We start from the raw sequence: 57671 nt of genomic DNA, 5'->3' as shown, positions 1-57671 counted from the left end.
CTTTCACACCTTGAAGAAACAAACCTTTATTCGTAATACTCGTACTTGTCACAACGATGCCTCCAATCTATAGTTATAGGTAAGTCTAACGTTTGTCTAACCTCAGTCTTACTTACCTCTAAAGAATTTTAATATGTATTAGTTTTATCATACCTATATTACTTTATCAATAACACTTGATTAAATATTCGGAAAATAATTAAATAATTTGATATTTGATTGATTATTTTGATTTAGGTGGTCAAGTCTTCGTGCGTTATGCCCTTATTTTGTACCCTAGCGCACGATATCTTGTAGTCTTCGTGCATTACACCCTTATTTCCACCTTAGCGCACGATATCTCTCTGTCTTCGTGCGTTACACCCTTATTTTCCACCCTAGCGCACGATATCTCTCAGTCTTCGTGCACTTATATTCATATCTCAAACCATATAAAAAAACAGCAGAAATTCAATTGAATGAATTTCTACTGTTTGATTATCTATATGAATTATTCACTTAAACCGAATTCAGCACTTGCTTCGAATTTAACATCTCTACCGATCATTACGCCACCAGTTTCTAATGCTTGGTTAAATGATACGCCGTATTTTTCACGGTCGATTTTACCAGTTACTGCAAAACCTGTTACTGTTTCACCGTTTAATGGGTTTTTACTTACGCCGTTGAAATCAACGTCGAATGTTTCTTCGTGTGTTACACCAGCGATTGTTAAATCACCTGTAATTGAATCTTCACTGATTGATTTTGTTTCAAATGTAATATTTGGGTTTTCATCTGCACTAAAGAAGTCAGCAGATTTTAAGTGAGCGTCACGGTCAGCGTTTTTAGTGTTAATTGAATCTGCTTTTATTGTAACTGTTGCTTTTAATGTAGAAAGGTCATTGATATCTCCTGATACTTCTACGTTATAATCTTCAAAAGTACCTTTAACGCGAGATACCATTAAATGTTTTACTGTAAATTCTAAACTACTGTGTGCTTTGTCAAAATTGAAATTTGTCATGTGTCAAAACTCCCTTTATTTATTTTGTATACTTAGTATATCAAATATAAAAAGTATATTCAAGCATTAAATCAAAAAAAAGAGTAACCAATATATGATTACCCTTTTTGAGAGATTTAACTCATTTATAATTTAATTGTTTTTAAGCCACCCATAAATGGTACTAATACTTCAGGTACAGTGATTGTACCGTCTTCGTTTTGGTAGTTTTCAACGATTGCAGCAAATGTACGACCTACTGCTAAACCACTTCCGTTTAGTGTGTGTACGTATTCTGGTTTCGCATCTTTGTTTCGTTTAAATCTAATATTTGCTCTTCGTGCTTGGAAATCTGTCATATTTGAACATGAGCTGATTTCTTTATAATCATTGTAACTTGGTAGCCATACTTCTATATCATATGTTTTAGAGCTTCCAAATCCAATATCTCCTGTACATAAATTCACAGTTCTGTATGGTAATTCTAAAGCTTGTAAAATATTTTCAGCGTGTTGAGTTAACTCTTCTAGCGCTTTAAATGAATCTTCAGGTCTTTCATATCTCACCATTTCAACTTTGTTAAATTGGTGTAATCTAATTAAACCTCTTGTATCTCTACCTGCTGATCCTGCTTCACTTCTGAAACATGCAGATTGTCCTGTAAATTTAATTGGGAATTGTTCATCTTGTAACACTTCATCACGATAGAAGTTTGTTAAAGGTACTTCAGCTGTTGGAATTGTATATAAGCCTTCTTTTTCTACTTTGAATAAATCTTCTTCAAATTTAGGTAATTGGCTTGTACCAAACATAGAATCTGCGTTTACAAGTTGAGGTACCATCATTTCAGTATAACCATGTTGCGTTGTATGCATCGTTACCATGAAGTTCATAAGTGCTCTTTCAAGTTGTGCACCTTGTCCTGTTAAGAATACGAAGCGTGCACCTGATACTTTAGCAGCTCTTTCAAAGTCTGCCATTTTAAGACTTTCAACTAAGTCCCAGTGCGCTTTAGATTCAAAATCAAATTGACGTGGTGTACCCCATTTACGTACTTCTACATTATCATCTTCATCTTTACCAACTGGTGTTTCATCACTAATTAAATTAGGAATTCTTACTAATCTGTACTTAACATCTTCATTTAATTGATTTAAATTTTGGTCGATTTCTTTAATTTGATCGCCAACTTGACGCATTTCTAAAATAACATCGTCTGCATTTTCTTTATTGCGTTTCTTCTGTGCAATTTCCCCGCTTACTTTATTACGACGTGATTTAAGTTCTTCTGTTTGAGCGATGAGTTCACGGCGCTTTTTGTCTAATTCTAAAATTTCATCGATGACCTTTGGATCGTCACCTCTTTTAGCTACTTTATCTTTAACAAATTCCGGTTCAGACCTAATTAATCTAATGTCTAACATAATATTTCCTCCCTCTTATACTATAATTGTTTAAGAAAAAAGCACCACGTTCCTCGTTGATACACAAGGGACGTGGTGCTTACGCGTTGCCACCCTATTTAACAGTTATTAAAAACTGCACTCTAAGTCATATAACGGTTTCTACCGATTGTTCTTCTTAAAAGGATAGATTCGTTTAAGTTTCATGACTTGTTTACACCAACCACAAGCTCTCTATACATGTACGCTTAAATTACTTATTCCTAAACAATATAGTTATTAAATTAACATAAATATATCAAATTGATATCATATTTTCAAGCTATACTTAAGATTCAGTCAAGAGACCTGTATTTTCATAAACTTTTTTACCGTTAATGATGACTGTTTCGGCATGGTTTACACCGTAATGATATGGTAAATATTCATGGTTCGGAATATCCCATACAACTACATCAGCTTGATCGCCAACTTCAAGTGTACCTGCTTCTGCATCAATTGCTTTAGCTGCATTAACTGTAACAGCATTCCAAATTTCATTAGGCGTCAGTTTAAGCTTTAATGCCGCAATGCTCATTACAAGTTGAAGGTTGTCTGTCACACAGCTACCTGGATTGAAGTCAGTCGCAATTGCTACTGCACCGTTATGATCAATCATACCTCTAGCATCTGCATATTGATCTTTACCTAAATAGAACGTTGTGCCTGGCAATAATACAGCTACAGTGTCGCTGTCTTTTAACGCTTTCTTATCTTCCTCACTAGAAGCTACGAGATGGTCTGCAGATATTGCACCTTCATCTATCGCTAACCCTAGTCCACCAAGTGGATCGATTTCATCAGCATGAATTTTAACTTTTAAACCTTTATCTTTTGCTGCTTGCATATAACGTCTTGATTCTTCAATTGTGAATACACCTGTTTCACAGAAGATATCCGCGAAGTCAGCTTTATCTTTCACATCATCTAATAAATCAATCATTTCTTGTAAGAATGTTGCATTGTCTTTCGCATCTTTAGGCACTGCGTGTGGTCCTAAAAATGTATGTTTCATTCGAATCGGTAAGTCTTGCGCTAATTGATGTGCCACATTTAATTGTTTTAATTCAGTTGCTTTATCTAACCCATAACCACTTTTAGCTTCTACAGTTGTTGTACCGAATTGAATCATTCTAATAATTTCTTTTTTAGATTTTTCGTATAGTGTTTCTTCACTTGATTCACGAGTCGCTTCAACCGTACTTAAAATACCGCCACCTTGTTTCAAGATATCAAGATAACTTACCCCTTGTTGTTTAAGTGCCATTTCATGTTCTCTAGACCCGCCAAACACTAAGTGTGTATGTGCGTCTACTAAACCTGGTGATACGACTTTATGAGTGGCATCTATCACTTCTTTAGCTTCAAATTCTTCAGTATGTTCACCTGCATAAACGACTTTACCTTCATTTATAACAACTGTGCCATTTTTGATAATATTTAATTCATTTAAAGCTTTCCCTTTAAGAGGTCCGTCAGTCTTCTTCGGCAAAATTAATTCGCCTATATGTTGGATGATGATATCATTCATGGTTATCTTTCTCCTTTAACATTGGAATATCTACGTTTCTTTCTTTTGCAGTATCAATTGCAATGTCATACCCTGCATCAGCATGTCTTGCTACACCCATACCTGGGTCAGTTGTTAATACTCTGCCTAGTCTTCTATCAGCACGTTCACTACCGTCTGCTACTACGACCATACCAGCGTGTAATGAGTAACCCATACCTACACCGCCACCATGGTGAACTGAAATCCAAGAACCACCTGCAGCTGTATTTACAAGTGCATTTAAGATTGCCCAGTCACCTACAGCATCTGATCCGTCTTTCATAGATTCTGTTTCTCTGTTTGGTGATGCTACTGAACCTGAATCTAAGTGGTCACGTCCAATAACGATTGGTGCTGATATTTCACCTTTTCTAACAAGTTCATTTAATGCTAATCCCATTTTTGCACGTTCGCCATATCCAAGCCATGCAATTCTTGAAGGTAATCCTTGGAAAGCAATTTTTTCACTTGCCATATCTAACCAACGCATTAATTTTTCATCTTCAGGGAAGAGTTCACGCATTAATTCGTCTGCTCTTTCAATATCTTTAGGGTCACCACTTAAAGCAGCAAATCTAAATGGTCCTTTACCTTCACAGAATAATGGACGGATATATGCAGGTACGAATCCTGGGAAATCAAATGCATTTTCTAAACCTTCATCGAATGCTACTTGTCTAATATTATTACCATAGTCAAATGCAACAGCACCATTTTTTTGGAATAATAACATTGCTTCTACATGTTTTTTCATAGATGCTGAAGATAATTCTACATATTTTTTAGGGTCACTTTCACGAAGTTTATCTGCTTCTTCAAGTGAATAGCCTTCAGGAACATAACCGTTCAATGGATCATGTGCAGAAGTTTGGTCTGTTACGATATCAATTTTAAATCCTCTATTTAAGATTTCATGATGAATTTCAGCAGCATTACCTACTAAACCTATTGATAAAGGTTTACCCGCTTTTTTAGCTTCTTCTGCTTTTTCTAAAGCTTCATCTAATGAATCTGTCATAACATCACAATATCTTGTTTCGATACGTTTTTCAATTCTAGACGGATCGACGTCTACACAGATAGCGACCCCACCATTCATCGTTACAGCTAATGGTTGAGCACCACCCATACCGCCTAATCCAGCTGTTAATGTAATCGTACCTTCTAATGATCCTCCAAAATGCTGGTTCGCACATTCAGCAAATGTTTCGTAAGTACCTTGAACAATACCTTGAGAACCAATATAGATCCAGCTACCAGCAGTCATTTGACCGTACATCATAAGCCCTTTTTTATCTAATTCATGGAAATGTTCCCAGTTAGCCCATTTAGGTACTAATACAGAGTTTGATAATAATACACGCGGTGCTTCTTCATGCGTTTTGAAAACAGCAACAGGCTTACCAGATTGAACAAGCATCGTTTCATCATTTTCTAATCTTCTTAACGTATCAACAATCGCGTCGAAACTTTCCCAGTTACGCGCAGCTTTACCAATACCACCATATACAACTAACTTCTCAGGATGTTCCGCAACCTCAGGATCAAGGTTGTTGTATAACATTCTTAGAACCGCTTCTTGCTCCCAACCTTTACACTCAATTTCCAAACCTTTTTTCGCTTTAATCGCTCTAGACATATCTCATTTCCCCTTTTCTAAAATATTAAATGCTTAAAATAGAATTGAACTTTATACGTATTTAGTTAACTATCTCAAATATTCACAAACTTTCTCTATATCATGATGGAATACTCTATCTTGTGTGATTGAAGGTACGATTGATCTTAGTTCTTCGTATTTTGCTTTTGTCTTCGGTGATAGTTTGTCTACACCTTTTATTTCTACTGCTTGCAGCGCGATAATACATTCTATAGAAATGACTCTTCGTACGTTCTGTATGATTTGATATGCGTGTCTTGCGCCAATTGTTCCCATTGATACATGGTCTTCTTGGTTTGCAGAAGATGGTATTGAATCCACACTTGCTGGATGTGCTAATGTCTTATTCTCTGATACGAGTGATGCTGCTGCGTATTGCATGATCATTGCACCGCTTTGTAAGCCTGGTTCTGGACTTAAGAATGCTGGTAATCCGCCATTGAGTTGTGGATTAACTAATCTTTCAAGTCTTCTTTCTGATACATTCGCTAACTCAGCGACACCAATTTTCAAGAAATCTACGGCAAATGCTATTGGTTGTCCGTGGAAGTTACCACCTGAGATTACGAGTGTTTCGTCATCGTTATCAAATATTAATGGATTATCATTTGCTGCGTTCATTTCTAATTCTAATTTTTCTTTTACATAATTTAATACTTGGAAGCTTGCGCCGTGTATTTGCGGTATACATCTCAATGTATATGCATCTTGTACACGGACTTCACCTTGTCTAGTTGTTAATTTAGAACCTTCTAACCAATTTCTCATACGCTCTGCAACTTCAACTTGCTCATTAAAGTTTCTTACGATATGCACGTGCTCATCATATGCGTCTACGATACAGTTTAATGCTTGATGTGTTAATGCAGCAATCCATTCTGCATGATATGCAATATTTTCAGCTTCAATATATGCAATTACACCTTGAGATGTCATCGCTTGTGTACCGTTTATAAGGGCTAATCCTTCTTTCGCTTGTAACGAATGTGGTTCCAATCCTACTTCGTGTAAGACTTCTTTCGCATTTCTTGTTTCGCCTTTATAATGGACATCTCCTTCACCAATTAACGCTAAAGCTAAGTGAGATAATGGTGCTAAATCTCCTGAAGCACCTAACGATCCTTGCTCAGGTATGACAGGAATGATTCTTCTATTAATAAATTCTACTAATAACGAAACAAGTTTTTCTGTTACACCTGAATGGCCTTTTAACATCGTATTTAACCTTAAGACCATCATGATTAATGACACATTATCTGGAAAAGGTTTACCCGTACCACATGAATGAGAACGGATTAAATTGACTTGTAAATCGTTATATTTTTCTTTTTCTATTAATACATCACTAAATAATCCGAAACCTGTCGTAATACCATAAATCGTTTCTTTATTTTTAATGATTTTTTCTACTGTTTCTCGACTTTTTCTGACATTAACTAACGCTTCTTCCGAAATAGATATTTGACCATCTTCTTTCAAGAATTGTTTAATGTCTTGAATTGTTAAATCTTTACCATTCAATACTAAGTTCACTGAAAACACTCCTTTTTAGGACACAAAAAAATACAACAAATCAAAATTTGTTGCACCTTTCTTATATCTAATATCTAGTAGGTGTTTCTATGTCTTATATATGATTGATACCTAACCCAATTGTTTCATGTTCTTTACCTTTTATAGGCGCTCCGATTGTACCGTACAAACTCACAGCTATCCATTCACCTTCTGCTTTATCTTGATAAGGATAACCTCTAACTATTGAAAACTTTAAGCCAACCGTTCGCATAATTTCACCAATAGATAATTCACCTCTTGTAATACCATTCACCGCTTCTAAAATCGCATGGTATAACGCGTGTGTTTCTCTATACTGACTTTCCGAAATAATCCCTTGTCTTCTAGCCGCTGTTTCAACAGATGCGATGATTTTATTTAATGACATTGTGCCAATTTTGCCTACAATAAATTGCATATCATGACATTGAGGCATTAATTGCTTTGCCGTTTGCTCATCTGTGATCGTTAATAACGTAGCGTACTTCCCAATTGATATTTGTTCAGTCATGTGAAAGCTCCTATCTCATCTAATAACTAATGTCTATATTTATATTAAGTATACGCTTTCAGAAATTTTCTGACAATACTTTTTAGCACATCCATAGCTCAGTGATTGATTAATATATTAGCCTGTTAAAGTAATTTGTTTGTTACGTTTTGGAAAATTCTCTGTTCAATTTCAACTTTAAGTGGCATAATAAATCGTACAATTATTTGAAGGTGGGTTAATATGAAGACTATTTCATCTGTCACAATTCCAAAAAGAGAACAAGAATCTCATAAAGGGGATTATGGTAGGATATTATTAATCGGAGGTAACGCTAATTTAGGTGGCGCAATTATTTTAGCAGCAAGGGCATGTGTATTTAGTGGTAGTGGACTTATAACTGTTTCTACACATTCATCCAATTTTGCTGCATTACATTCAAGATGTCCTGAAGCAATGGTTTCAGATATCACGGATTTAAAAAAGCTTTCTAAATTAATTGAGCAATCGGATTGTATTTTAATAGGTCCAGGTCTCGGTTTAGATTTTAAAGGGAATAACACATTAACATTTCTATTCCAAAATATTCAGCCACACCAAACATTAATTATTGATGGAGATGCTATTACGATTTTAAGTAAGTTAAAGCATACTTTACCTGAATGTGAGATTATCTTTACACCTCACCAAAAAGAATGGGAAAGACTGAGTAATATCCCGATTGAAGAACAAACTTATGAAAACAATAAAGAAGCGGTTGATGCGTTAAATGCAACTGTCGTATTGAAAAAACATGGTACTGAATTATTCTTTAAAGATCATGAATATAAATTATCTATCGGTACACCCGCAATGGCAACAGGTGGAATGGGAGATACGTTAGCAGGCATGATCACAAGTTTCGTTGGACAATTTGATTTAGAAGAAGCGGTTATTAACGCAACGTATATTCACAGTTATATTGGTGAAAAGCTTTCTAAAGATATGTATATCGTACCACCATCCAAACTTATAGATGAAATTCCATATGCTATGAAATCATTCGAAGCTTAAATATTCAAAATAAAAAAGCATATCACGCTACTGATGTTGATCAGTAAGTTCGTGATATGCTTCTTTTTATATATTATTCTTCGTCATTATCTTGTTCTTCGATGTCTTCATTTACACGTTCCATGAAGTCTTCTCTTAAATCTTCTTTACCTTCTTGAGCGTCAGTTTCAACAGCTTCAGTTTCTGTTGTTTCTTCTAACACTCCTTCAACAGGTGATTCTGCAATTTCATCTTCGTCTGGTTCAACTTTAGCTACTGTTGCAACATGTTGATTTTCACCTAAACGGATTAATCTTACACCTTGAGCACTTCTACCATTTTGAGAGATATCTGCTACGTGTAATCTAATGATGACACCTGAATTTGTAACAATCATCAAGTCTTCGTCACCGTTGACCGTTGTGATACAAACAAGGTTACCATTCTTCTCAGTTAGAGTGGCAGTCTTAATACCTTTACCACCTCTATTAGAGATACGATATTGATCAGCTGACGTACGTTTACCATAACCTTTTTCAGTTACGATAAGTATTTCATCTTGTTGATCTTCATCTGTAACATCTAATCCGATAACTTCATCATCTTCTCTTAATGTAATACCTTTCACACCCGCTGCTGTTCTTCCTAATGGGCGTAATTTAGATTCATCAAAGCGTATTAATGATGCATGTTTCGTACCAATAATGATTTCTTTCGTACCATCCGTCAGTCTAACCGCAATAAGCTCGTCGCCTTCTTTAAAGTTGATTGCGATTTTACCATTTTTGTTAATACGTGAGAAATTAGATAATTTAGAACGTTTAACTGTACCATGTTTAGTAGCAAAGACTAAGTAATCTTCTTCGCTTGATAAGTCTTTAACAGCTATCATCGTACTAATCATTTCATCTTTTTCGATTTCTAAAGCATTAACGATTGGTAAGCCTTTAGATTGTCTAGACATTTCAGGAATTTCGTAACCTTTAAGTTTGTAGACACGACCTTTATTCGTAAAGAATAAGACGTTATCATGTGTACTTAATGTTACGAGTTGGCTAACAAAGTCATCTTCTATCGTATTCATACCTTGTACACCACGTCCACCTCTATTTTGTGAACGATATGTAGATACTGGTAATCGTTTAATATAGTTGTTATGACTTAATGAAATAACGATTTGTTCTTCTGGGATTAAGTCTTCATCTTCAATTTGATCAAGACCTGCTGCCGTAATTTCTGTACGACGCTCATCACCATATTTATCTCTTATTTCAGTAATTTCTTCTCGAATGATTTCTAGTAATTTTTCTTCATCACGTAAAATCTCTTTTAATTCTTCAATAAGTTTAAGTAAATCTTGATATTCTTTTTCAATTTTGTCGCGTTCTAAACCAGTTAAACGACGTAAACGCATATCTAAAATCGCTTGCGCTTGTCTTTCAGATAAGTTGAAACGATTTTGTAAACCTTCCATCGCTTCTGAGTCACTTTGTGATTCACGAATTAATGTAATGATTTCATCGATATGATCTAACGCGATTCTTAAACCTTCTAGAATATGCGCTCTATCTTGAGCTTTTTTCAAGTTATATTTCGTACGTCTCGTTACGACATCTTTTTGGTGTTCTAAATAATGATATAGAACTGCACGTAAGCCTAATAATTTAGGTTTACCATCAACTAATGCAATCATATTCACACCAAATGATGTTTGTAATGGTGTTTGTTTGTATAGGTTGTTAAGAATAACATTAGCATTTGCATCTTTTCTAACTTCTATAACAATACGTACACCGACTTTTAAGCTTGTTTCATCTCTTAAGTCTGTAATACCTTCAATTTTCTTATCACGTGCTAATTCAGCAATTTTCTCGATTAATCTTGCTTTATTAACTTGGTAAGGTATTTCAGAAATGACGATACGTTCTTTACCATTTTTCATAACTTCGATTTCAGAACGTGCTCTCATTAAGATTGATCCACGACCAGTTTCGTATGCACGTCTAATGCCACTTCTACCCATAATTAAACCAGCTGTTGGGAAGTCAGGACCATGAACGATATCCATTAACTCATTTGTCGTAATTTCTGGGTTATGACTAAGCGCTAATACGCCGTCTATAACTTCATTTAAGTTATGAGGTGGAATATTTGTTGCCATACCAACTGCGATACCTGATGTACCATTCACTAATAAATTAGGGAATCTTGCAGGTAAGACTACCGGCTCTCTTTCATTACCATCGTAGTTGTCTTGGAAATCAATCGTATCTTTATTGATATCTCTTAATAATTCACTTGTAATTTTAGCCATACGTGCTTCTGTATAACGCATTGCAGCAGCACCATCACCATCCATAGAACCAAAGTTCCCTTGGCCATCTACTAATGGATATCTATAACTAAAGTCTTGTGCCATACGTACCATTGCTTCATAAATAGATGAGTCACCGTGTGGGTGATATTTACCCATTACGTCACCAACAATACGTGCAGACTTCTTGTAAGGTTTGTCTGAAGTCATACCTTGATCATTCATACCATATAAAATACGTCTATGAACTGGTTTTAAACCGTCTCTAACATCGGGTAATGCACGAGATACAATTACACTCATTGCATAGTCTAAGAATGATTCTTTCATTTCTTTACTGATGTTACGTTCACTAACTCTTGATTGTGGTATTTCAGCCATTAATCATATCCTCCTTAAATCGTAAATGATGCTTTATATATCTAACGTTGCGTATTCGGCATTTTCTTCAATAAATTGACGACGAAACTCAACAACATCTCCCATAAGCATTTCAAAAGTTTCGTCAGCTTCTATCGCATCTGTTAGTGTTACTTGAAGCATTGAACGATGTTCAGGATTCATTGTTGTTTCCCACAATTGATCAGCATTCATCTCTCCAAGACCTTTATAACGTGCTATAGACAATTTCGGTGTTGAGCTAAGTTCCTCTTTTAATTTATCTAATTCTCTATCGTTAAATACATAATATTTTTTCTTACCTTGTTCTACTTTGTATAAAGGTGGTTGTGCAATGTATACATAACCCGCTTCAATAAGTGGTCTCATAAATCTATAGAAGAATGTTAATAATAACGTTCTAATATGTGCACCATCGACATCGGCATCTGTCATGATAACTAATTTATGATATCTCGCTTTACTAATATCAAACTCTCCACCAATACCTGTTCCTAGACCTGTAATCATGGCACGAATTTCGTTATTACCTAAAATTCTATCTAAACGTGCTTTTTCAACGTTTAAAATCTTACCACGTAACGGTAGAATCGCTTGTGTCTTAGAGTCACGACCTAATTTAGCAGACCCCCCGGCAGAGTCACCCTCAACGATGTATAATTCACATTCTTCAGGTTTCTTACTTGAACAGTCTGCAAGTTTACCAGGTAAGCTTGATACTTCTAATGCTGATTTACGTCTTGTAACTTCTCTCGCTTTTTTAGCGGCAAGACGTGCTCTAGAAGCCATCACACCTTTATCTACAATGATTCTTGCCACGTTTGGATTCTCTAATAAGAAACGTTCAAAGAGTTCAGAGAATAATTTATCAACGATTTGACGCACTTCTGAGTTACCTAATTTAGTCTTTGTTTGACCCTCGAATTGAGGATCACCGTGTTTAACAGATACAACAGCTGTCATACCTTCACGTACGTCTTCACCAGAAAGCTTTTCTTCGCCTTCTTTAAGAAGCTTGTTCTTAATACCATAGCTGTTAATAACACGCGTTAATGCACGTTTAAATCCATCCTCATGCGTACCACCTTCATAAGTATGAATGTTGTTCGCATAAGTTAATAAATTCGTCGCAAAACCATTGTTATATTGAATGGCAATCTCAACTTCTACGTCATCTTTAGTATCGTGAATATAAATTGGCTCATCATATAGTACTTCTTTAGATTTATTTAACATTTCAACATAAGATTTAATACCGCCTTCATAGTGGTATGAATCTTCTTGAATGTTTTCGTCATCTCTTTCATCTCTCAATGAAATTTGGATACCTTTATTTAAGAATGCTAATTCACGAATACGTTTTTGTAATGTTTCATAGTCATATTCAGTTGTTTCAGTAAAGATTTCACCGTCAGCTTTAAAGCGTATTGTTGTACCTGTATGATCTGTGTCACCAATGACTTTCAAATCAAATGCTGGTACACCTCTTTCATACGCTTGGTGATAAATTTTATTGTTAAGGTGAACGTAAACTTCTAAATTAGAAGATAACGCATTTACGACAGATGAACCTACACCATGTAAACCACCAGATACTTTGTATCCGCCACCGCCAAATTTACCACCGGCATGAAGTACTGTTAAGATAACTTCTACAGCAGGACGTCCCATTTTCTCTTGAATATCAACAGGTATACCTCTACCGTTATCTGTTACTTTAATCCAATTGTCCTTTTCTATTACAAGTTCAACATGATCTGCATATCCAGCTAATGCTTCATCGATACTGTTATCTACAATTTCCCAAACGAGATGATGTAATCCTCTTACAGATGTAGAACCTATATACATACCAGGGCGTTTACGGACTGCCTCTAAACCTTCTAATACTTGTATCTGATCTGCACCATAACTTGAAGCGTTATTTTGTTCTGACACGTATTTCCACCTTCACTTTCATCTACTCAATAATATTGCCTTTAGATACGTTAAATACCTTGGCATCTTTCATAATCTCATGCTCTATTCCATCAACAGATGTTGTTGTTACAAACGTTTGTACCTTCTCTTGAATTGTACTTAATAAATGGGTTTGTCGATTATCATCAAGTTCACTTAGCACATCGTCTAACAGTAGAATTGGATATTCACCTACAACTTGATTAATCAACTCAATCTCAGCAAGCTTTATGGATAATGCTGTCGTACGTTGCTGTCCTTGAGAACCATAAGTTTGTACATTCATATCATTAACATGAAAACTAATGTCGTCTCTATGCGGTCCAAAGCGTGCACTTCCACGTTCAATCTCTTTATCCATTGAATCATTAAGCAACGAACAAAAAGCCTCTTTCAATTCAGTTACATCTTGATATGTTTCTGACAGTTTAATATTCGGCTCATATTGAACCTTTAAACTTTCTTTTTCGCTCGTAATGCCTTGATGAATCACTTCGGCAATCTTTTCTAATTCACGAATAAAGTGCGCACGTTTCAAAGTCACATTGGCTGCCGCTTCTGAAAATTGCTCATTGAATACTTCTAACATCGTTCGATCTTTCATTTTCCCAATTTGTAATTGTTTGAGGTAATGATTTTTTTGTTTAAGTAATCTTTGATAATTAGATAAATGATTTAAATAGACCGCAGACATCTGACCGAGTTCCATATCAATAAAACGTCGTCTGATTTGCGGGCTACCTTTTACAATATTTAAATCTTCTGGTGCGAACAACACCACATTTAAGTGACCAATATACTGCGTTAATCGACTCTGTTCTAGATGATTAACTCTCGCCTTTTTGCCTTTTTTCGTAATGATTAAAGAAATAGGCATTGAGCCATGGCGATAACTTAGTTCACCTTCTATTTTACCATACTCTTCACCAAACTGTATGAGTTCTTTATCATTCGAAGTCCTATGACTTTTAGCCAGTGCTAAAGTATAGATAGATTCTAATAAATTCGTCTTACCTTGCGCGTTCTCACCAATTAAAATATTAACATTGGAATTAAAATCAAGTGTACATTTATCATAATTTCTATAATGAGTTAAAGTAAGTTTCTGTAATATCATAATCTATTCACTGAGATGGTTAATACGAAATTGACCTTCAGAAGGAATTTCGACTAAATCACCATCATGTAATTTTTTGCCACGACGAGTTTCACGTTCACCATTTATTAATACTTCTTCATCTTGGAGGAACCATTTAGCCTGACCACCCGTTCCAATGACGCCTTCATTTTTTAGGAATTGACCTAAAGTAATATCGTCTTTTACTGAGATATCTTGTACCACTATCTTCACTCCAATCTTAATTAGTCATCTCTATATTATACCTTTTTTTCACCAAAAAATCATGCTTTTACGCACAATTCATTTTAAGATAAATTAATCTTCAAAATATTTATATTCTAAGTGAAAAATTAAGTCCGGAACTTAAACATTATTTTCATAATAAAATCAAAAAAGTATAGCTAACGAACATAGTGAGATACTATGACGCCCTATCCTTACACTTTCACACAAAAAAGCTGAGACAATGATTTTTGTCTCAGCTTTTCGAATATTATATTGCTTTATCTTTCTTTGTAAAAATTAAAATCAAACTGATTAACAGGAATGCTGTTCCTGCTAAAAATGGAATTGTGATGAATCCAAATACATTGATATATTCTGATGAACATGGAACACCTTGTGTACATGGTTTGATTTCAGCAAATCCTGGTACTTTTTGCTCTAAGTAATGCCATGTGGATATCAATAGTCCAATGATTGATAACGGTAGTGCTATTTTTTTAACATTAAAATCATTTTGGAATGAGCCTATTCCGAGTATTAACACGAGTGGATACATACAGATTCTTTGATACCAGCACATTGTACATGGGACAAATTGTCGTATCTCACTAAAGTATAAACTACCTAACATAGCTACTAAAGCTATTACCCAGGAAATAAATAGTGCATATTGTTGCTTCAAATATATCACCTATTTTTATTTATTTTTCTTTTCTATCGCTTGATCGATTGCTTTAGAAACTTTGTCGTAATCCATTGGATCTGATAGTACTTTACCGTCTACCACAATTGTAGGTGTAACATCTACATCGTATTTATTTGTTAAATCTGAATCATTTTTCATTTGTTTATAAGACTCTGAATTTCTATCTTTCACTAATTTCATGATTTGATCTTTTTTAGATTTATCAATATCTAATCCGTCTACTGCTTTTTGGACTACTTTAAGATCTAACCATTCATCGTCTGTTTCTGCATTATGGTCATCTGGTTGAGCTTCAAATAATGCTCTGTGGAAATCCCAATATGCATCAGGTGCGATTTTATAAACAGCATGTGCTGATGCACCACCAATTTCAGATCCTTCACCGTGGAATGGTGCGTTCACAAATCTATATTCCACTTTGTCTTTATCGATATAATCTTTTTCTATTTGATCCATGTAATTCGTTTCAAATGCTTTACATGCTGGACATTTAAAATCTCCAAATTCAACTATTTGAACTTTAGCTTTGTCTTTTTTATGTGTTGGATTATCTTTTGTATCTTTTGATAAGTCTGTGGCTTTAACAGTTCTATCAAATAGACTATCTTCTTTGTTGTCACTTCCGCTTCCACCAAACACAACAAGCAATACGATACCTACGACAACAACAAGTATTGCTATCATTAAAAACATAATATTACTGTTACTATTTTTATTCGCCATATTAATCCCTCAATCTCTTTTGTTGATAATATAAATTTTATACTATCACTTAAAGAAATTCTATATCATTCACTAAAAATTCATTAAGGTTTTGTGACAAAATGGTGATTAATATTTTCGTAAAAATTATTTAGTAATATTTAATGCATTTTTTAAATTTTTGATAACGCCTTTTTCATAAGTGAGCACGCTACCACGATACGTTTTCGCTGCAAACACCAGTAGAATGATACATGTAACAATTGAAATGACAATTCCTAAAAGTAAATGCCATTCAGGTGTTGATTCTGATGTAGTTCTTAATAACATGACCATTGGCGATAACATCGGAATGAAGCTTGTCACTTTTACAAGCATCGTATCTGGGTTTGAAATACTAAATATCGCAATATAGAATGCCGCTAATGAAATAAATGTAACTGGCATCATAGATTGAGCAAGATCTTCTATACGGCTCGTTAATGCCCCTAGAATAGCCGCTAATGAAATATAGGATACAACACCCAAAATTAAGTAAACTGCGCCATAAATAATGATTCTCGTCGTCTCAGGGCCATATTCTACTCCAGCTGACTCAAATAATCCTTTCAAATCAAATGCGAATATACTAATTACAATTGCCAGTATGATAAAGAATATTTGTGTAAATGCAACTGCGATGATTGCGAGAATTTTCGCTGACACATGAATCGACGGTTTAACACTTGTAACAATCATTTCAATCACACGTGTTGTTTTTTCAGTCGCAATTTCTGAACCAATCTGGTTAGCGTAATTGATTGTGATAAAGAACGATAAGAAAATGATGATGTAAACAACTGCTGAGTTTAATGCTTGAACTTTCGGATTAACATCACTAGATTGTTTTTCATCATTCGATTTAATTTCTTCTGTCTTCACATCACTTGGTGTATTTAATGTTTTTAAATCTTTTTCTGATAGATTTAATTTTTGAGCTGTTAATGATGATTGCATTTGGCTAAGCGTTGATTGTAAGGTCATTTTCTCACTTTCACTGACATTGCCTTTTTCATAAATTGTGCCATTTACTTTTTCACCGTTCACGTTTACTTGAATTAAACGTTTATACTTTTCGTCTTTAACACCTTTTTTACCTTTTTCGAGTGAAACTTTTTCTACTTTTTCAATATCGTCGTTTTGTTTATATTGCTTTTCTAATACTTTATAAATCATGTCGTTATCTGTTTGTATCGCGACAACTTTACTATCGTTATCAAAGAAATCAATAATTTTGTCGATGTTACTTAATGCAAAGATTAAAATCATAAAAATTGCAGTCATGATGATAAATGATTTACTTTTCACTTTTTGCATATACGTTAAATTAAATGTCGGCCAGAATTTATTCATGCTTATCACCTACCTTAGCTATAAAGATATCGTTTAGAGATGGTTCAGCAACTTGGAATCGTTTGAGGTAACCTAACTTCGTCACATTTTGATAAATATTTTCTGCATATTTTTCATCAGAAATTGTGATTTTAACGCCTTTTTTAGTCGTTTTAAATGCTTCTACACCTTCAAAGTCTTTTAAGAATCCTAAATCGTAGTCGCCTTCGATAAATACATCTTTCTTACCAAAGTCGTCTTTAACTTGATCAAGAGAACCAGCAACGACTGCTTTACCTTTATTCATAATGCAAATATAGTCACAAAGTTCTTCTACGTGTTCCATTCTATGCGAGCTGAATATAATCGTTGTGCCTTGTTCTTTTAAATCTTTAACAGCAGCTTTAAGCAATTCAACATTGACTGGATCAAGTCCACTGAATGGTTCATCAAGAATTAATAATTCAGGTTTATGAATGATTGCTGCAATCAGTTGAACTTTTTGTTGATTACCTTTCGATAATGCTTCGATCTTTTTTTCTTTATTTTCGAATGCATCAAATCGTTTTAACCAATAATCTAATGCTTCTGAAATATCTTTTCTTTTCATGCCTTTTAGCTCAGCTAAATATTGCACTTGCTCCCAAACTTTTAATTTTGGATGTAAGCCTCTTTCTTCAGGTAAATAACCAATCGTATTCGTCATATTATAGTCAATTGGCTTATCGTTAAACGTCACAACACCTGTTGTCTTTGGTAATAAACCTAAAATCATACGAAATGTTGTTGTTTTACCTGCACCATTTCCACCTAAAAATCCATACATCGTACCTTTAGGAACTTCCAAATTAACATCATGTACTGCCGTAAAGTCATTGAATTTCTTGGAAACATCTTTAATTAGTAATGTCATAATGTTTACTCCTTTTCTTTGGATTCTAATTCTGAAATATCTATATTCTCGTCTTCTTCAAAAATAAATAATTCATCAATAGATACTTCGAACACTTGAGAAAGCTTATGTGCTAATACTAACGTGGGATTGAATTTGTAACGCTCAATAGAATTGATAGTTTGTCTAGACACTTTAACCAATCGAGAGAGTTCACTTTGCGTCATGTTTTTCTGTGTACGATATTCATAAACTTTGTTTTTCAATTCATCACTTCCTGTCAAGTTAACTTTACATTATATGAATTTTTACACTATGTCAAGTAAACTTGACACAAAAAAAGCTGAGACCCAAATCGGGTCCCAGCCATTACATGCTGATTAATATGTTCTGATCGGTAAGATAAGTTGTACGACTGTTTCGTCATCTTTAGGTTTAAGAATAAATGGTCTCATTGTACCAAAGAATTCTACTTGTACTTCATCGTTGTCGATAGCTTTTAATGCATCCATCATGTATTTAGAGTTGAATGAGATTTTTAATGACTCGCCTTCAACATTGTCTGTAGATACATCTTCTTTAACTGTACCGATTTCTGGTGAAGTAGATGATAATTCAACTTTATCAACATCCGTAGATAATTTAATGACGTTGTTACCACCTTCACGCGCTAATAATGATGCACGATCTATTGCGTGGTAGAACTCACTGTTATCTAAGATGATTTTAGTTTCATAGTTCTCTGGGAATAATCTTGTTGTATCTGGATAGTTCCCTTCAAGTAATCTTGAAATAAAGTTAATGTGACCAACTTTAAATAATACTTGGTTACTTGCAAAGAAGATATTGATGTCTTCTTCAGAATCAGAAACGATTTTGTTTAATTCAGATAAAGCTTTACCTGGGATAATCACATTTTTATCATCGATTTCTTCGTCTTCTAATTTTAATTTTCTTAATGCAAGTCTGTGTGAATCTGTTGCAGTACAGATGAGTTCATTGTTTTGAATAAGCCAGTTAACACCTGTTAATACAGGACGTGTTTCTGACGTGGACACTGCAAAGTTCGTTTGTGCGATAATGTTCTTTAATACTTTGATTGGTAATTTAATGGCATCGTCTTCAGATACTTGTGGTAATAATGGATATTGATCTGGATCTAAACCACTTACGTTAAATTCAGAATGTCCTGATGTGATAAGTGTTTTAAATTGATCATTCGTTGATAAATTAACAGTTTTACCTGGTAATTTTTTAACGATATCTACAAAGAAACGTCCTGGAAGTACTACAGAACCTTTTTCTTCAATATCTACAATTTTTTCACCATCAATATTTTGATTTATTGTTATTTCTATCGATATTTCAGAGTCTGATCCTGTTAAGATGATGCCTTTATCTGTCGCATCTATCTTGATTCCTGTAAGTATCGGTAATGTAGTTCTTGGTGAAATAGCTTTTAATGTATCATTCAATTGATTAAGAAAGTAATCTCGTTGAATTGTAAATTTCATAACTTATAAAACTCCTTCCAGTCGTTATATATTTAATTATATATCTTTTAAAATCATAGTAATAGTCATAGGGGCTGTGGATTGGTGGATAACCCGCTTTAAATAGCGATATAAAAGTTATTCACATGTTGATAAACTGTGTATGACTGTGCACAACTTATCCACATTATCCACGGATTTGTTTTTCTAGTTGTTCTAAATCATTTTTGAGTTCTGGATTATTTTCTAAATCTTTTTTAATTTTATCATGTGCATGGATGACAGTAGTATGATCTCGTCCACCAAATTCTTCACCAATTTTAGGTAATGAAAAATCAGTAAGTTCTCTTGATAGATACATAGCGATTTGTCTCGGATATGCAATTGATTTTGTACGTTTCTTAGCAGCAAAGTCTTCGATTCTAACGTTATACATTTTACTAACCGCTTGTTGAATGTCTTGAATCGTGATTTTAGTTGATCTTGGTGATGAAATAATATCTTTAAGCGCTTCAGCTACTAAATCTGTGTTGATCGGTTTATTTCTAAGTTTGGAGTATGCTAATACTCTCGTTAAAGCACCTTCTAATTCACGTATATTGGATTGAATAGAATTAGCGATATAAGTTAAAGCTTCAACAGGTATATCTAAATTTTCTTCTTCGATTTTCTTTTGTAAAATAGCCATTCTCGTCTCAAAGTCAGGAGGCGTAATATCTACTATTAATCCCCATTCGAAACGTGTTCTTAAACGATCTTCTAAAGTTGGAATTTCTTTAGGCGGACGGTCACTTGAGATGACAATTTGCTTTTTATTTTGATGTAAATCATTAAAAGTATGGAAGAATTCTTCTTGCGTTTGTTCTTTCTTTTGAATGAATTGAATGTCATCTATTAAGAGCACATCGATGTTTCGATACTTGTCTCTAAAGCTTTCCGTATCGTTCATACGTATAGACTTAATAAATTCATTTGTGAATTTTTCGCTAGATGTATATAGAACGTTCGCATTTGGATTTTGTTCAAGTACATAATGACCAATTGCATGCATTAAATGTGTCTTTCCTAAACCGACGCCTCCATATATGAAAAGCGGATTATAAGCATTGGCTGGTTCTTCGGCTACTGCTAGTGAAGCAGCGTGCGGGAACTGGTTACCAGGCCCAATAACGAATGTATCAAAAGTGTTATTACTGTTCAGCTGACTATTTGTAACTTCTTCATATGCTTCAGTTTCTTTAGGTTTTTCTGGCTGTTCAGTGAAATCTTCACTTTGTAAATCTTCTTCTGATATAAATTTAACTTGAACTTTGTCTCCAATCACTTCATAGATAAAGTTTGTGACGTGTTCATGATATTTATTGGTTAACCACTCAGCAACAAAAGGACTTTGTGCAACAACTATTGCGTGCTTACTATCAATTTGATGTAAGTAAGTCCCTTTGAACCATGTATTATAACCAGCAGAAGCGATTTGATCTTCAGCAATAGATAACACTTGCTCCCAAATTTCTTCTTTTGAATTCATAAAAGTCCTCTTTCTCATTTAAATTTATTGAGTTATACACATAAAATAAGATTGTTGATAAAGAAAATCACAGGCTGTGAATTATTATCCACAACTTACACACAAACGGTGGATAACTACACTTTATAATTCTCTTGTCCACAATCTTTACACGTAAATATTTATGAAATAATCACAGTAATATCAATGCTTTGTATAACTTATCCACACAATTATACTTTTAAACAAATCGAGTTGTCAAATACCTGTGAATATGTGCAGTTTGGTGAGATTATTTTGTGAATAAGAATAAATCTTAATCAATTTATCCACAAAAAGTTGGTTATGCATTGTGAATAAGTGGATAACTTAATAAATAGAAGTTGTAAATTTCTTCTTGATTTTTAAAATCTGATTTGTTATAGTTTAGTAGTTATTGAAATTGTGACAAATCACACGTATGGTATAAATAATTTTGAAACTAATCTTCTGATATATATAAATGAATATCATACAAATGATAATCTAATGTAGAATTAGATGTTAAGAATAATTAATGGAGGTGTTCTTAAATGGTAAAACGTACGTATCAACCAAATAAACGTAAACATAGTAAAGTACACGGTTTCCGTGCACGTATGAGTTCTAAAAACGGCCGTAAAGTATTAGCTCGCCGTCGTCGTAAAGGTAGAAAAGTATTATCAGCTTAAGATCACTGAAGAGCAGTGGTCTTTTTTTTGTTTTAATTGAAGGAATTGTTTTGTATAATAAACAATAATTAAGTGATGTATTGTGGAGTGGATGTTTGTGGAAAAGGCTTATCGAATAAAGAAAAATAATGATTTTCAAAGAATTTATAAAAAAGGTAAGTCAGTCGCTAATAGACAATTTGTTATTTACACAGCTGAAAATGATCTTGATCACTTTAGATTAGGTATAAGTGTTTCAAAGAAAATGGGTAATGCTGTTACAAGAAATAGAATTAAAAGGTCCATTAGAGAATGTTTTAAGAATCATAAAGAAAATATTATTCCTAAAGACATCATTGTTATCGCTCGAAACCAAGCTGTTGATTTAAAAGTCATTGAAACACAGAAGAGTCTAGAGCATGTATTGAAGATTGCTAAAGTTTTTAATAAACGTATTCCCTAAGTATTGATATATTACTAGGAGGTTGCAGCATGCTTAAATCGCGCTATGAAGGACAATCAGTAGAACAAGCACTACAACAAGGTTTAGAAGATTTAAATGTTCAAGAACAACAAGTAAGAATTGATGTTATTAATGAAGGTAAAAAAGGTATTTTTGGATTTATGAAACAAGATGCACAAATTGAACTAACTGTAATCGATCCAGAACTTAAACAGTTTGAATCAATTGAAGCATTAAAAAATCGTCACGCGTCGGTCGAAGAGGATAATAGCCCAATAACAGATGAAGTGACACATCAAGAAGACACAATAATAGAAGAAAAAGATATTCAGTCAGAAACAGGTATACGTGAAGATCGCAATCAGAAAAAAGATTCATTAAATGAAGTGGCACAAAACACTTTAGATTATGTACTTAATATCATAAGAGAAATGAATATTGATGTAGATGGTTCATATGAGATTAAGTCTAATACAATTTATATTAATATGACTTCCAACAATGCTGCTTATATAATAGGTAAGCGTGGTCAAATTTTGAACGCCTTACAAATAGTAGGTCAAAATTATATGCATCAATTTGTTAAAGGTTATTATACGCTTATATTAGATATCGAATCGTATCGAGAAAAGCGTAAAGAAACGTTAGAGAAGTTGGCACTTAATATGGCTAAGAAAGCAACTCAAACAAAGAGACCAGTTAAATTGGAACCTATGCCAAACTTTGAACGTAAAATTATGCATCAAGCAGTCAGTAAAATTGAAAATATCGAAACATACTCTGAAGGAAGAGAACCACATCGATATTTAGTCATTAAGAATAAATAAAAATAATCGGAGTGAGTCATCTCGCTCCGCATTTTTTCGAACAATATATTCGAAAAATATTACAAAACCATTTACAATCAATAGAATAGTTATTAATGGTGGAGGAGAATATCATGGATTTAGATACAATTACAAGTATCTCAACGCCTATGGGTGAAGGTGCAATAGCAATCGTACGATTAAGTGGTCCGGATGCCTTAAATATTGCTAATCGTATATATAAAGGTAAGAAAAAAATTACTGAAGTAGCATCACATACAATTAATTATGGTCATATTATTGATCCTGAGACTGATGAAGTCGTAGAAGAAGTTATGGTAGCTGTCATGAAAGCGCCTAAGACTTTTACGAGAGAAGACATCGTTGAAATAAATTGTCATGGTGGTTTAGTAACGGTTAATCGCGTACTTGAGTTAACGTTATCTAACGGTGCTAGAATGGCAGAACCAGGTGAGTTTACGAAACGAGCATTCTTACACGGACGTATTGACTTGTCTCAAGCAGAAGCGGTTATGGATTTCATCCGTTCTAAGACGGAACGCGCATCGAAGGTAGCCTTAGGTCAGATGGAAGGACGTCTAAGCAGCCTTATTAAAGGCTTAAGACAGTCCATATTAGAAATACTCGCTCAAGTAGAAGTGAATATTGATTATCCTGAATACGATGATGTAGAAGAAGCGACGACTAAATTCTTATTAAAAGAATCAAGGCATATTGAAAATGAAATCGATCAATTATTAAGAACTGGCCAGCAAGGTAAAATTATGCGAGAAGGTCTATCAACAGTCATTGTTGGGAAACCGAACGTAGGTAAGAGTTCTATGCTTAACAACTTGATTCAAGATAATAAAGCGATTGTTACTGAAGTAGCCGGTACAACAAGAGATGTATTAGAAGAATACGTCAATGTTCGTGGTGTACCATTAAGGTTAGTGGATACTGCAGGTATTCGTGAAACAGAAGACATCGTAGAAAAAATAGGTGTAGAAAGATCGAGAAAAGCTTTATCAGAAGCAGATTTAATTTTATTTGTCCTTAATTATAATGAAGCATTAACGGAAAATGACTATCAGCTATTTGATGTCATTAAAGATGAAGATGTGATTGTGATTATAAACAAAATGGACTTAGAACAGAAGTTAGATATTGATGAATTAAAAGCAATGATAGGTGACCATCCTTTAGTTCAAACTTCTATGGTTGAACAACAAGGTATCGAAGAACTTGAACAGAAGATTTCAGAGTTATTCTTTGGTGGACAAGTACAAGCACAAGATATGACATATGTCTCAAATTCAAGACATATTGCATTATTAAAAGACGCTAAGACATCTATAAATGATGCAATACAATCTGCTGAAGACGGTGTGCCTATAGATATCGTACAAATAGATTTAATCAAAACTTGGGAATTGCTCGGTGAAGTAATTGGTGAAGAAGCAAGTGATTCACTAATTGACCAACTGTTTAGTCAATTCTGTCTCGGAAAATAAAAAGGAGGAAAAATTTTGACACAAAAATATGACGTTATTGTTGTCGGCGCTGGACATGCAGGTGTAGAAGCTGGTTTAGCTTCTGCAAGACGTGGTGCAAAAACATTAATGCTTACAATTAACCTTGATAGTGTAGCATTTATGCCATGTAATCCATCAGTTGGTGGTCCAGCTAAAGGAATTGTTGTAAGAGAAATCGATGCACTTGGTGGTCAAATGGCTAAGACAATCGATAAGACACACATTCAAATGCGTATGTTAAACACTGGTAAAGGTCCAGCTGTAAGAGCGTTACGTGCACAAGCAGATAAAGTATTGTATCAAGAAGAAATGAAACGTGTGATTGAAGACGAACCAAATCTTGATATTATGCAAGGTATGGTTGAACGTTTAATTATAGAAGATAATAAAGTTAAAGGTGTAGAAATGGTAATCGGCTCAACTTATGAAGCAGATGCTGTTGTATTAACGACAGGTACATTTTTACGTGGTGAAATTATTTTAGGTAACTTGAAATATTCAAGTGGTCCAAACCACCAAATGCCATCGATTAAATTAGCTGAACACTTGAAAGAATTAGGCTTTGATATCGTGAGATTCAAGACTGGTACACCTCCACGTGTTAATGGTAATACAATAGATTACAGCAAAACAGAAATTCAACCAGGTGATGAAGTAGGGCGTGCGTTCAGTTATGAAACGACAGAATACATTTTAGATCAATTACCTTGTTGGTTAACATATACAAATGAACAAACGCATAAAGTAATCGATGACAACTTACATTTATCTGCTATGTACTCAGGTATGATTAAAGGTACAGGTCCAAGATATTGTCCTTCAATTGAAGATAAGTTTGTAAGATTCAATGATAAACCAAGACACCAATTGTTCTTAGAGCCAGAAGGACGTAAGACACAAGAAGTATACGTACAAGGTTTATCAACAAGTTTACCTGAACATGTTCAACGTAAAATGTTAGAAACAATTCCAGGTCTTGAAAAAGCAGACATGATGCGTGCAGGTTACGCAATTGAATATGATGCAATTGTACCAACACAATTATGGCCAACACTTGAAACGAAAGTCGTTACAAACTTATTTACTGCTGGTCAAATCAATGGTACTTCAGGATATGAAGAAGCGGCTGGACAAGGTTTAATGGCAGGTATCAACGCTGCTGGTAAAGTATTAGGTAAAGAAGACGTTATATTACGTCGTTCAGATGCTTATATTGGTGTGTTAATTGATGATTTAGTTACAAAAGGTACAAACGAACCATACCGTTTATTAACTTCTAGAGCGGAACATCGTCTATTATTAAGACATGATAATGCAGACTTAAGACTGACAGATATCGGTTATGAAATTGGTATGATTTCTGAAGAACGTTACGCTAAATTTAATCAAAAACGTGAAGCAATTTCAGCTGAACAAGAAAGATTAAGAGGTATTCGTATTAAACCGAATGCACATACACAAAGTGTTATCGAAAGTCGCGGTGGAACAGCGCTTAAAGATGGCATATTAGCTTTAGATTTATTACGTAGACCAGAAATGGATTACGCAGCTATTATGGAAATCTTACAAGAAACTTCACCAGTAGATGAAGACGTACAAGAACAAGTAGAAATTCAAACGAAATACGAAGGTTATATCCAAAAATCATTAGCACAAGTTGAAAAAATGAAACGTATGGAAGATAAAAAAATTCCTGAAAATATCGATTATGATGCAATCAATAGTTTAGCGACTGAAGCACGTCAAAAACTTAAAGAAGTTAAACCACTTGATATTGCACAAGCTTCTCGTATTTCAGGTGTAAACCCTGCAGATATTTCAATTTTACTTGTGTACATTGAACAAGGTAAAATTCAGAAGGTGAACTAACATGAATGAACAAACTTTTATTGATACGTTAAAAGATTCAGGTATAACATTAACAGATAAACAAATTAAGCAATTCGAAACATACTTTGAGATGTTAGTAGAGTGGAACGAAAAAATTAACTTAACAGCAGTTACTGAAAAAGAAGAAGTGTACTTGAAACACTTCTTTGATTCAGTGACACCAAGCTTTTATATAGATTTTAATGAAATTGAAACGATCTGTGATGTAGGGGCAGGCGCTGGATTTCCGAGCATCCCTTTAAAAATCGTATATCCACACTTGCAAATTACAATAGTGGATTCATTAAATAAAAGAATTAAATTTTTAAATGAATTAGCTGCATCATTAGACTTAGATCAAGTAAACTTTGTACATGATAGAGCAGAAACATTCGGTAAATCACAACAGTATCGTGAAAGCTTTGATCTTGTAACTGCAAGAGCAGTAGCACGATTATCTGTATTAAGTGAATTATGTCTACCTTTAGTGAAAAAGGGCGGTCAATTTGTCGCATTAAAAGGCTCACAAGGTAATGAAGAGTTAGAAGATGCACAATTTGCAATTTCTGTATTAGGTGGAGAAGTAAAAACAGTACATGAATTTACGCTACCTCTTGAAGAAAGTATGAGACAGATCATTACGATAGATAAATTAAGACAAACACCTAAGAAGTATCCAAGAAAGCCAGGAACACCAAACAAAGAACCTTTAACAAAATAATTCCTGGGAAATATGTATGAACGAAAGTAGGTATATTGAGATGAAAAAGCCTTTTTCTAAATTATTTGGACTTAAAGACAAAGAATTAGAACACATAGAAGAAGCACGAGCTGAAGGTAATGTGGCAGTCGTATCAACAGAAAGAATAGTGCCAAACCGTTATCAACCGAGAAAAGTATTCGATGAATCTAAAATTAAAGAACTCGCACAATCTATAAAAGAACATGGATTATTACAACCTATTGTTGTTCGTCCAATTGAAGAAGGTATGTATGAAATCATAGCAGGTGAGCGAAGATTTCGTGCAATGAAATATAACGATTTACCAGAAACTGAAGTTATTATTAAACCATTAAATGACAAAGAAACAGCAGCCGTTGCACTGATTGAAAATATACAAAGAGAAAATTTATCAGCTATAGAAGAAGCGGAAGCCTATAAGAAATTGTTGGATTTAGAAGACATTACACAACATGACTTAGCAGTTAGTATGGGTAAGAGCCAATCATTTATAGCCAATAAATTAAGACTGCTCAAATTATCAGAGCCTATTATTATTTCATTACAAAAAGGTGAAATAACAGAAAGACATGCAAGAGCATTGTTAGGTTTAGATGATGAAGGGCAGCAAGAAGTCTTAACATCCATACAATCTCAGAACTTAAACGTTAAACAAACAGAAGATCGCGTTAAGAAAATACGCGGCTCTGAAAAAGTAAAAGCAAAACAATTTCAATTCGAACAAGACATCACAGAAGCACTTGATACACTCGGACAAAGCATTAAAAATGTTGAAAAAGAGGGCATTAAAATCAAGCGAATTGATGAAGAACATAAAGACTTCTATGAAATTACGATTAAAGTTTATAAGAAGAAATAAAATATAGAGTTTGGGATATTAAACAATATCCTGAACTCTTTTTTATGTTTCTATATAGAATTTCTGTAAATTTCCGAGATATTATTGTTATTTGTAAAAAAGTCATTTATACTTTTCTGTAAACGTTTTCATTTAAAAAGGGGGATTTTAATGATTACATTTTTAGTTTCTATCGTTTTATTAGTTATAGGTTATTTTACATATGGCAAATATATTGAAAAAATGTTTGGTGTTAAGGATGAACGTCCGACGCCTGCTCATGATCAAAGGGATAATATTGATTTTGTTCCGATGTCGACAAATAAGAACTCATTGATTCAATTGTTAAATATTGCAGGGGTTGGGCCGATATTTGGACCGATTATGGGTGCTTTATATGGACCAGTTGCTTTTATTTGGATTGTATTAGGGTCTATATTTGCTGGTGCTGTTCATGATTATTTAACAGGTATGATTTCTATACGTAATAAGGGGGCTCATTTACCTGAATTAGCTGGTAAGTTCTTAGGTAATGTGATGAGACACCTTGTGAACGTCTTTACACTATTACTATTGTTATTGACAGGTACTGTATTTGTTACGAGTCCGGCATTATTATTACATTCTTTAATGGATGGTAGAGTAGCTTTAGGTATTATTATTTTTGTTATTTTCTTATATTATTTCTTATCTACAGTGTTACCTATCGACAAAATTATTGGTAAAGTTTATCCGGTATTTGGATTTATCTTGATGATTTCTGCAATAGGAATCTTTGTACGATTAATTATGACTGGTGCGGAAATACCAGAATTAACATTGAAAAATATGCATCCTGATTCGGCGCCAATTTTTCCTTTATTATTCTTTACGATTACTTGTGGTGCTTTATCTGGTTTCCATGCGACACAATCGCCGATTATTTCTAGAACGACGAATAATGAGAAAAATGGTCGTAAAATATTCTACGGTATGATGATTGCTGAAGGTATTATTGCGATGATTTGGGCTGCGGCTGCTATGAGTTTATTTGGTGGCTATGGTGGTCTACAAGAAGTGTTAGCGAAAGGTGAAGCGGCGCTTGTAGTGAGTGAGGCTTCTACAATGTTATTAGGTTCTGTATTTGGAACATTAGCGATTCTAGGTGTTATTGTATTACCTATAACAAGTGGTGATACTTCATTTAGAAGTGCGAGAATGATTTTAGCTGATTATTTTAATTTCGGTCAGAAGAAAGTAATGAATCGCTTCGCAATTGCGATACCGATGTTTGTTATTAGTTTTATTTTAACGAGAGTAGACTTCACAATACTTTGGAGATACTTCTCTTGGGCAAACCAAACAACAGCTGTTATTGCACTATGGATAGGCGCTATGTATTTATTACTATCTAAAAAGAATTTCTATGTCGCTTTAATACCTGCTTTATTTATGACATGGAATATATTCACATATATATTAAGCCAACCAATAGGATTTGGGATGGATTTATCACTTAGTTATTGGTTATCAGCTGGTTTGACGATTTTATGGTCTATGTATTTCTATTATTTATATCGTAAAAATAGTGAAAATGCGATAGAAATAGATTATCAAATCGGAGGATCACCCGTATCTAAATATTAAACAGTAAAGCACCTTTCGATGGAGATCGAAAGGTGCTTTTTATATATTTAATATAGGGAAGGTAGTCTGCCATACGATACTCGCTCAAAAATATCATATGGCAGTGCTATTATTTAGGGGTAATAGCAAATGCTCGGACAGGGAATCCGGGTGCATTTTTAGGTTTAGGGCTAATGGCTAATATAACTGAACCACGTGTTGGTAGTTCATCTAATCCGGTTAACAGTTCTATTTGAAAAGTATCTAAACCAAGTACGTATCGTTCACCGACAATGTCATTGTTTTTACGGATGTCTACTGAAGCATCAGTATCAAATGTTTCATGTCCGATTGACTTGATCTTTCTCTCTTCAAACAAGTATTTAAGTGCGTCTAATGACCATCCTGGGAGATGTTCATGACCATCTTTGTCTTTATTCTCAAATTGCTCTTTATCTGGCCATTTCTTTGACCAGTCACTTCTAAATGCGACAAACGTTCCACTTTCAATTGGTCCATTTTCAGATTCCCATTGAAGGATGTGTTCTTTAGTTAGTCTGAAATCTGAATCTTGGGCTACTTCTTTTGAAAAATCTAACACGATTAAAGGTAAGACTGTTTCTTGTAAACCGAGTTCATGTAAATATCGCTTATGCTCTACAAAATGTATAGGTGCATCTATATGCGTTCCATATTGTGTAGGAAATTGCCATGATTGGGCAAAGAAACCGTCGTCTTTAACTTTATACAATGTTTTTGTTTCTGCATTTTCAAAAGCTGAAAAGTGTGGAGATTCTGAATCAAATGTATGCGTTAAATCTACCCATTTATATTCTTTCAGTTGATTTAGCGTGTTCCATAATGGATATGACATAACATCACCTCATTTATTAGTTAGGTTGTTTAACTGTATTGTCTTGACGTAATTTTTCTACTGAATTGACTAATACTGTTAAAGCTTGTTTTACTTCTTCTTCTTGTCTTGTCTTCAATCCGCAGTCAGGGTTTACCCAGAATAGAGAACGGTCAATTTCTTGAAGTGCTCTATTGATTGCAACTGTAATCTCTTCTTCTGTAGGTATACGAGGGCTATGAATATCATATACACCTAAACCGATACCTAAGTCATATGTGATATCTTCGAAGTCTTTGATTAAGTCACCATGACTTCTTGAAGTTTCGATTGAGATAACATCAGCATCTAATGATTTGATCGCATGGATGATTTGACCAAATTGTGAGTAGCACATATGTGTATGAATTTGTGTTGAATCTTGTACTGAAGAAGTTGATAATCTGAATGAATGTACAGCTTTATTTAAATAATCTTCATGGTATTCAGAACGTAAAGGTAAGCCTTCGCGCAATGCAGGTTCGTCTACTTGGATGACTTTAATACCCGCTTCTTCAAGTGCTAGAACTTCTTCATTAATCGCTAATGCGATTTGATCTTGAACTTCGCTACGTGGGATATCCACACGTTCGAATGACCAGTTTAAGATTGTAACTGGACCTGTAAGCATACCTTTAACAGGTTTGTCAGTTAAACTTTGCGCATATAATGTCTCTTTAACTGTTAATGGTGCTGTCCATTTAACATCTCCGTAAATGATTGGTGGCTTAACGGCACGAGAACCATATGATTGAACCCAACCAAACTTAGTTACTAAGAATCCGTTTAGCTTTTCACCGAAGAATTCAACCATGTCATTACGTTCGAATTCACCGTGTACTAATACGTCTAATCCAATTTCTTCTTGAATTTCAATCCAACGTTTAATTTCATTTTGTACGAATTCTTCGTATTTTTCATCTGAAATACGATTGTTTTTCCAAGCAGCACGGTATTTACGTACTTCTCTTGATTGAGGGAATGAACCAATCGTTGTTGTTGGTAAGTCTGGTAAATTTAATACTTGATCTTGTAAGACTTTTCTTTCTTTAAATGGTGTAGTACGTTCTGATTTAACTGAATCATAGTCATATTCTAATTGTTTGAATGATTGACTTTCAAAGCGTTCATATTGTGCTTTTAATTCGTTATATAAAGTGTCATCATTTTCGTTAAATAATTGTTTTAAAGCATATAGTTCGTCTAATTTTTCAGTCGCAAAGCTTAAGCCTTCACGAACTGAGTCGTCTAATGTTTCTTCTTCTAAAGTAACTGGTACATGTAATAATGAAGAAGATGGTTGAATCACTAATTCATCTGTATAAGATTGTAATGTTTCGATTAAAGCTTTCTTCTCTTCAATATTAGTTGACCAAACATTTCTACCATCAACGATACCAGCGAATAAAGCTTTTTCTTTAGGGAATAAGCCATCTTTGATTTGTTGTAAGTTAAAGCCATTGTCATGTACAAAGTCTAAACCGAATCCATAGACTGGTAATTGACCAACAAAGTTTAAATCAACGCGTTCGAAATATGTTTGTAAGACAAGTTTCGCAGCTGGTGCCGCTTCGTTAAAGAATTCATATGCTTCTTTCGTAATATCTTGAAGATCAGCTGCACCGTCTGTTACGAGAATTGGCTCATCTACTTGGATGTATTCAGCGCCTGCTTCAGTTAATTGCTCGAATACTTCTTTATATAATGGTAAAAGTGTTCTTACTTTTTCGTCGAAACTTTGGTCGCCACCTTTAGATAATGCTACGTATGTAACAGGACCAAGAATAACTGGATGAGATGTTACACCAACTTCTTTAGAGAAATTGAATTTCTCAAGTAACACATTGTTATTTAATTGAGGTGACACGTTGTCCCATTCAGGTACGATGTAGTGGTAGTTTGTGTTGAACCATTTGATTAACGCACTTGCAACATGATCTTTGTTACCACGTGCAATATCGAATAATAAATCATCATCTACAGGACGTCCTTGGAAACGTTCTGGAATGATGTTGAATAGTAATGATGTATCTAACACGTGGTCATATAGTGAGAAGTCACCAGTAGGGATATGATCAACATGATGGTCTTTCTGAATTGTTAAAATTTCTTTGTGTAAATCCTGCAACGTTTGATCTAATTCGGCTTTATCTATTTTTTTAGCCCAGTAACTTTCGATGGCTTTTTTCCATTCTCTTTTCTTACCTAGTCTTGGGAATCCTAAATTTGATGTTTTAATTGTCATAATATTGCCTCCTTGGTTTGTGTTCCAGTTTTTAGTTGTGAATAATTTGCTAATTCAACTGTTAAATCATATTTTAAAAATGGTGTAACTAAGTACAAGCCATTAAAATATTGGTGTACTGCATCAATCAATTGTTTACTCAAATTAATACTGAGTTCTCTTGTAGCATCTCTGTCGTCTTTGACTTTTTCAAAGGCGTTAAGCACCGTATCTGATAGTTTAATACCAGGTACTTCGTTGTGTAAGAAGAGTGCGTTATTGTAATTCGTAATTGGCATAATACCAATGAAAATCGGGGCGTCTATATGTTTAGTTGCTTCATATATTTCTTTAACTCTTTCAGGTTCATAAATCGGTTGTGTAATAAAGTATTCCATGCCAGATTCAATCTTTTTTTCTAATCTTTTGACTGCTGGTTCTAGTCGTCTTACATTTGGATTGAATGCACCTGCAACTGAGAAGTTGGTATTGCTTCTCAATGTATCTCCATCGGCGTTTATACCTTGATTGAACTGTGTAATGATTTCAGCTAATCCACTAGAGTTAACATCGAATACACTTGTTGCGCCTGGGAAATTACCCACTTTAGAAGGGTCCCCCGTAATCGTTAATATGTCATTAATGCCAAGTAACGAAAGTCCCATTAGGTGAGATTGCAAGCCGATTAAGTTTCTATCACGGCAAGCTAAGTGTACGAGTGGTCTAATTTTATACTTTTGTTTAATGATACTAGCTGCGGCAATGTTAGAAATCCTCACGCTTGCTAGGGAATTGTCAGCAAGTGTGACTGCATCTACACCTGCATCTTCTAGGGCTTGTATGCCATCGAAAAATTTATTCGTATCTAAATGTTTAGGTGTATCTAATTCAACAATAACGGTTGGTCTTTGTTGAACGAGCTCTTTAATACTAGGTTCTTCTTTATTTTGCTTTTTGTACTGTTTTGTTTCGATTGGTATAACATTTTTGTGTTTGATAGGCTTTAAATCTTTGACGACATTCTTTATTTTTTTAATATGTTCTGGTGTTGTACCACAACATCCACCTATTAATCTCACGCCTTGATTAACGAGCTCTTTCGCTGCATCTGAAAAGTAATCTGAGTTGTTATTGTATTTCAAGTCGTTGTCTTCTAAATCCAGCAAACTTGCATTTGGATAACATGAAAGGTAAGCATGATCAGGTAAGTCAATATGTTTAAATGTCTTAATCATATGGTATGGACCGTGATGACAATTTAAACCAACGACATCTGCACCGGCTTTCACTAATGTTTCTAATGCATCTGGTATAGGTGTACCATTTCTCAAATAATTTGTATTACTAGCTGTTAGTTGAGCAATAATCGGAATGTCGTATCTTGCTTTTGTATCTTTTAAGACAGCAAGTAATTCTTCTAAATCGTAGTATGTTTCAAATAAAATACCATCTACACCTTCATTAACAAGTGTTTCAATTTGAATCTCTGTATGATATTGAATGGCTTCAATTGATAAGTTACTCTTTTTGATATTACGAAAACCGCCTACCGTACCTAGAATAAACGTATGATCGTTGCTCGCTCTTTTAGCGATTTGTACAGCTTCACGATGAATTTCTTTTACGCGATGTTCTAAATTAAAATCTTGAAGCTTCTCAAAATTTGCACCGTACGTGTTTGTTTGAATAATATCTGCACCAGCTTCAATATAAGAACGGTGAATTTGTTCTATCTTGTTAGGGTGTGTCAAATTATAACTTTCTGGACAAGTATCCAATCCTTCAGAGTAGAGGATGGTTCCAATTGCTCCGTCAGCTACTAAAATTTGGTTCTTTAACGCTTCTTTTAGACTCATATGTAGCCTCCTTTAATGCCCAATCGATATCTGTGATCAATTCTTTGACATCTTCTAAGCCGACTGACAATCTAAATAATCCGTTAGTGATACCACGTTCAGCTCTCACTTCTTCAGGAATAGCTGCGTGACTCATTGTAGCTGGGTGAGAAAGAATCGTTTCTACACCACCTAAGCTTACAGATACAAGAGGGATATTAAGATGGTCAACAAATGCTTGTGCTTTTGATTCATCTTTAAGTCTGAATCCGAGCACGGCACCGCCATTTTTAGCTTGTCTTAAATGTGTGTCATTTGTGATTGGATAATAGACTGTTTCAATTGCTTCATTATCGATTAAATATCTATAAATTTGTTCTGTGTTATAAACAGATTGTTTAAATCTAATTGGTAATGTCTTTAAATGTTTAGCAAGTGTCCAAGAATCATAAACGCTTAATCCTGAACCTGTACCATTTTGAATAAGGTAAATTTCATTTTTAAGTTCTGGGTCATTCACGACTACTGCGCCAGCTATGAGGTCACTGTGACCGCCTAAGAATTTTGTAGCTGAATGAACTACGATGTCAGCACCTAGTTTCAATGGTGATTGTCCTAACGGTGTCATAAATGTATTATCGACAGCTAATAGTGCGTCGTGTTTACGTGCAATTTGGCTAACACCATCAATATCTGTCACTTTAAAGAGTGGGTTAGAAGGTGTTTCAACATAGATTAGTTTCGTATTTTCTTGAACAGCTTCTTTGATATTTTGTAAGTCTGTTTGATCGACAGTTGTAAATTCTATTTCGAATTTCTTAAGAATTTGCTCTGTTAGTCTGAACGTTCCGCCGTAAACATCATCTGGAAGAATCACGTGGTCTCCTGGTTTCAATGTTAAGAAGACAGCTGTTATTGCAGCAATTCCTGAACTAAATGCAAATCCGTAATTACCGCCCTCTAAATCTGCTAACTTTTCTTCAAGTAACTTTCTATTAGGGTTACCACTACGTGCATAGTCAAATTCTTGATTGCCACCTAAAGTTTCTTGATGATAAGTGGATGAATAATATAATGGTTGATTGCTTGATAAGTGCTCGTTACCTCTAGTGGAATCCAATATTAAAGACGTTTCTTTTGAATAGCTCATATTGACACTCCTTCTTTTCTTGAATTTTTTAAGGCTTGTAGTATGTCTTCGTAAATATCTTCATAATCTTCTATTCCAATAGATAAACGGAGTAAATATTCATCTATACCGCGTTTATCTTTTTCTTCATCTGCCATATCTACATGTGTTTGTGTATAAGGGAATGTGATAAATGTTTCAGTACCGCCAAGACTTTCTGCAAATATACATAATTTAATATTTTGTAAGAAGCTATCAACGCTATATGCATTGTTTAAACGAATACTTAACATTCCGGTTTGACCTGAGTAAAGAACTTCATCAATGCTTTCAACAGATTGTAGTGATTGTGCTAACTTTTGAGCATTTTCAGTAGAACGGTCAAGTCGTAAATGTAATGTCTTTAAGCCTCTCAGTAATAAATAACTATCGAATGGTGAGAGTGTTGCACCGATCATATTATGAAACTGGCCAAGCACTTCACCTAAGTAATCATCTGATACAGTGACAATGCCAGCTAACACATCATTATGACCACTTATGTACTTTGTAGCAGAATGTAAGACGATGTCAGCACCGTCTTTTAATGGTGTTGATAAGTATGGTGTTAAGAACGTGTTATCTATAATCGTTAATATATTTCTTGCTTGTGCAATTTCATATAAAGGATTTAAGTCCACTGAGAACATTAACGGATTTGAAATAGGTTCAATAAAGAATGCACGTGTATGTTCATTAATCGATGCGTTTACTTCATCAATATTTGAAAAATCAATGTACTTAAATTTGATGTTGTATTGCTTTTCGTAAAATTCAAATAGTCTAAATGTGCCGCCATATAAGTCGAATGACACTAAGATTTCATCATTTGGTTTAAATAAGTTACAAACTAATTGGATGCTAGCCATACCGCTTGAAGTTGCAAATGAGTATTTACCACCTTCAAGTTTGGCAAATGCCTCTTCAAAGTTTGAGCGAGTTGGATTTTTCGTTCTTGTATAATCAAAGCCAGTTGAACAACCTAATTTTTCATGTTGATAGGCTGTTGAAAGATAAATTGGGTTTGTCGTTGCCCCGGTATGGTCTTTAGTTAATGAAATTTGAGCGAGTTGAGTAGATTTCATAATAGCCTTCCTCCCTAATGAATTTAAAAATAAAAAAAGCTTCCGTCCTTTAAACCCGAAATAAATCGGATGTAAAGGACGAAAGCTTAGCTCGCGGTACCACCTTTGTTCGCAATGACATTACTGACATTACCTCTATAAGTACGAGTCTCCTACAAGAAGATATAATGGCAGTAAAATTGGTGAACAAATTCCAGTACGCCATCATCACTAAAGAGACTTTAATACTGTATCGCTATAACGGGCGATCCCGTTGACACCTCAATATCGATGCCACCACTCCAAGGCCATTTTCAATCTTTCTTTCAATGTTCCCTTTCAGCAAATGGGAACTCTCTGATGATTGCAGTGTAAGATTTACTTTCCTTTTTATCGTGATTTTATTTGTTTTCGTTGTTGATATATTACACAATACTATGCGTATATTTTTTTGTCAACAACTTTTCTGAATATTTTAATTTATCGCTCAACTTTTCTTTTGTGCATATCCCTTTCAAAATTGTTATAATCTAATTTGGATGTTTTACGTGAAACATACGAGAATAAATAACGTGGTGATGAAATGAAAGAAAGAAATCAAGCATTAACAGATAAGATTTCTTATAACCATAGTCATGATAAAATTGTTGAACTTCCTTTAGAAAAATTAAGAAGGAATCCATATCAACCGAGAGATTATTTTGATGAAGAAGCTTTGAGAGATTTAACGCAGTCGATTTCACAACATGGTGTGTTGCAACCTATCGTCGTAAGAGAAACGATAAAAGGTTACGACATCGTTGTAGGTGAAAGAAGATTTAGAGCGAGTCAATTAGCTAACAAAGATTCAGTACCGGCAATCATTAAAAATTTAACCGATGAAGAAATGTTAGAACTTGCTATTATAGAGAATCTTCAACGTGAAAATTTAAAACCTCTAGAAGAAGCAAAGAGTTATGCAACGATGATGGAAGAACTGAACTTAAAACAACAAGACGTTGCAGATAGATTAGGGAAATCAAGATCATACATTGCAAATGTCTTAAGGTTGCTGAAGTTGCCACCAAGTGTAAAAAAACTAATCAACGAAGAAAAAATATCAAGTGCACACGGTAGAACATTACTTGGTTTAGATAAGAAACATCAATTAGATCAAGTGGCTAAAAAAGTTGTAAAAGAACATATGAGTGTTAGAGCATTAGAAGAATATATTAAACAGTTAAATACTCAAGGCCAAGAAAAGAAAAAGAAAACGAAACAACCGAAACCTAATTTCTTAGTCAAACATGAATATCAATTAAAAGAAAAGTTTGGAACGAATATTGATATTTCTAAGACTAAAAAAGCAGGCAAAATTTCTCTTGAATTTAATTCTGAAGATGAATATAAGAGAATATTAGAATTATTGTTAGAAAAATAAGAGGTGTAAAAAGTGAATAAGATTATGAACATCATTCATAAATTGATTGACCCATTTATGGATCCAGAAAATTGGCAAAAGTGGATAGAACAAATATTAATCGGCATATTCTACATTGTATTAGCTTACGTCATTATTAAAGTACTTCATAAAGTGGTAGAGAAATTCTTTACTACGAAATACGGAACTAAGAGGGTAGGGAAGTCTAACAAGCGCGCTAAAACAATGGTTAACTTACTACAAAATGTTATTTCCTATGTCGTATGGTTTATAGTTGCGACAACCATTTTAAGCAATTTAGGCATAAGAGTTGAAAGTATTATTGCTGGTGCCGGTGTTGTAGGGTTAGCAATTGGTTTCGGCGCACAAACCTTAGTAAAAGATGTCATCACAGGCTTCTTTATCATTTTCGAAAATCAATTTGATGTTGGCGATTATGTGAAAATTAATACAACAGGTACCACTGTTGCGGAAGGTACTGTACAATCAATAGGAATGAGATCTACAAGAATATTATCGTTTGCTGGTGATTTAACGATACTTCCTAATGGTACAATGAATGAGATTGTAAACTTCTCAATTCATAACGGTATGGCTATCGTAGAAATTCCTGTATCTATTAAAGAAGATTTAGATGAAGTTGAAAGTAAGTTAAATGAATTTTTACCGACAGTTAAAGAAAGATATGAAATATTCATTAAAGATCCTGAAATTTTAGGTGTAGAAACTGTGACAGCAGGGGAAGCAACAATTAAAATAGCAGGTGAAACAGAACCAAATGAACATGCATCAGGTGCTAGAATCTTGAGAAGAGAAGTGAAATCTTTCTTCGATAAAGAAGGTATTCAAGCGCCAATTCCAACAATGGTTTCTTATAATCCAAATAACATTCAATAATCATCTAATCGGGAGGCAAAAATATGATCAAATCATATGAGTTAAATGATATCGTTGAAATGAAAAAACAACACGCATGTGGGTATAATAGATTTAAAATTATAAGACTCGGTGCAGATGTTAGAATAAAGTGTGAAGAATGTTCTCGTAGTATCATGCTACCAAGACAAGAGTTTAATAAAAAAATTAAAAAAATATTAGTAAAAGGACAAGGTGAATAAAATATGGCATTAACAGCTGGCATAGTAGGATTACCAAACGTAGGTAAATCAACATTATTTAACGCAATTACGAAAGCAGGAGCACTTGCAGCGAACTATCCTTTCGCAACAATCGATCCTAACGTAGGGATTGTAGAAGTACCAGACCATCGTTTACAAGAATTAACGAAATTAGTAAAACCTAAGAAAACTGTACCAACAGCATTCGAATTTACAGATATTGCAGGTATCGTTAAAGGTGCATCTAAAGGTGAAGGATTAGGAAATAAATTCTTATCACATATCCGTGAAGTAGATGCGATTTGCCAAGTCGTACGTGCATTTGTTGATGAAAATGTTACACACGTATCAGGAAAAGTAGATCCAATCGATGATATTGAAGTTATTAATATGGAATTAGTATTAGCTGACTTAGAATCAATAGAAAAACGCTATGAAAGAGTAGCAAAAATGGCAAAACAAAAAGATAAAGATGCCGTAGCTGAAGAAAAAGTATTAGCAAAAATTAAAGAAACTTTAGAAAACAATAACCCAGTAAGAAGTTTAGAATTTACACCAGAAGAAAAAGCAATCGTGAAACATTTAAGCTTACTTACTTCTAAACCAATGTTATATGTAGCAAACGTAGCAGAAGATGAAGTAGCAAGCCCAGAAAATAACGAATTCGTACAAAAAATTGAAGAATACGCAAGTAACGAAGGTTCACAAGTTATCGTGATTTCAGCAAAAATCGAAGAAGAATTAGCAACATTAGATGACGAAGACCGCGAAATGTTCTTAGAAGATTTAGGCGTAGAAGAAGCAGGATTAGACAAATTAATCCGCGCATCATATAACTTATTAGGATTAGCAACATACTTTACAGCAGGTGAACAAGAAGTAAGAGCATGGACATTTAAAGAAGGCATGACAGCACCACAATGTGCCGGAATTATCCATACAGACTTCGAAAGAGGCTTTATAAGAGCAGAAACCGTTAGTTATGACGATTTATTAGCAAATAACGGCATGAACGGTGCTAAAGAAGCGGGTAAAGTAAGATTAGAAGGTAAAGAATACCTAATGAAAGACGGAGACGTTGTACACTTTAGATTTAATGTGTAAGATAAAGGCCAGTAGTGTTTATGCACTATTGGCTTTTTCTTTGATATCAATGAGAAAAAGATTGTAAAAAGTAATACTCTATGCTATAATTCTTGATTGTGAGTAATGAAAATTATTCCTTGCTTAATACTGAGTTATTAGGCCGCATAGACCACAAGGAGGTGTAAATTGATGAGAACATATGAAGTAATGTACGTAGTACGTCCAAATATCGAAGACGAAGCTAGAAAAGCTGTCGTTGAGCGTTTTAAAGGAATCTTATCTTCAAACGGTTCAGAAATCATCGAAGAAAAGGATTGGGGTAAACGTCGTTTAGCTTATGAAATCCAAGACTTCACAGAAGGTTTCTACAACATCGTTAGAGTTAAGTCTGAAAATGACGAAGCTATCAGTGAATTTGATCGTTTAGCAAAAATCTCTGATGATATCATTCGTCACATCGTAGTACGCGAAGAAGAAAAATAATTTAACTTATAAAATGGGGGAGATTAAATGATTAATCGTGTTGTATTAGTCGGTCGATTAACTAAAGATCCGGAATACAGAGTAACACCCTCAGGCGTTCAAGTTGCTACTTTTACTTTAGCTATTAATCGTACTTATACGAACCAGCAAGGTGAAAGAGAAGCTGACTTTATCAACTGTGTTGTATTTAGACGTCCCGCAGAGAATGTAAACAATTACTTATCTAAAGGTAGTCTGGCAGGAGTTGAAGGTCGTCTACAATCTCGTAGCTACGAGAACCAAGAAGGTCGTCGTGTTTATGTAACTGAAGTTGTTTGTGACAGTGTTCAATTCCTTGAACCAAAAGGCGCAAATCAACGTCAATCTGGTAATGATAATCAATCATATAACCAAAATAATAACGAATTCCAAAATTATGGACAAGACTTTGGTGGTAACCAACAACAAGGACAAAAAGCACCTTCAAATCAACAGTCAAATAATCAACAATCAAGTAATCCATTTGCAAACGCTAATGGCCCAATTGATATCAGTGATGATGATTTGCCGTTCTAATAGTTGATTGAAACGAATATAAATTGATAAAGATTTAACGAGAAGGGAGGAACACAATCATGGCAGGTGGACCAAGAAGAGGTGGTCGTCGTCGTAAAAAAGTTTGTTACTTCACAGCAAACGGTATTACACATATCGACTACAAAGATACAGATTTACTTAAAAAGTTTATCTCAGAAAGAGGTAAAATCTTACCACGTCGTGTAACAGGTACTTCAGCAAAATACCAACGTATGCTTACTGTAGCTATCAAACGTGCACGTCACATGGCTTTATTACCATACGTTAAAGAGGAACAATAATATATAACGTATAACAAAACCCTTTAGCAATCAGGCTAGAGGGTTATTTTTGTGTTTATTTTTATGAAAAAAGGGCAAAAAAAGGGCGGTGTGTGATAAAGTTGGTATTTTGGCCATAAAAAAAGAGCCGATATTTCGACCCTACTATGTATTAACCGCTTCAATTTGCTCTATCAAGATGATTAAAAAAGTATTTTTTAAGGTAATTTCGTAATTATTACCTTTTTATTTAAATGTTCGAGTGTATTTTGCTTTGAATGAAAATAGACTTTGTTAGCAACAATATCAGCTGACCTTATCAAAGTTTTTTTATTAGAATCACAAAAATTTAAATCTACGCTATCAATATTTTTGAATAAAGGAGGGAAAAATTTATTAAAACTATAATTAAAAGTTCCACATTTAAATTCTTGTTCTAAGCCTTCTCTTAATTCATATATTCCGTTTGTTGCAGTGGTATGCTCATCACAAAATATATTTAAATTTTTTACTTTGGCAGGAATGATTATCCCGTCTGCAATTAATTGTTGAAATGCTCTTTTTAATCCTATTTTAAATGCATAATCTAAGTATCGTTGTTTGTTCTTTTTATGTTCAAAAATATCCTTATTGATTCTTTTTAAATCAATGACAACACCGAATTTTATGTATCTATTTAAGGATCTAAAAATTTTACCTTTATCCTTGTTTGTTAAAGCAGTGGCTTTCAATTCAGAAGATACATATGTATTATGTTTTCGAATAATATTTTCAACGTTTATATACTTTCTATTTGCATTTTCTTTACTTTCTTTGTCTAAAAAAATTAATCCTCCAAAAACAAAGTATTTTTCATTATACGAATCAAAAACCCCTGATTCATCACTGTAAACAAATATATTCATAATTTTATCCCTCACATATAAAAGAAGAGGACGGAATATCCGTCCTCAATCTCCTTACCGCCGACGACCACACAGGCCGCTTAAACGTTAATTCGGTTAGGTAAGTATACAGCATACGTTTTTATCTGCAAATTCATTTTAACACCTATATTTATCAGAAGCAATAATTTTTGTTTTAGACTAATTCAAACTTTCTCTAACTTATTCATCATATCTTGTGCCATCTTATCTGTAATGTGGGTATATATGGATAGTGTTGTCTTATAATCACTATGTCCTACTCTATCTTGAATGGCTTTTAAGTTTATTCCTAATTGTGCCAATGTAGATATATGAGTGTGTCTCAATGTATGAGTAGTTACACGTTTACTAATAGAACTGATTTCAACCGCTTCAGCAATAATGTTATTAACCTTATTGAGGTCTATTGGACTACCAGCAGTATTAGTAAATATATATCCTCTATCCATAAACTTGTCGTTCCACTGATTTTCTTTCTTGTTATCAAGTATGATTGATTTTAATAACTTAATGCTTTGAGAAGTTAAACCGATCGTTCTATAACTTGCTGATGTTTTAGTTGTTTCTTTTACTCCAAATGCACCTGTTTCATTATCTTTTTTCCATACAATCGTTCCGTCAATTAATAATGTTTTACCCTCAACATCTATATTCTCTGTTTTAATGGCCAACAATTCACCTATACGCATACCATTATTAACTTGAAATTCTACTATTGATTTAACCATTGCATAATTACGTTTACGGCCAGCATGTTTTTTATTCTTAATTAGGTAATCAAAACATTCAAGTAACTCTTTCAACTCATTATCTTCTAAATAATTCTCTCTTTTAGCTTGTAACTCGTCTCTAGTAATTGCTTTTTTGGGTATATCTACTCTATCTAATAGTGAGAGTCCCAATTGGCCATAATACTTATCAATGTATTTAAATACAGAACGTATCCCAATCATTAAAGCTTGTATATGAGAACGTCCCATAGTATCACTTTTAGACCAATTATCGACTATTTCTTGCAAATAAGTATGAGTGATTTTAGAAATGAGAATATCTGATTTAATAGCTTTCTTAACTGTACGGATATTACTTTGCTTCTCTTTTATAGTTGTTTCTTTAGAACCAGAGTGTTTTTGATAATGATTTAGCCACTCATCGCAAGCCTGGTGAAACGTTAAAGTTTTTAATGTATTTGGTGTCTTGTCATTCAACTTCTCTTGAATACGATCATTTAACCGCTTCTGTGCCTCTTTCTGTGATTGTTTGCCATTCCTATTCATTACTACACTTACACGCTTCCATTTATCAGTGAGGGGGTCTTTATACTTTTCATAGAAGCGGTACTGCACAACATCATGTTTGTTAGTAAATTCTTCATACCACATATGTTAACCCTCCTTACAAGAAAACCCCACGATTTGTGAGGTTATAATTTATTCTTCTACGCCATCTTCATCATATTTTGTTACATCACCATCTTCATCTACAATATATGAACCAGCAAGTTCACCATTTTTGGTATAAAATGCAAACCCCCAACTACCGTCTGATTTTTGCTCAGGTTCTTTATAAGTATAAGTACCTGTGTCTAAAGATTCCCCTTCGTAATCTTCAACTAAGTCCATTACATTATCACGAGTAACTTCTTTTTCTTCGCTATCTGAATTTTCTTCTTCTATACTACTATCGTCATCAGCTGATACTATACCATTCCTTATATCCATAATATTGTTATATTCGGTAGTAGAAACCATTTTATTAGTATGCTCATAATGAAAGAATTCAGGACTATTTTTGTTTATATCATCAATAAGCGAATTATATTCAATTTTTGAAATATCTGGTGTTTCAGTAATCATAATTTTAGAATTATTTTTGCGAAATTCTTTATTTGAAAGAATCTTAATATCTTTAGAACTTAAATTATCGTTAAATTCTGATATAAAAGTTCCTAATACTTCTGAGTTATCCATATGATCAAAATCGCTTGGTAGTGCCAATAAATTTGTCACAGATTCATTACCTTTGGTCCCTAATTCTTCGTTTTTCAAATCTGAATCCAAACTGTCATATTCAAAAGATAACGATTCTAATGTCGAAATTGTCGTTAGAAGTGCATCAAACGAAGCTATATCATATGATGTTTCTTTAGCAAGATTGTTCTTCTTAAATTCTTCTAATTCATAAACTCTCTCAGAAAAAAGTCCCATTACTTTATAGGTTTTAGCAGCATTATCTCCAATACTTGTATCAATATCTTTTAAGTTTTTGGTTTTTTCAGTATATCTATCTATTTCTGATTTTATAGTTTGAATTTCTTTTTTTACATCTGAGTTAATAATATCTTCTTCTATTTCATCATCATTTGATGAGTTTTTTCCTGATTCATAACCTTCAAAAAAATCATCGCTAAATTTAGTAATTGATTCACTTAATTTTTTCGTTTCTTTTTTATAGATTTTATTTTGTTCTTCTAATGATAATTTTGCAGAGCTGGCTTTGTTACTTTTCGTTTCGCCCTTACTACTTTCTTCTTTTTGGCCACATGCTCCAAGTACTAATAAAAATGAAAATAGTATGATTAATATCTTTTTCATTCCACATTTCCCCTTTATTCAAATTGTATATGTTTAAACACCTGCAATGGTTCAAATTTCATAACATAGCCATTATGGTAGGTGGATAAGCCAAACTTCATTTTATAGTGTTGGATAACCAGGATTATGTATTTTTCGGTCACCTCAAAGTAATTAGGCTTTTCATCTATCGTGTATTAATACAGTGTTCTATTTAAAGTGACTTTATACTAATCCTCTTTTTCTATAGACTGATTTAACTCCTCATTTAGTTTGTTGAAAATAACTGTTTTATCTTCTTTAGTTAAACTGTCTATGAAAACTTTAACACTCTCAATTGAATGATTCTCGACATCTTTAATTATTTCAGAATTAAGTGACACTGTTTCAAATATAGTGAACGGTAATGAGTTTAGAATTTTAGTTTCAATGTCAAAAACATAAATATATAATTCAAAGATATCTTTTTCTTTTAGTAGAAATTGTTCAACTTTCGATGAGAGAGGTTTATTGATATCTAGAAAACATGTTAGTTCTAAATTTTTATTACCATAGATATTATATGTCTCTGTTATATCCAAGTTATTTACTATTATGTCGTTTTCAAAATCAAACTTGTGACTATCAATTAAAAAAGAACTTATTACTGTGAACTTTGCTAATTCCCCATCGGTTTGAATGGCTAATGACGTGTCTTCAAATATATTTGTTTCTACGTATTCTATATTGATTTTTGAATGAATAAGTAATTGTTCCATTTTTATATCAAAATAATCACAGAGTTTTTCTACAGTGTTATATTTTATTCCATTATTTTGATTTTCGATTAGTTGAATAAGCGTAGGTCTAGTAATACCAGTGTTTTCAATGATTTGAGTTTGATTAACTCCATATTCTTTCATCAATTTTTTCAAAGTACAAAAAATCATCTATACACCTCCTATCATTATTATGTATAAAAACTTTTTAAAAATCAACAAAAAGTAAAGTAAGATATCTTTTTCTTGATAGTTAACTAAACAAATGATAATATAAAGTAAAGTATTTATAAAAAGATACTTTACTTTACTAATGAGAAGGGAGAATATTTTGTATGAAAGTGAAGATTAATAGCTCAAAAGCAAAGAAAGCTTTATTTTTGAAAGGTATGTTAGTTAAAGATTTAGCGCGTGAATTAAATATCTCTACAACATATACAAGTAACTTTTTAAATGGAAAATGCAATGTTAGTCCAAAATTAGCAATTAAAACATCTGAATTGCTAAATATACCTATTGAAGAACTATTTAAAATTTTAGATAAAAAGGAGATGTAATCTATGACAAACGTAAAAACAATACCAACTAAAGAAAACACGGTAACAAATGAAGAACAAATAATATTTAAACCACTATACGCAAAAGCACCGCTTCTGGCCAAAATGTTTGGTATGAGCAGATCTACTGTAGACCGTATTTTGAAGCGCTGGGAAAAGGAGCCTAACGGAATTGATGAAATGTATATATCTGTATCCGAAACACTTAAGTTGGTTGATATAGAGCAGTTTAGAGGTTACTTAAAAACACTTAATAAAAAGTGGATGTAGATCGTTATTCATTATAGTTACAATTACAAATTTTAAGGGTTGTATAGGTGTGAAATACATCATAAATTAGCTGCTAAAATTTATGAAATAGTAATAGGAAAAGTTATATAAAAATAATAAAAAGGAGCAAACGAAATGAATATTAAACAAAGAGAAGAATTATCAAATGTGGTTAGAGATATGGATAAAGTAATTAATCAAAGTGAGGACTTAAGAATAAGCTATAACATTATTACAGCTAATGGAATAACTGAAACACACGTTATTGAGAGGGCTATTGAGGTTTTTAGAATAAAGTTATTCAACATTCAATGTGAATTTAGTTTTAATAGCGAAGAACATCAAATTATAAGTGGTGTCATAGAAATGTTTGAAGCGGTTAGTCAAGAGAAGCAAGATATTTATTTTTATAGTGTGTTAGATCAAAACGGTGAAACTCGACATGCAACAGACCGTAAAGGACATTTGATTGGAATACTCGAGTGGGCACTAGACCAAATAGCTGGAAATATAGACGTGGGGGTTATTTAAATGAAACACAAATTATTTAATATTGAAAACATAAAATTTAACATGGATGTTCTACAAGACAGAATGGAAGATTTAATACAAAGTTCTTATTGGTTAATTGAAGATCGTTTCGATAAGTACAGGCTAGAGAGTAAAGATGAAGTGATAAATCATGGACTAGGTTATGCTGAACAACGCATCAGGTTATGTCAATCAGTTATATTACTTCAAACCTACAAAAAGGAAATGGACGAATGTATTAAAGAACTTGATTCAGAAATAAATAAACTGAAAGAGGTGTAGTAATGAGAAAGACGATATTAATTTGTCTCATTGCTTTATGCGGCTCCACTATGATTTATAAAGGTATAAATACTATAAATGCTATTTATTTTTCAATTTTAATATCAGGCATGTTGTATTATCTATATGCAAATTTATTAGAAATAAAAAAGCCCACCTCTCAAAGTTTGGCGACCGAAGAAGTGGGCAATCACAGTGAAAGTTATTTAAGAAATAACTCACTGAAATCTTAACATAATTAATCAAATACAGAAAGTGAGGGAGTGATGAATGGCACGACCTGGATATTTAAAATTATGGCGTTCTATATTAGATAAGCCAATTTGGAAACAGTCATCAGCTGAACAAAAAGCCATACTTATAACGTTATTAATGATGGCAGACTACGGTGGCAGTAAGTGGGAATTTAAAGGTAAACAATATCAGACTAAACCCGGTCAATTTGTCACTTCATTACCTTCAATAGTAGCTGAATGTGGAAAAGGGGTAACAGTCCAAAATGTTAGAACTGCATTAAAAAGATTTGAAAAACTCAATTTTCTAACAGACGAATCAACAAAGTCTAATAGGCTTATAACCATTATTAATTGGGATATTTACCAATCATCAGATATTGCAATTAACAATCAAACTAACAGACAGCTAACAGACGACCAACAGACAGCTAACAGACAGCTAACATCTAAAGAAGAAGTAAAGAATATAAGAAGTAAAGAAGGTAAGAATATAAATCATCTTCATCATCAAAATGATGTGAGTGATGAAGACTTTAAAAAAATAGTTGATTATTACCAACATGCGATAGGCATGTTGAACGCGACTGACTATAACTATTTATCTCAGGACGTGGATAAATTTGGTAAAGGTATCGTCTGTAAAGCGATACAAGAAGCGGGTAAGAATAGCGCTCAAAAATATAAATATGTCAATTCTATCTTGATTGATTGGGCTAATAACGGAGTTAAGACAAAAGAAGATGCAGAACGGTACTTGATTAAGCGCAAGCACAATTTTAAAAACAAATCGCAAAAGAATGATGAATATTACTCCCCATATCAAGACATGGAATTTAAGACAATTCCTGAGGATTCACTTCCGTTTTAAGTTAGGAGGTTAACGCGTGGAAAAAGTAAAGTATAGGAATGCAGAGAAAGGTTCGCCAGTTATTTATGAATCAGATCCATATATTTGTTCAGGGTGCGGTAGGGAAGTTAGCAATATAAAACATGAGAACGGTTATGAATGGCGTTATAACTGTCACTGCAACTTGAATGAGTTGGCCAAAAGAAATATTAAACAGTTTGAAAAAATCAATCGCGATAAATATTTTAAAAAATCGTTATCATTTGTTCCTAAAAAGTTTCAAACTGTGTCTTTTGAACAGTACAAACCAGAAAATAATCTGAATGCAAGAGCACAAAGAATATGTCAGAGATATGCAAATAATTTTGATATGTATAATCCTCAATCACTTTTTATCTATGGTGATTATGGTACAGGTAAATCAATGTTATCCGCTTCAATCATGAATGAAGTACGCAAGAGTTTCAGAGTGATGTACCTGGATATCAATCAGCTTTTGAATAACATCACAATGAGCTGGAATTCTAATACCTTACTTGCAAAACAGAACTACCAAGAAACAATGTTGCAACTCATAAGAACGGCTGATTTGGTTATTTTTGACGATGTAGGGGCTTCAGCTAACTATAAAACTCAAATGTCGCTATTGTTGACGATTGTTCAATCAAGACTAGGAAAACATAATATTTACACAACAAACCTTACACAAAAGGAATTGTCGGATGATAAAGACTGGGAACGAATATTTTCAAGAATGATGGAGAACACAACGCCAATAGAGATGAGAGGGACTGATAGGCGGAGAAAAGGCAAGTTTAACGATTCTAAAGACAACAAAGATGCAGTGGGAAAGAAACCTGAAACTAATCACCTAAACGGCCTGCCATATGATATTTACGATCCGCCATTTTAAAATAGATTAAAGGCAGTGAAAAGTGGGTGTTATTATAAAATGATTTCCCAAAAAAGAAATGGAATACCCTAAATTTTAAAAATCTAGGGGTATTTTAAGGGGATTAGATACCAAGTAATATAAAAAATGCCGTGAAAAGCAAAACACTTTAAAATGACACGTTTAAATGCAAAATAAATATATGTGATTTTCGATATAAAAAAGTAAATTATTTCAAGGACTAGCAAATTTGTTAGTCCTTTTTTAGGTGTCTGAAATGTTTAAAGTGTTATGTAAATATAATATTATCGGGACTGTTTTCTAAGGTTTGTGGGTGAACGATTCGTTACAGAATAAGGTGTCGGTGAAATACAGATTCCCAAATTGGCTACGTGAATCACGAGGTCATTGATTGGGATTAAACGACATGTTGAAACAAGTAGATAAACTGATGCACCAATTTAGTGAATCTGGTCAAAACTCGAAATTGAGTTCTCAGGATTAGAAAACGCAAATATCCATTTTCTAAGAGGGGGTAACGATTTGTTCAGTCCTTTCGAAGTGAGGGGGTAAATTACCTAGTCATAGAGGTGCGTGTAACACGACCACCTTTAACATAGGGTAGCGTTTCACGACCTCATAGAAGAAAAAATGTATTTTGTGATATTAAACCACTACTCTAATTCAGGGAACAGGTTCTAATTACAATATCTGTAGTACCAAATCAGTACCTCAGGTCAGAAAATATTCTATGATATTAATCCACATTACCAATACGACAAGATGGTTCTAATTACAAAGTGTGAAAGTAGGTAAGTTGAGTACCCAAATCGAGTACGCAGGTAGAGCATCTAATAAGACTATTAGAAAATTGTCTAATCAAAATTTATATTATACAATATGCCTATAATTGATATACTTGTTCATTAGAAACGGGGAAGTAAGACCCGAGTTGGCATTAGTCAGCTTGGGTCTTTGTAGTGTCATAAAGGATAGTTCGTTTCGAGAAATTTATATATGCTAAAGAAATATAAGAACCCTCTACACTATTTATTATATATAGAGGGTTTCATTTAATATATAATTATAAAGTCTTAAAATAACTCACTACTGTATATTCATATGGATTAGTCAGTATGAGTAATGAGATAAACTAACGTACCACCTATAACAACTGTTAAGAGCGCTGTTCCCAAAAATGGTAAAGCACTGATACGAAAAGTAAGATAAATAAACCATAGTGATAACAGAATTTGAAATAATGCAGTAAAAGATGGATTTTTAAAAGCTATAAATATCGTAAGAGCAAACAGAATAATAGTTAAAATCATTAATACTATAATTCTTCCTGTGTCGGCCATATATTCTTGATTAATCAAGTTTCTCGCTCTGACACCACTACCGTGTAAAGATACGAAATTGTTGGCCGAATGTTTTAAATAGAAATATAGTGCAATTGATATAGCCAATGTAATGAAGTTCCAAACTGATCTACTAATATCTTCTAAAATTTCATCCATTTCAATCATCCTTCCTAGAGTGGTTTTTATTAATTATAAACTAAGGCTTAACATCATTTTAAAATAAGTCCTAACTGTAAATAATTAGACCCTAAGTGACGAATATAAAATAAATAAAAACAGATAGGCACTTAAATAATGCCTATTCGTACATCATTACGTGTATTGTTTAACAACATCTTTACCATAACTTTATAAAGCGTTGATATTGAATATGGGGATTATCAAATAAATAAGCAGTCATAGTAGGAAAAAATCATATTATAGGGTAGCCTTAAATTGGGGCAACCTTTAGTTACTATAAAACGCTAGAGTAAATCAGTTTTAATCCAATAGTAAGTATAATCCGCTTCTTTTTAAATTGACAGAATTGACACTTTAAAAAAAGTATATATAGTCAGAAATGACTATGAACTCGCTCATAATTGAGCAAGTTGGTAAATTACACGATCAAAAATGGGCATGTACTATTGCTCACAAAAGAGCTATAGCTATTACTCAAAAATAAGTAGCAGTAAACAATATTATACAATCAAACAAAACTGTACAATTGTAGTTATAACTACCGTTGTTAATACAAATACACAAATGTACTTACAAGTACGGTTGTAGACAAAAAAGTCCATAACTAGAAGTTAAGCAGCTTCAAATAGCGACAATATATAATAATGCTATGGGCTGGATACACAGATTAGCTGTAACCAGCAATCGTAAAATGGTATTTGTAAAAGTTATTTAAAGAAGCGGTTGAAGATATTGAGGTAGTTTTGAGTAGTGTTAGAAGTATAAAGAAGAATAATACTGATATATACATAAAGGATTATAGAACTGCTTAATAAGGAATCATATATAAATCTATCTGCGTATATTAGATTAAGTAATACAATGTGATACTAAGGTAAACGAGCATATAAGCGACAGTGTTCATAAGTCTATGATGTATGGTGTAATGAGTTATCGAGGTAGTTTCATATGCCTATCTATATATTTGGGAGTACTTTAAGCTATGAGTTATAGCAATAGTAAATACGTTAATCCTGGTGAATAGTGTAGGGAGCTGGTTATAGGAATATACCTATATTTAAAAGCTATTAAATAGTACTAATATTATGAGTGTTAGAGTTGGCCAATTAGTATTAATACTTAAGTAATAATATCAGGTATTGATTCGTATGCAGTAATATTACATGATAGTGTTAGTAGATGATTATATAAACATGGCCGAAGTAATATCTATTTACTCTATATTATCTGTATCATGTAAGGTATCAATAGGGGGTTGTTGCTTGCTGTCTAGTTCTATATGTGGTCATAAATAAACCATCAAGTATGAGGGATACAAGATGGTTGAGGGGTAATCGTAATATTAAAATTTAATGCTGGAGTTACTGATCAACAATATCTTTATTATAATCTAAAGAGGTGTTGTTATCATGTCACTAGCATTTAATGAATTAAAAGAGTTCAAATGGTATAGGATGAATTGGATTCATGAATATTTACAGTTAGAAGCGGAGTGTTTAACTAGAATTGATGAGTTAAAAATCGTTGAAGCGGAATACGAACGTTGGAGAAAAGGTGATTTATTCTATGAAAATAAATATATAACGGTACTATCTAAGCAAAAAAAACTATTATTTGAAGTAAAACGTATTGAAAATGAGTTAAATGAACTTAAAAGAGTAATGAATAAATTAAAGGAAGTGAATGATTTACCACATTCATTAGAGAATAAAATACTCACCATGAAATATACAGAGAAGAAAACACTAAAACAAATCTCAAACGAGTTAGGGTATAGCGAATCCTACATTCGCAATAAACATGCGTTAATCAGAAAAAAATTAGAAATTTAAAAATGAAAATTTGAAAAAATAAAAAGTCCCCCACCAATTTTGACGGCCGAGGAAAAATTTTTCCTCGGAACGGGGCGGGGCTTTCTTTCGGAATTTTTCCCTTTTTTAAATATATATTGATATTAGTCTAAAAATAGAAGTTGCTGATTGTGATTTAAACGACTTGGAATACATGTATATGGATAGCTCTATAGACTAAATTTCATAGAAATCAATGTATTAATAGTGTTGGACTGACTACAACGATTTATTATCTTAGTGTATGATATATGTAATACTACATAAATTAGGAGTGATACATAATGGGTTGGCAACGTTGTCCGAGATGTAATTCAGGAGCTGTTGTTGAACGATCTAGTAGCTGTTTAGGGTGTTTAGCAGGTATCAGTGTTGCATTTGCTATTATGGTTATTTTGGGTGGAATAGTATCCGGTACTTTTTTACATGACCCTATTAGTTCTATATTAGCTATTTTATTTGTTATGATTCTACCTGCATTTTTTATATTTTTAAATAAAAAATTTGGTTATTCATTATACTGTAAATCATGTGAGCTTCATTTTAAACCTAATAAAAATAGTTAAATCATATACATATCTGAAATAGTGGAATACAAAACTATAATTGCTGATTACCAACAAATCATTCTATGGTTTAATTGATCATAAATAATCGAAATAAAGTGTGCAGAACAAATTGTTATTCGGAATTTATACATTTCTAGCTCAATCAAAATGCCCCCCCATATAAACAAATGATTGTATTGTCCATACAGGAGAAACGGCGATGAGGTTAATCAAGAGCAAGATTTTTAATAAAATTATACGTTAGGGGGGATTGAAGTCTATTTAGTGAAAACAATGTATTAAATTGGAGTAAAGTTGGATGTATGCTATTATAATAAATATACGGAAGAGCCTTCACTAATAGTTGGTTGGAAAATTTATCATCACAACGTGGTGACCCCCAGTGTGCTTAAGCATATTGGGGGTTTTTTCTTTAAAACTTTTGTTTAATCTGGAGTAATTCAATTACTTCTTGTATTTATAAGATTAAGTGATTTTAAGGGTAAAAAAAGAAAAGTAGATGATATTTTGACTTAATATTTCTTAGAATCTCCAGAAAATCTCCAGAAAATCTCCAGAAAAAATTCAGTTTAATATTGATATAAAAGGACCTATAGTTTAAGTGTTGAATATATCTCCGGAAAATCTCCAGAAAATCTCCAGAAAGTTTGGTAATATATAGTTAATTAAAAATAGTGAAAGGAAAATATAAATAAAAATGAGTAATTATGTAGAAGAGAACTTAAGAATAGAGTATAAAAAAGCTGAGAATGATTTACCTAAATCTTTTTGGGATACATATTCTTCATTTTCAAATACTAAAGGCGGATATGTGATTTTGGGAATTGAGGAAACTAGAAAAGGTACAAAAGTAACAGGGGTGAAGAATGAACAAAAAATAATAAAGGATTTAGTAACTTTAGCAAATGATAAATCATATACTAGTTATAACAATATTCATGATGAAAATATAAGGATAATAAAGGAGGGGGAGCATAAAGTTATTCAAATATATATTCCCGAAGTCAGTAAAGCTAATAAGCCAGTTTACATAAAAGGTAATATTAACAACTCGTTTATCAGAAGAAATGATAGTGATCAGAGAATGACTGATATTGAAATAAGAAGACATTTAAGAGATGCAAATCCAGAAAATGATAGTATGTTGTTGAATAATTATGATATAAGTGATTTGGATGCATATGCGGTGAAAAATTACAAAAACATTATTCAACAAAGGGAAACAGAAATAGATATATTAAGCATGGATGATTGGGAATTTTTGAAGAGATATGGAGCAGTAAAAAAAGACAGGGAGGATGGTAAGTATAAATTAGTTAAAGGAGCTCTGTTATTTTTTGGTAAAGAAAATTCAATAGTTGATTGCTTTCCTTTTTTTCATTTGGATTACAGAAATAGGGTTGGGGAAACTATTAAAAAGAGATGGATTGATAGAGTATCTTCTGGTGAAATTAACTCAACAGAGATTAACGTGTTTAATTTTTATAACATAGTATTAGAAAAAATGGTTAATACTGTTATGGAAAGTTTTGAGCTTAATGTTGAAACGCAAAGACGTGAAAATGTAGAAGAAGGCGTTAAGTTGTCTATAAGAGAGGCGTTAGCAAACTCTCTTATACATGCTGATTATGAAGAAAACACTACTATAAAAATTGAAGCTTTTAAAAGTTATTATGAATTTAATAATCCAGGTGAAATGTTAATAACACCTGAGGAATTTGCAATGGGTAGTGAATCTAAAACTCGTAATGCAACTTTGTTTACTTTGTTCAGAAATGCTGGATATAGCGAAAAAGCTGGATCAGGTGGAGTGAGAATTTTTCAAATTGCTAAGAAAAATAAATTTAGAATGCCAGAGATTGAAAGTAAAGATGGTAAAACTTCAGTGAAAATTTGGAAAACAGATTTAGTAAGTAGTTATGATGGGTTGAATGATAGGGAAACTCAAGTATTAAATTATATTGAAAAAAAGAGAGCAGTAACTAAGAAAGAAATACAAGGATTAGAAGGTATGACAGAATACTATGCTAAATTAACATTAGGAAGTTTAATAGATAAAAAAGTTATTTATAAAATTGGAGAAGGTAAATCTACAAAATATGGTTTCTTACAATCAAGTAGTGAAATGGTAGCTAGCATAGAGCATGATATGAGACATATTCAAAATATGATAATAAACGCTGTAAAAGATAAGTAATGATAATTTAAGGGCAAAAAAAGGGCACATTTGCGACAAAAAGGGCAGAAGTATGAAGTACATTAGATTGTAGGTGCTCTTGAAAAATTGATATTAAAGCATTTTGAGAAAGTGTGAATATAGTAAAAATAGTCGTATATCAAAGAGGAACAATAAGAGTTAGCGTATAACATAACCCTCTAGCAATCAGGCTAGAGGGTTATTTTTGTGTTTGGAATTATAGAAAAGATGTTATTTATGATGGCAACGATATTATTGTAAATAATTTGGAATTATTAAAAGCATAAATAGTATAAACATTGCTAGTGCGCTGAAGTAAATAGACGTCTTATTTCTTATATATACTTTAGATATTGTTTCACAAATTAATAATTGAGTTAAAAAGCTAAATACAAACAAGAATAATAAACTAAAGATTAGATTTAATAAATTAATATTTGTTAAATCAATAGACATAATCATAAACATAGATAGAAATAAAATTATTGTATAAATAAAGTATTGGAAAAGAATGTTTATTTTATCTAATAATCTTCTAATAAATTCAAAGTCAAAGATGTATTTTAGTAAAAATATGTTTACTGAAATAGAGAAAATAAATTGTAAAAATAGCAAAGACGTTAAATTATTAAAAAAAGATGCCTTTTGATCCAAGAACGTCATTATTATAGATAATAATAAAATGAGAAATACGATGAATAAATTTGTTTTTCTATACATAAAAAAAGCTCCAATAAATTAATTGATTTTTACTGCATTTTGAAAGCTATCAGGTGCATCTTTCTTATTGTTTATAATATCAATATAATCAAGTATAACATCTTCGCCAATACCTGTAGTGTATACTAAGTATGATTCATTGCAAGATAAAAAAAGAGGCGACCGTCGCAACAGTCAACCTCAAGTACACTCCGCAGATATGTACCACTATTTGATAATTATTATATTATGCAGTTTTAAAATTATCAATACCTTTATATGCCCACGCATTTCATTCATTGTAAAAATACAATATAATAATGAGTAATAGAATTTATGGGATGTGTGTTTATGAAGGCTATTTATGACCTTATTAAAAGTGATGCGGATATGATTTATATTTTAGAAGTTGTAGAAAGCATGAATTTAAATGATTCTTGGGTTAGCGCGGGTTTTATAAGAAATAAAATTTGGGATACGATTCATGGTTATACAGATAAGACACCATATAATGATGTTGATGTTATATTTTATAATGCTGACTGTCTAGATGAATCTATTGAGAAGCGATATGAAGAGCAATTAAGAGATATTGATTCTAGCATACCTTGGTCAGTAAAAAACCAAGCTAGAATGCATTTGAAAAATGATTTTAATCAATATATTGATTCGAAGGATGCTGTAGATCATTATCCAGAAGCGCCAACCGCTATTTGTGCTAGGATAAAAAATGGTGAGTTAGAAGTACATTATAACTACAGTGTTCTAGATTTGTTTAATGGTATTGTTTCACCAACTCAATATTTTAATCATGACTCTGGTAGATATGACGTTTATTTGGATAGAATTAATCAAAAACAATGG

54 protein-coding genes and 2 other annotated features (1 of these 56 only partly in view) are annotated in these 57671 nt (G+C 33.1%); of the genes, 27 read left to right on the top strand and 27 right to left on the bottom strand.

Annotated elements, in window-relative coordinates:
- Positions 1 to 490: 490 nt before the first annotated feature.
- The 6 genes from LQ679_RS11885 to hutP form a co-directional block, all read right to left on the bottom strand.
- Positions 491 to 1006: a YceI family protein gene (locus LQ679_RS11885; protein ID WP_025906249.1), complete on the bottom strand. Its 516-nt coding sequence runs from the start codon at positions 1004 to 1006 to the stop codon at positions 491 to 493.
- A 125-nt stretch (positions 1007 to 1131) separates the two neighbouring features.
- Positions 1132 to 2409 carry a serine--tRNA ligase gene (serS, locus tag LQ679_RS11880; RefSeq protein WP_126476377.1) on the bottom strand — a complete coding sequence of 426 codons (1278 nt, stop codon included), beginning with the start codon at positions 2407 to 2409 and terminating at the stop codon, positions 1132 to 1134.
- Between the two features lie 63 nt (positions 2410 to 2472).
- Positions 2473 to 2668 (bottom strand) — a binding site (T-box leader).
- 48 nt (positions 2669 to 2716) lie between these two features.
- Positions 2717 to 3958 (bottom strand): imidazolonepropionase, encoded by a 1242-nt coding sequence (gene hutI, locus LQ679_RS11875; protein ID WP_239763089.1) that lies wholly within the window; start codon positions 3956 to 3958, stop codon positions 2717 to 2719.
- Positions 3951 to 5618, bottom strand: a complete 1668-nt coding sequence (gene hutU, locus LQ679_RS11870; protein ID WP_107576684.1) for a urocanate hydratase — start codon at positions 5616 to 5618, stop codon at positions 3951 to 3953. Before hutU ends, hutI begins: the two co-directional genes overlap by 8 nt.
- A 69-nt stretch (positions 5619 to 5687) precedes the next feature.
- On the bottom strand, positions 5688 to 7172 hold the full coding sequence (hutH, locus tag LQ679_RS11865) for a histidine ammonia-lyase (protein ID WP_239763087.1): 1485 nt from the start codon (positions 7170 to 7172) through the stop codon (positions 5688 to 5690).
- 94 nt (positions 7173 to 7266) lie between these two features.
- Positions 7267 to 7704: a hut operon transcriptional regulator HutP gene (gene hutP / locus LQ679_RS11860; protein ID WP_037589484.1), complete on the bottom strand. Its 438-nt coding sequence runs from the start codon at positions 7702 to 7704 to the stop codon at positions 7267 to 7269.
- A 222-nt stretch (positions 7705 to 7926) separates the two neighbouring features.
- Here hutP and LQ679_RS11855 point away from each other — a divergent pair, with 222 nt between their 5' ends.
- Positions 7927 to 8736 (top strand): NAD(P)H-hydrate dehydratase, encoded by an 810-nt coding sequence (locus LQ679_RS11855; protein ID WP_025906240.1) that lies wholly within the window; start codon positions 7927 to 7929, stop codon positions 8734 to 8736.
- Between the two features lie 73 nt (positions 8737 to 8809).
- Here the strand turns inward: LQ679_RS11855 and gyrA are convergent, their stop codons facing one another.
- The 11 genes from gyrA to dnaA form a co-directional block, all read right to left on the bottom strand.
- Positions 8810 to 11410, bottom strand: a complete 2601-nt coding sequence (gene gyrA, locus LQ679_RS11850) for a DNA gyrase subunit A (protein WP_126476375.1) — start codon at positions 11408 to 11410, stop codon at positions 8810 to 8812.
- A 33-nt stretch (positions 11411 to 11443) separates the two neighbouring features.
- The gene (gyrB, locus tag LQ679_RS11845; RefSeq protein WP_037589482.1) at positions 11444 to 13366 is read right to left on the bottom strand and encodes a DNA topoisomerase (ATP-hydrolyzing) subunit B; all 1923 of its coding nucleotides are present in this window, start codon (positions 13364 to 13366) and stop codon (positions 11444 to 11446) included.
- Between the two features lie 22 nt (positions 13367 to 13388).
- On the bottom strand, positions 13389 to 14504 hold the full coding sequence (gene recF / locus LQ679_RS11840) for a DNA replication/repair protein RecF (protein ID WP_037589481.1): 1116 nt from the start codon (positions 14502 to 14504) through the stop codon (positions 13389 to 13391).
- Positions 14505 to 14507: 3 nt separating this feature from the next.
- Positions 14508 to 14738, bottom strand: coding sequence for a S4 domain-containing protein YaaA (yaaA, locus tag LQ679_RS11835; RefSeq protein WP_269750679.1), 231 nt, complete (start codon positions 14736 to 14738; stop codon positions 14508 to 14510).
- Positions 14739 to 15000: 262 nt separating this feature from the next.
- A complete protein-coding gene (locus tag LQ679_RS11830; RefSeq protein ID WP_025906234.1) occupies positions 15001 to 15414 on the bottom strand; it encodes a disulfide oxidoreductase in 414 nt (137 codons plus the stop codon).
- Positions 15415 to 15429: 15 nt separating this feature from the next.
- Positions 15430 to 16161, bottom strand: coding sequence for a DsbA family protein (locus LQ679_RS11825; protein WP_037589479.1), 732 nt, complete (start codon positions 16159 to 16161; stop codon positions 15430 to 15432).
- Positions 16162 to 16287: 126 nt separating this feature from the next.
- Positions 16288 to 17532 (bottom strand): ABC transporter permease, encoded by a 1245-nt coding sequence (locus LQ679_RS11820; protein ID WP_239763086.1) that lies wholly within the window; start codon positions 17530 to 17532, stop codon positions 16288 to 16290.
- The gene (locus tag LQ679_RS11815) at positions 17525 to 18424 is read right to left on the bottom strand and encodes an ABC transporter ATP-binding protein (protein WP_126476371.1); all 900 of its coding nucleotides are present in this window, start codon (positions 18422 to 18424) and stop codon (positions 17525 to 17527) included. Before LQ679_RS11815 ends, LQ679_RS11820 begins: the two co-directional genes overlap by 8 nt.
- A gap of 5 nt (positions 18425 to 18429) precedes the next feature.
- Positions 18430 to 18669, bottom strand: a complete 240-nt coding sequence (locus LQ679_RS11810) for a helix-turn-helix transcriptional regulator (RefSeq protein ID WP_025906228.1) — start codon at positions 18667 to 18669, stop codon at positions 18430 to 18432.
- A 114-nt stretch (positions 18670 to 18783) separates the two neighbouring features.
- The gene (gene dnaN, locus LQ679_RS11805) at positions 18784 to 19917 is read right to left on the bottom strand and encodes a DNA polymerase III subunit beta (RefSeq protein ID WP_037589476.1); all 1134 of its coding nucleotides are present in this window, start codon (positions 19915 to 19917) and stop codon (positions 18784 to 18786) included.
- A gap of 166 nt (positions 19918 to 20083) precedes the next feature.
- Entirely contained in the window at positions 20084 to 21424 is a 1341-nt protein-coding gene (dnaA, locus tag LQ679_RS11800; RefSeq protein WP_239763084.1) for a chromosomal replication initiator protein DnaA, read from the bottom strand.
- Between the two features lie 551 nt (positions 21425 to 21975).
- Here dnaA and rpmH point away from each other — a divergent pair.
- The 8 genes from rpmH (at position 21976) to LQ679_RS11760 (ending at position 29971) form a co-directional block, all read left to right on the top strand.
- Positions 21976 to 22113 (top strand): 50S ribosomal protein L34, encoded by a 138-nt coding sequence (rpmH, locus tag LQ679_RS11795; protein WP_016999186.1) that lies wholly within the window; start codon positions 21976 to 21978, stop codon positions 22111 to 22113.
- Between the two features lie 97 nt (positions 22114 to 22210).
- Positions 22211 to 22555, top strand: coding sequence for a ribonuclease P protein component (gene rnpA, locus LQ679_RS11790; RefSeq protein ID WP_025906220.1), 345 nt, complete (start codon positions 22211 to 22213; stop codon positions 22553 to 22555).
- Positions 22556 to 22584: 29 nt separating this feature from the next.
- On the top strand, positions 22585 to 23382 hold the full coding sequence (jag, locus tag LQ679_RS11785) for an RNA-binding cell elongation regulator Jag/EloR (protein WP_037589473.1): 798 nt from the start codon (positions 22585 to 22587) through the stop codon (positions 23380 to 23382).
- A gap of 113 nt (positions 23383 to 23495) precedes the next feature.
- Entirely contained in the window at positions 23496 to 24875 is a 1380-nt protein-coding gene (gene mnmE / locus LQ679_RS11780; RefSeq protein WP_239763082.1) for a tRNA uridine-5-carboxymethylaminomethyl(34) synthesis GTPase MnmE, read from the top strand.
- A 15-nt stretch (positions 24876 to 24890) separates the two neighbouring features.
- Positions 24891 to 26765: a tRNA uridine-5-carboxymethylaminomethyl(34) synthesis enzyme MnmG gene (mnmG, locus tag LQ679_RS11775; protein ID WP_048542892.1), complete on the top strand. Its 1875-nt coding sequence runs from the start codon at positions 24891 to 24893 to the stop codon at positions 26763 to 26765.
- Position 26766: 1 nt separating this feature from the next.
- Complete coding sequence (rsmG, locus tag LQ679_RS11770; RefSeq protein ID WP_126476370.1) at positions 26767 to 27486, top strand: 16S rRNA (guanine(527)-N(7))-methyltransferase RsmG; 720 nt, start codon at positions 26767 to 26769, stop codon at positions 27484 to 27486.
- Between the two features lie 40 nt (positions 27487 to 27526).
- On the top strand, positions 27527 to 28366 hold the full coding sequence (noc, locus tag LQ679_RS11765; RefSeq protein ID WP_025906213.1) for a nucleoid occlusion protein: 840 nt from the start codon (positions 27527 to 27529) through the stop codon (positions 28364 to 28366).
- Between the two features lie 150 nt (positions 28367 to 28516).
- Positions 28517 to 29971: a carbon starvation CstA family protein gene (locus LQ679_RS11760; RefSeq protein ID WP_126476369.1), complete on the top strand. Its 1455-nt coding sequence runs from the start codon at positions 28517 to 28519 to the stop codon at positions 29969 to 29971.
- Positions 29972 to 30080: 109 nt separating this feature from the next.
- Here the strand turns inward: LQ679_RS11760 and LQ679_RS11755 are convergent, their stop codons facing one another.
- The 5 genes from LQ679_RS11755 to LQ679_RS11735 are packed head-to-tail and all read right to left on the bottom strand — an operon-like array spanning position 30081 to position 37154.
- Positions 30081 to 30824 (bottom strand): cyclase family protein, encoded by a 744-nt coding sequence (locus LQ679_RS11755; RefSeq protein ID WP_025906211.1) that lies wholly within the window; start codon positions 30822 to 30824, stop codon positions 30081 to 30083.
- Between the two features lie 16 nt (positions 30825 to 30840).
- The gene (gene metE, locus LQ679_RS11750) at positions 30841 to 33090 is read right to left on the bottom strand and encodes a 5-methyltetrahydropteroyltriglutamate--homocysteine S-methyltransferase (protein WP_239763091.1); all 2250 of its coding nucleotides are present in this window, start codon (positions 33088 to 33090) and stop codon (positions 30841 to 30843) included.
- Entirely contained in the window at positions 33084 to 34922 is a 1839-nt protein-coding gene (locus LQ679_RS11745; RefSeq protein WP_037589457.1) for a bifunctional homocysteine S-methyltransferase/methylenetetrahydrofolate reductase, read from the bottom strand. The genes metE and LQ679_RS11745 overlap by 7 nt, the downstream gene beginning before the upstream one ends.
- Complete coding sequence (metC, locus tag LQ679_RS11740) at positions 34879 to 36051, bottom strand: cystathionine beta-lyase MetC (RefSeq protein WP_037589456.1); 1173 nt, start codon at positions 36049 to 36051, stop codon at positions 34879 to 34881. The genes LQ679_RS11745 and metC overlap by 44 nt, the downstream gene beginning before the upstream one ends.
- The gene (locus tag LQ679_RS11735; protein ID WP_037589454.1) at positions 36048 to 37154 is read right to left on the bottom strand and encodes a PLP-dependent transferase; all 1107 of its coding nucleotides are present in this window, start codon (positions 37152 to 37154) and stop codon (positions 36048 to 36050) included. Before LQ679_RS11735 ends, metC begins: the two co-directional genes overlap by 4 nt.
- Before the next feature lie 71 nt (positions 37155 to 37225).
- Positions 37226 to 37536 (bottom strand) — a binding site (T-box leader).
- Positions 37537 to 37716: 180 nt separating this feature from the next.
- Here LQ679_RS11735 and LQ679_RS11730 point away from each other — a divergent pair.
- The 7 genes from LQ679_RS11730 to rpsR all read left to right on the top strand — a co-directional run bounded on the left by LQ679_RS11730 (position 37717) and on the right by rpsR (position 42097).
- Entirely contained in the window at positions 37717 to 38553 is an 837-nt protein-coding gene (locus tag LQ679_RS11730; protein ID WP_239763080.1) for a ParB/RepB/Spo0J family partition protein, read from the top strand.
- Between the two features lie 12 nt (positions 38554 to 38565).
- The gene (locus LQ679_RS11725) at positions 38566 to 39450 is read left to right on the top strand and encodes a mechanosensitive ion channel family protein (RefSeq protein ID WP_025906205.1); all 885 of its coding nucleotides are present in this window, start codon (positions 38566 to 38568) and stop codon (positions 39448 to 39450) included.
- A 23-nt stretch (positions 39451 to 39473) separates the two neighbouring features.
- Positions 39474 to 39671, top strand: a complete 198-nt coding sequence (locus LQ679_RS11720) for a DUF951 domain-containing protein (RefSeq protein WP_025906204.1) — start codon at positions 39474 to 39476, stop codon at positions 39669 to 39671.
- 3 nt (positions 39672 to 39674) lie between these two features.
- Entirely contained in the window at positions 39675 to 40775 is a 1101-nt protein-coding gene (ychF, locus tag LQ679_RS11715) for a redox-regulated ATPase YchF (RefSeq protein ID WP_239763079.1), read from the top strand.
- A 171-nt stretch (positions 40776 to 40946) separates the two neighbouring features.
- Positions 40947 to 41240, top strand: a complete 294-nt coding sequence (gene rpsF / locus LQ679_RS11710) for a 30S ribosomal protein S6 (protein WP_025906202.1) — start codon at positions 40947 to 40949, stop codon at positions 41238 to 41240.
- Positions 41241 to 41267: 27 nt separating this feature from the next.
- Positions 41268 to 41795 (top strand): single-stranded DNA-binding protein, encoded by a 528-nt coding sequence (gene ssb / locus LQ679_RS11705; RefSeq protein ID WP_025906200.1) that lies wholly within the window; start codon positions 41268 to 41270, stop codon positions 41793 to 41795.
- 59 nt (positions 41796 to 41854) lie between these two features.
- Positions 41855 to 42097: a 30S ribosomal protein S18 gene (gene rpsR / locus LQ679_RS11700; protein ID WP_037589451.1), complete on the top strand. Its 243-nt coding sequence runs from the start codon at positions 41855 to 41857 to the stop codon at positions 42095 to 42097.
- A gap of 197 nt (positions 42098 to 42294) precedes the next feature.
- On the opposite strand, the gene LQ679_RS11695 is transcribed toward rpsR, so the two are convergent.
- The 4 genes from LQ679_RS11695 to LQ679_RS11680 form a co-directional block, all read right to left on the bottom strand.
- On the bottom strand, positions 42295 to 42981 hold the full coding sequence (locus LQ679_RS11695) for a DUF3800 domain-containing protein (protein ID WP_239763065.1): 687 nt from the start codon (positions 42979 to 42981) through the stop codon (positions 42295 to 42297).
- Positions 42982 to 43166: 185 nt separating this feature from the next.
- Positions 43167 to 44384, bottom strand: a complete 1218-nt coding sequence (locus tag LQ679_RS11690; protein ID WP_239763063.1) for a tyrosine-type recombinase/integrase — start codon at positions 44382 to 44384, stop codon at positions 43167 to 43169.
- A gap of 48 nt (positions 44385 to 44432) precedes the next feature.
- Complete coding sequence (locus tag LQ679_RS11685; protein WP_239763061.1) at positions 44433 to 45596, bottom strand: hypothetical protein; 1164 nt, start codon at positions 45594 to 45596, stop codon at positions 44433 to 44435.
- Positions 45597 to 45805: 209 nt separating this feature from the next.
- Positions 45806 to 46504: a helix-turn-helix domain-containing protein gene (locus LQ679_RS11680; RefSeq protein WP_239763059.1), complete on the bottom strand. Its 699-nt coding sequence runs from the start codon at positions 46502 to 46504 to the stop codon at positions 45806 to 45808.
- A gap of 164 nt (positions 46505 to 46668) precedes the next feature.
- Here LQ679_RS11680 and LQ679_RS11675 point away from each other — a divergent pair, with 164 nt between their 5' ends.
- From LQ679_RS11675 to LQ679_RS11645, 7 genes are all read left to right on the top strand, one after another.
- Positions 46669 to 46890, top strand: a complete 222-nt coding sequence (locus LQ679_RS11675) for a helix-turn-helix transcriptional regulator (RefSeq protein WP_239763057.1) — start codon at positions 46669 to 46671, stop codon at positions 46888 to 46890.
- 3 nt (positions 46891 to 46893) lie between these two features.
- The gene (locus tag LQ679_RS11670) at positions 46894 to 47160 is read left to right on the top strand and encodes a helix-turn-helix domain-containing protein (RefSeq protein WP_239763055.1); all 267 of its coding nucleotides are present in this window, start codon (positions 46894 to 46896) and stop codon (positions 47158 to 47160) included.
- Between the two features lie 135 nt (positions 47161 to 47295).
- Entirely contained in the window at positions 47296 to 47691 is a 396-nt protein-coding gene (locus LQ679_RS11665; RefSeq protein ID WP_239763052.1) for a pathogenicity island protein, read from the top strand.
- On the top strand, positions 47692 to 47973 hold the full coding sequence (locus LQ679_RS11660; RefSeq protein ID WP_239763050.1) for a type II toxin-antitoxin system toxin TscT: 282 nt from the start codon (positions 47692 to 47694) through the stop codon (positions 47971 to 47973). It abuts the gene before it with no gap.
- A gap of 2 nt (positions 47974 to 47975) precedes the next feature.
- Positions 47976 to 48206 carry a hypothetical protein gene (locus tag LQ679_RS11655; RefSeq protein WP_239763047.1) on the top strand — a complete coding sequence of 77 codons (231 nt, stop codon included), beginning with the start codon at positions 47976 to 47978 and terminating at the stop codon, positions 48204 to 48206.
- A 37-nt stretch (positions 48207 to 48243) separates the two neighbouring features.
- Positions 48244 to 49077, top strand: a complete 834-nt coding sequence (locus LQ679_RS11650) for a DnaD domain-containing protein (RefSeq protein WP_239763045.1) — start codon at positions 48244 to 48246, stop codon at positions 49075 to 49077.
- A 16-nt stretch (positions 49078 to 49093) separates the two neighbouring features.
- Positions 49094 to 49969, top strand: coding sequence for an ATP-binding protein (locus LQ679_RS11645; RefSeq protein WP_239763029.1), 876 nt, complete (start codon positions 49094 to 49096; stop codon positions 49967 to 49969).
- Positions 49970 to 51075: 1106 nt separating this feature from the next.
- On the opposite strand, the gene LQ679_RS11640 is transcribed toward LQ679_RS11645, so the two are convergent.
- A complete protein-coding gene (locus LQ679_RS11640) occupies positions 51076 to 51468 on the bottom strand; it encodes a hypothetical protein (RefSeq protein WP_239763013.1) in 393 nt (130 codons plus the stop codon).
- Between the two features lie 1433 nt (positions 51469 to 52901).
- Between LQ679_RS11640 and LQ679_RS11635 the strand changes: the two genes are divergently transcribed.
- The 4 genes from LQ679_RS11635 to LQ679_RS11620 form a co-directional block, all read left to right on the top strand.
- Complete coding sequence (locus LQ679_RS11635; RefSeq protein ID WP_239763010.1) at positions 52902 to 53324, top strand: sigma factor-like helix-turn-helix DNA-binding protein; 423 nt, start codon at positions 52902 to 52904, stop codon at positions 53322 to 53324.
- 302 nt (positions 53325 to 53626) lie between these two features.
- A complete protein-coding gene (locus tag LQ679_RS11630) occupies positions 53627 to 53908 on the top strand; it encodes a hypothetical protein (RefSeq protein ID WP_239763007.1) in 282 nt (93 codons plus the stop codon).
- Between the two features lie 700 nt (positions 53909 to 54608).
- Positions 54609 to 56108 (top strand): RNA-binding domain-containing protein, encoded by a 1500-nt coding sequence (locus tag LQ679_RS11625; protein ID WP_239763004.1) that lies wholly within the window; start codon positions 54609 to 54611, stop codon positions 56106 to 56108.
- 1050 nt (positions 56109 to 57158) lie between these two features.
- On the top strand, positions 57159 to 57671 hold the 5' portion of the coding sequence (locus LQ679_RS11620) for a nucleotidyltransferase family protein (RefSeq protein WP_239762988.1). The gene runs 36 nt beyond the window's last position; 513 of the gene's 549 nt are visible here — the first part of the coding sequence; it begins with the start codon at positions 57159 to 57161; its stop codon lies off the right edge, out of view.

This window comes from Mammaliicoccus sp. I-M35 (genome assembly GCF_022386455.1).
In the GTDB taxonomy this organism is placed as follows: Bacteria; Bacillota; Bacilli; order Staphylococcales; family Staphylococcaceae; genus Mammaliicoccus; species Mammaliicoccus sciuri_A.
Note: the sequence above shows the minus strand (reverse complement) of the source record. Positions and strands in the feature narration are given on the sequence as shown.

Bases quoted from the DNA above. Each gene is read 5' to 3' on its own strand.
- ssb (WP_025906200.1), top strand. From the start codon at position 41,268: ATGATTAATCGTGTTGTATTAGTCGGTCGATTAACTAAAGATCCGGAA.
- hutU (WP_107576684.1), bottom strand. From the start codon at position 5,618: ATGTCTAGAGCGATTAAAGCGAAAAAAGGTTTGGAAATTGAGTGTAAA.
- LQ679_RS11630 (WP_239763007.1), top strand. From the start codon at position 53,627: ATGGGTTGGCAACGTTGTCCGAGATGTAATTCAGGAGCTGTTGTTGAA.
- rpsF (WP_025906202.1), top strand. From the start codon at position 40,947: ATGAGAACATATGAAGTAATGTACGTAGTACGTCCAAATATCGAAGAC.
- LQ679_RS11640 (WP_239763013.1), bottom strand. From the start codon at position 51,468: ATGGATGAAATTTTAGAAGATATTAGTAGATCAGTTTGGAACTTCATT.
- rpsR (WP_037589451.1), top strand. From the start codon at position 41,855: ATGGCAGGTGGACCAAGAAGAGGTGGTCGTCGTCGTAAAAAAGTTTGT.
- LQ679_RS11760 (WP_126476369.1), top strand. From the start codon at position 28,517: ATGATTACATTTTTAGTTTCTATCGTTTTATTAGTTATAGGTTATTTT.
- LQ679_RS11885 (WP_025906249.1), bottom strand. From the start codon at position 1,006: ATGACAAATTTCAATTTTGACAAAGCACACAGTAGTTTAGAATTTACA.
- hutP (WP_037589484.1), bottom strand. From the start codon at position 7,704: ATGACTGAACAAATATCAATTGGGAAGTACGCTACGTTATTAACGATC.
- LQ679_RS11680 (WP_239763059.1), bottom strand. From the start codon at position 46,504: ATGATTTTTTGTACTTTGAAAAAATTGATGAAAGAATATGGAGTTAAT.
- mnmE (WP_239763082.1), top strand. From the start codon at position 23,496: ATGGATTTAGATACAATTACAAGTATCTCAACGCCTATGGGTGAAGGT.
- LQ679_RS11675 (WP_239763057.1), top strand. From the start codon at position 46,669: ATGAAAGTGAAGATTAATAGCTCAAAAGCAAAGAAAGCTTTATTTTTG.
- LQ679_RS11730 (WP_239763080.1), top strand. From the start codon at position 37,717: ATGAAAGAAAGAAATCAAGCATTAACAGATAAGATTTCTTATAACCAT.
- serS (WP_126476377.1), bottom strand. From the start codon at position 2,409: ATGTTAGACATTAGATTAATTAGGTCTGAACCGGAATTTGTTAAAGAT.
- LQ679_RS11665 (WP_239763052.1), top strand. From the start codon at position 47,296: ATGAATATTAAACAAAGAGAAGAATTATCAAATGTGGTTAGAGATATG.
- LQ679_RS11655 (WP_239763047.1), top strand. From the start codon at position 47,976: ATGAGAAAGACGATATTAATTTGTCTCATTGCTTTATGCGGCTCCACT.
- LQ679_RS11690 (WP_239763063.1), bottom strand. From the start codon at position 44,384: ATGTGGTATGAAGAATTTACTAACAAACATGATGTTGTGCAGTACCGC.
- LQ679_RS11825 (WP_037589479.1), bottom strand. From the start codon at position 16,161: ATGGCGAATAAAAATAGTAACAGTAATATTATGTTTTTAATGATAGCA.
- LQ679_RS11735 (WP_037589454.1), bottom strand. From the start codon at position 37,154: ATGAAATCTACTCAACTCGCTCAAATTTCATTAACTAAAGACCATACC.
- LQ679_RS11670 (WP_239763055.1), top strand. From the start codon at position 46,894: ATGACAAACGTAAAAACAATACCAACTAAAGAAAACACGGTAACAAAT.
- recF (WP_037589481.1), bottom strand. From the start codon at position 14,504: ATGATATTACAGAAACTTACTTTAACTCATTATAGAAATTATGATAAA.
- LQ679_RS11755 (WP_025906211.1), bottom strand. From the start codon at position 30,824: ATGTCATATCCATTATGGAACACGCTAAATCAACTGAAAGAATATAAA.
- LQ679_RS11635 (WP_239763010.1), top strand. From the start codon at position 52,902: ATGTCACTAGCATTTAATGAATTAAAAGAGTTCAAATGGTATAGGATG.
- dnaA (WP_239763084.1), bottom strand. From the start codon at position 21,424: ATGAATTCAAAAGAAGAAATTTGGGAGCAAGTGTTATCTATTGCTGAA.
- gyrA (WP_126476375.1), bottom strand. From the start codon at position 11,410: ATGGCTGAAATACCACAATCAAGAGTTAGTGAACGTAACATCAGTAAA.
- rsmG (WP_126476370.1), top strand. From the start codon at position 26,767: ATGAATGAACAAACTTTTATTGATACGTTAAAAGATTCAGGTATAACA.
- ychF (WP_239763079.1), top strand. From the start codon at position 39,675: ATGGCATTAACAGCTGGCATAGTAGGATTACCAAACGTAGGTAAATCA.
- LQ679_RS11815 (WP_126476371.1), bottom strand. From the start codon at position 18,424: ATGACATTACTAATTAAAGATGTTTCCAAGAAATTCAATGACTTTACG.
- LQ679_RS11855 (WP_025906240.1), top strand. From the start codon at position 7,927: ATGAAGACTATTTCATCTGTCACAATTCCAAAAAGAGAACAAGAATCT.
- dnaN (WP_037589476.1), bottom strand. From the start codon at position 19,917: ATGAAATTTACAATTCAACGAGATTACTTTCTTAATCAATTGAATGAT.
- metC (WP_037589456.1), bottom strand. From the start codon at position 36,051: ATGAGCTATTCAAAAGAAACGTCTTTAATATTGGATTCCACTAGAGGT.
- LQ679_RS11625 (WP_239763004.1), top strand. From the start codon at position 54,609: ATGAGTAATTATGTAGAAGAGAACTTAAGAATAGAGTATAAAAAAGCT.
- LQ679_RS11745 (WP_037589457.1), bottom strand. From the start codon at position 34,922: ATGAGTCTAAAAGAAGCGTTAAAGAACCAAATTTTAGTAGCTGACGGA.
- LQ679_RS11660 (WP_239763050.1), top strand. From the start codon at position 47,692: ATGAAACACAAATTATTTAATATTGAAAACATAAAATTTAACATGGAT.
- LQ679_RS11685 (WP_239763061.1), bottom strand. From the start codon at position 45,596: ATGAAAAAGATATTAATCATACTATTTTCATTTTTATTAGTACTTGGA.
- rpmH (WP_016999186.1), top strand. From the start codon at position 21,976: ATGGTAAAACGTACGTATCAACCAAATAAACGTAAACATAGTAAAGTA.
- LQ679_RS11720 (WP_025906204.1), top strand. From the start codon at position 39,474: ATGATCAAATCATATGAGTTAAATGATATCGTTGAAATGAAAAAACAA.
- hutI (WP_239763089.1), bottom strand. From the start codon at position 3,958: ATGAATGATATCATCATCCAACATATAGGCGAATTAATTTTGCCGAAG.
- LQ679_RS11650 (WP_239763045.1), top strand. From the start codon at position 48,244: ATGGCACGACCTGGATATTTAAAATTATGGCGTTCTATATTAGATAAG.
- LQ679_RS11820 (WP_239763086.1), bottom strand. From the start codon at position 17,532: ATGAATAAATTCTGGCCGACATTTAATTTAACGTATATGCAAAAAGTG.
- noc (WP_025906213.1), top strand. From the start codon at position 27,527: ATGAAAAAGCCTTTTTCTAAATTATTTGGACTTAAAGACAAAGAATTA.
- LQ679_RS11695 (WP_239763065.1), bottom strand. From the start codon at position 42,981: ATGAATATATTTGTTTACAGTGATGAATCAGGGGTTTTTGATTCGTAT.
- jag (WP_037589473.1), top strand. From the start codon at position 22,585: ATGCTTAAATCGCGCTATGAAGGACAATCAGTAGAACAAGCACTACAA.